The organism is Litorisediminicola beolgyonensis (genome assembly GCF_042679605.1).
In the GTDB taxonomy this organism is placed as follows: Bacteria; Pseudomonadota; Alphaproteobacteria; order Rhodobacterales; family Rhodobacteraceae; genus Litorisediminicola; species Litorisediminicola beolgyonensis.
The window spans coordinates 55,722-113,392 of record NZ_JBHTMU010000009.1 but is presented as its reverse complement, the minus strand read 5'-3'; the positions used below and the strand labels follow the sequence as shown (position 1 = coordinate 113,392).

The 57,671-nt window shown below is 66.5% G+C and carries 43 protein-coding genes (2 of these 43 cut by a window edge); 19 read left to right on the top strand and 24 right to left on the bottom strand.

Going from position 1 to position 57,671, the window contains the following annotated elements:
- The 7 genes from ACFQ4E_RS07405 to ACFQ4E_RS07375 all read right to left on the bottom strand — a co-directional run.
- A protein-coding gene (locus tag ACFQ4E_RS07405; RefSeq protein ID WP_386802304.1) for a Wzz/FepE/Etk N-terminal domain-containing protein crosses the window boundary here: on the bottom strand, positions 1–842 show its 5' portion. The gene continues 478 nt to the left of window position 1, outside the view; the window shows 842 of its 1,320 coding nt (coding positions 1–842); it begins with the start codon at positions 840–842; the stop codon falls past the left edge of the window.
- 223 nt (positions 843–1,065) lie between these two features.
- Positions 1,066–1,719 carry a 4'-phosphopantetheinyl transferase family protein gene (locus ACFQ4E_RS07400; RefSeq protein WP_386802303.1) on the bottom strand — a complete coding sequence of 218 codons (654 nt, stop codon included), beginning with the start codon at positions 1,717–1,719 and terminating at the stop codon, positions 1,066–1,068.
- 1 nt (position 1,720) lies between these two features.
- Positions 1,721–6,274 (bottom strand): MupA/Atu3671 family FMN-dependent luciferase-like monooxygenase, encoded by a 4,554-nt coding sequence (locus tag ACFQ4E_RS07395; RefSeq protein ID WP_386802302.1) that lies wholly within the window; start codon positions 6,272–6,274, stop codon positions 1,721–1,723.
- Positions 6,271–7,269 (bottom strand): glycosyltransferase family 2 protein, encoded by a 999-nt coding sequence (locus ACFQ4E_RS07390; RefSeq protein ID WP_386802301.1) that lies wholly within the window; start codon positions 7,267–7,269, stop codon positions 6,271–6,273. The genes ACFQ4E_RS07395 and ACFQ4E_RS07390 overlap by 4 nt, the downstream gene beginning before the upstream one ends.
- A gap of 3 nt (positions 7,270–7,272) precedes the next feature.
- Complete coding sequence (locus ACFQ4E_RS07385; protein ID WP_386802300.1) at positions 7,273–13,704, bottom strand: type I polyketide synthase; 6,432 nt, start codon at positions 13,702–13,704, stop codon at positions 7,273–7,275.
- Positions 13,705–13,821: 117 nt separating this feature from the next.
- The gene (locus ACFQ4E_RS07380; protein WP_386802299.1) at positions 13,822–15,192 is read right to left on the bottom strand and encodes an oligosaccharide flippase family protein; all 1,371 of its coding nucleotides are present in this window, start codon (positions 15,190–15,192) and stop codon (positions 13,822–13,824) included.
- Complete coding sequence (locus tag ACFQ4E_RS07375; RefSeq protein WP_386802298.1) at positions 15,189–16,034, bottom strand: glycosyltransferase; 846 nt, start codon at positions 16,032–16,034, stop codon at positions 15,189–15,191. Before ACFQ4E_RS07375 ends, ACFQ4E_RS07380 begins: the two co-directional genes overlap by 4 nt.
- A gap of 171 nt (positions 16,035–16,205) precedes the next feature.
- Here ACFQ4E_RS07375 and epsE point away from each other — a divergent pair, with 171 nt between their 5' ends.
- Together epsE and ACFQ4E_RS07365 are read left to right on the top strand one after the other, a co-directional pair.
- A complete protein-coding gene (gene epsE / locus ACFQ4E_RS07370) occupies positions 16,206–17,420 on the top strand; it encodes an exopolysaccharide biosynthesis GT4 family glycosyltransferase EpsE (protein WP_386802310.1) in 1,215 nt (404 codons plus the stop codon).
- 217 nt (positions 17,421–17,637) lie between these two features.
- Positions 17,638–20,904 carry an ATP-binding protein gene (locus ACFQ4E_RS07365; RefSeq protein ID WP_386802297.1) on the top strand — a complete coding sequence of 1,089 codons (3,267 nt, stop codon included), beginning with the start codon at positions 17,638–17,640 and terminating at the stop codon, positions 20,902–20,904.
- Between the two features lie 9 nt (positions 20,905–20,913).
- Here the strand turns inward: ACFQ4E_RS07365 and qhpG are convergent, their stop codons facing one another.
- Genes qhpG through ACFQ4E_RS07340 form a run of 5 tightly spaced genes read right to left on the bottom strand, consistent with a single transcriptional unit; the run spans position 20,914 to position 28,828 of the window.
- A complete protein-coding gene (gene qhpG, locus ACFQ4E_RS07360) occupies positions 20,914–22,230 on the bottom strand; it encodes a flavin-dependent monooxygenase QhpG (RefSeq protein ID WP_386802296.1) in 1,317 nt (438 codons plus the stop codon).
- Complete coding sequence (locus ACFQ4E_RS07355; protein ID WP_386802295.1) at positions 22,217–23,548, bottom strand: radical SAM protein; 1,332 nt, start codon at positions 23,546–23,548, stop codon at positions 22,217–22,219. The genes qhpG and ACFQ4E_RS07355 overlap by 14 nt, the downstream gene beginning before the upstream one ends.
- Positions 23,541–25,475, bottom strand: coding sequence for a ferritin-like domain-containing protein (locus tag ACFQ4E_RS07350; protein WP_386802294.1), 1,935 nt, complete (start codon positions 25,473–25,475; stop codon positions 23,541–23,543). Before ACFQ4E_RS07350 ends, ACFQ4E_RS07355 begins: the two co-directional genes overlap by 8 nt.
- Positions 25,465–27,312, bottom strand: a complete 1,848-nt coding sequence (locus ACFQ4E_RS07345; protein ID WP_386802293.1) for a hypothetical protein — start codon at positions 27,310–27,312, stop codon at positions 25,465–25,467. The genes ACFQ4E_RS07350 and ACFQ4E_RS07345 overlap by 11 nt, the downstream gene beginning before the upstream one ends.
- Before the next feature lies 1 nt (position 27,313).
- Positions 27,314–28,828, bottom strand: a complete 1,515-nt coding sequence (locus ACFQ4E_RS07340; protein WP_386802292.1) for an FAD-dependent oxidoreductase — start codon at positions 28,826–28,828, stop codon at positions 27,314–27,316.
- 214 nt (positions 28,829–29,042) lie between these two features.
- On the opposite strand from ACFQ4E_RS07340, the gene ACFQ4E_RS07335 reads away from it, so the two are divergent.
- Both ACFQ4E_RS07335 and ACFQ4E_RS07330 read left to right on the top strand, forming a co-directional pair.
- Positions 29,043–31,949: a calcium-binding protein gene (locus ACFQ4E_RS07335; protein WP_386802291.1), complete on the top strand. Its 2,907-nt coding sequence runs from the start codon at positions 29,043–29,045 to the stop codon at positions 31,947–31,949.
- The gene (locus tag ACFQ4E_RS07330; protein WP_386802290.1) at positions 31,946–33,184 is read left to right on the top strand and encodes a lytic murein transglycosylase; all 1,239 of its coding nucleotides are present in this window, start codon (positions 31,946–31,948) and stop codon (positions 33,182–33,184) included. Before ACFQ4E_RS07335 ends, ACFQ4E_RS07330 begins: the two co-directional genes overlap by 4 nt.
- Before the next feature lie 61 nt (positions 33,185–33,245).
- Here the strand turns inward: ACFQ4E_RS07330 and ACFQ4E_RS07325 are convergent, their stop codons facing one another.
- Complete coding sequence (locus ACFQ4E_RS07325; RefSeq protein WP_386802289.1) at positions 33,246–34,364, bottom strand: polysaccharide biosynthesis/export family protein; 1,119 nt, start codon at positions 34,362–34,364, stop codon at positions 33,246–33,248.
- Between the two features lie 114 nt (positions 34,365–34,478).
- On the opposite strand from ACFQ4E_RS07325, the gene ACFQ4E_RS07320 reads away from it, so the two are divergent.
- Positions 34,479–35,318 (top strand): NAD-dependent epimerase/dehydratase family protein, encoded by an 840-nt coding sequence (locus tag ACFQ4E_RS07320; RefSeq protein ID WP_386802288.1) that lies wholly within the window; start codon positions 34,479–34,481, stop codon positions 35,316–35,318.
- On the top strand, positions 35,315–35,926 hold the full coding sequence (locus ACFQ4E_RS07315) for a sugar transferase (RefSeq protein WP_386802287.1): 612 nt from the start codon (positions 35,315–35,317) through the stop codon (positions 35,924–35,926). Before ACFQ4E_RS07320 ends, ACFQ4E_RS07315 begins: the two co-directional genes overlap by 4 nt.
- Positions 35,927–35,930: 4 nt before the next feature.
- Here the strand turns inward: ACFQ4E_RS07315 and ACFQ4E_RS07310 are convergent, their stop codons facing one another.
- Both ACFQ4E_RS07310 and ACFQ4E_RS07305 read right to left on the bottom strand, forming a co-directional pair.
- Positions 35,931–36,611, bottom strand: a complete 681-nt coding sequence (locus ACFQ4E_RS07310; RefSeq protein WP_386802286.1) for a YjbF family lipoprotein — start codon at positions 36,609–36,611, stop codon at positions 35,931–35,933.
- A gap of 2 nt (positions 36,612–36,613) precedes the next feature.
- On the bottom strand, positions 36,614–38,812 hold the full coding sequence (locus ACFQ4E_RS07305) for a YjbH domain-containing protein (protein ID WP_386802285.1): 2,199 nt from the start codon (positions 38,810–38,812) through the stop codon (positions 36,614–36,616).
- A 212-nt stretch (positions 38,813–39,024) separates the two neighbouring features.
- Between ACFQ4E_RS07305 and ACFQ4E_RS07300 the strand changes: the two genes are divergently transcribed.
- The 12 genes from ACFQ4E_RS07300 (at position 39,025) to ACFQ4E_RS07245 (ending at position 52,888) form a co-directional block, all read left to right on the top strand.
- Positions 39,025–39,834 carry a flagellar motor protein MotB gene (locus ACFQ4E_RS07300; protein ID WP_386802284.1) on the top strand — a complete coding sequence of 270 codons (810 nt, stop codon included), beginning with the start codon at positions 39,025–39,027 and terminating at the stop codon, positions 39,832–39,834.
- A gap of 84 nt (positions 39,835–39,918) precedes the next feature.
- The gene (locus tag ACFQ4E_RS07295; protein ID WP_386802283.1) at positions 39,919–41,220 is read left to right on the top strand and encodes a flagellar hook protein FlgE; all 1,302 of its coding nucleotides are present in this window, start codon (positions 39,919–39,921) and stop codon (positions 41,218–41,220) included.
- 22 nt (positions 41,221–41,242) lie between these two features.
- Positions 41,243–42,670: a FlgK family flagellar hook-associated protein gene (locus tag ACFQ4E_RS07290; RefSeq protein ID WP_386802282.1), complete on the top strand. Its 1,428-nt coding sequence runs from the start codon at positions 41,243–41,245 to the stop codon at positions 42,668–42,670.
- Positions 42,671–42,679: 9 nt separating this feature from the next.
- Complete coding sequence (locus ACFQ4E_RS07285) at positions 42,680–43,687, top strand: flagellin (protein WP_386802281.1); 1,008 nt, start codon at positions 42,680–42,682, stop codon at positions 43,685–43,687.
- 20 nt (positions 43,688–43,707) lie between these two features.
- Positions 43,708–44,787, top strand: a complete 1,080-nt coding sequence (locus tag ACFQ4E_RS07280) for a flagellar basal body P-ring protein FlgI (protein WP_386802280.1) — start codon at positions 43,708–43,710, stop codon at positions 44,785–44,787.
- Positions 44,788–44,832: 45 nt separating this feature from the next.
- Complete coding sequence (motA, locus tag ACFQ4E_RS07275) at positions 44,833–45,699, top strand: flagellar motor stator protein MotA (RefSeq protein WP_386802279.1); 867 nt, start codon at positions 44,833–44,835, stop codon at positions 45,697–45,699.
- A complete protein-coding gene (locus ACFQ4E_RS07270; protein ID WP_386802278.1) occupies positions 45,696–47,762 on the top strand; it encodes a hypothetical protein in 2,067 nt (688 codons plus the stop codon). The genes motA and ACFQ4E_RS07270 overlap by 4 nt, the downstream gene beginning before the upstream one ends.
- 39 nt (positions 47,763–47,801) lie before the next feature.
- Positions 47,802–48,533 (top strand): lytic transglycosylase domain-containing protein, encoded by a 732-nt coding sequence (locus tag ACFQ4E_RS07265; RefSeq protein ID WP_386802277.1) that lies wholly within the window; start codon positions 47,802–47,804, stop codon positions 48,531–48,533.
- The gene (flhA, locus tag ACFQ4E_RS07260; RefSeq protein WP_386802276.1) at positions 48,530–50,605 is read left to right on the top strand and encodes a flagellar biosynthesis protein FlhA; all 2,076 of its coding nucleotides are present in this window, start codon (positions 48,530–48,532) and stop codon (positions 50,603–50,605) included. Before ACFQ4E_RS07265 ends, flhA begins: the two co-directional genes overlap by 4 nt.
- Positions 50,602–51,375: a flagellar biosynthetic protein FliR gene (locus ACFQ4E_RS07255; protein ID WP_386802275.1), complete on the top strand. Its 774-nt coding sequence runs from the start codon at positions 50,602–50,604 to the stop codon at positions 51,373–51,375. Before flhA ends, ACFQ4E_RS07255 begins: the two co-directional genes overlap by 4 nt.
- Positions 51,375–52,466 (top strand): EscU/YscU/HrcU family type III secretion system export apparatus switch protein, encoded by a 1,092-nt coding sequence (locus ACFQ4E_RS07250; protein ID WP_386802274.1) that lies wholly within the window; start codon positions 51,375–51,377, stop codon positions 52,464–52,466. Before ACFQ4E_RS07255 ends, ACFQ4E_RS07250 begins: the two co-directional genes overlap by 1 nt.
- Positions 52,463–52,888: a hypothetical protein gene (locus ACFQ4E_RS07245; RefSeq protein WP_386802273.1), complete on the top strand. Its 426-nt coding sequence runs from the start codon at positions 52,463–52,465 to the stop codon at positions 52,886–52,888. The genes ACFQ4E_RS07250 and ACFQ4E_RS07245 overlap by 4 nt, the downstream gene beginning before the upstream one ends.
- Here ACFQ4E_RS07245 and ACFQ4E_RS07240 read toward each other — a convergent pair whose 3' ends face one another.
- From ACFQ4E_RS07240 to ACFQ4E_RS07200, 9 genes are read right to left on the bottom strand one after another with little or no spacing between them, the layout of a single operon-like run.
- A complete protein-coding gene (locus ACFQ4E_RS07240) occupies positions 52,889–53,386 on the bottom strand; it encodes a flagellar basal body-associated FliL family protein (RefSeq protein ID WP_386802272.1) in 498 nt (165 codons plus the stop codon).
- A 10-nt stretch (positions 53,387–53,396) separates the two neighbouring features.
- A complete protein-coding gene (flgH, locus tag ACFQ4E_RS07235; RefSeq protein ID WP_386802271.1) occupies positions 53,397–54,110 on the bottom strand; it encodes a flagellar basal body L-ring protein FlgH in 714 nt (237 codons plus the stop codon).
- A gap of 4 nt (positions 54,111–54,114) precedes the next feature.
- Positions 54,115–54,525: a flagellar basal body P-ring formation chaperone FlgA gene (gene flgA, locus ACFQ4E_RS07230; RefSeq protein ID WP_386802270.1), complete on the bottom strand. Its 411-nt coding sequence runs from the start codon at positions 54,523–54,525 to the stop codon at positions 54,115–54,117.
- Positions 54,525–55,310 carry a flagellar basal-body rod protein FlgG gene (gene flgG, locus ACFQ4E_RS07225; RefSeq protein WP_386802269.1) on the bottom strand — a complete coding sequence of 262 codons (786 nt, stop codon included), beginning with the start codon at positions 55,308–55,310 and terminating at the stop codon, positions 54,525–54,527. Before flgG ends, flgA begins: the two co-directional genes overlap by 1 nt.
- Before the next feature lie 18 nt (positions 55,311–55,328).
- Complete coding sequence (locus ACFQ4E_RS07220) at positions 55,329–56,039, bottom strand: flagellar hook-basal body complex protein (RefSeq protein ID WP_386802268.1); 711 nt, start codon at positions 56,037–56,039, stop codon at positions 55,329–55,331.
- A 1-nt stretch (position 56,040) separates the two neighbouring features.
- Positions 56,041–56,310, bottom strand: a complete 270-nt coding sequence (locus tag ACFQ4E_RS07215; protein WP_386802267.1) for a flagellar biosynthetic protein FliQ — start codon at positions 56,308–56,310, stop codon at positions 56,041–56,043.
- A 3-nt stretch (positions 56,311–56,313) separates the two neighbouring features.
- Positions 56,314–56,592 carry a flagellar hook-basal body complex protein FliE gene (fliE, locus tag ACFQ4E_RS07210; protein WP_386802266.1) on the bottom strand — a complete coding sequence of 93 codons (279 nt, stop codon included), beginning with the start codon at positions 56,590–56,592 and terminating at the stop codon, positions 56,314–56,316.
- Between the two features lie 26 nt (positions 56,593–56,618).
- Positions 56,619–57,011, bottom strand: coding sequence for a flagellar basal body rod protein FlgC (gene flgC / locus ACFQ4E_RS07205; protein ID WP_386802265.1), 393 nt, complete (start codon positions 57,009–57,011; stop codon positions 56,619–56,621).
- A 10-nt stretch (positions 57,012–57,021) separates the two neighbouring features.
- Positions 57,022–57,399, bottom strand: a complete 378-nt coding sequence (locus tag ACFQ4E_RS07200) for a FlgB family protein (RefSeq protein WP_386802264.1) — start codon at positions 57,397–57,399, stop codon at positions 57,022–57,024.
- A gap of 82 nt (positions 57,400–57,481) precedes the next feature.
- Between ACFQ4E_RS07200 and ACFQ4E_RS07195 the strand changes: the two genes are divergently transcribed.
- Positions 57,482–57,671, top strand: the beginning of a protein-coding gene (locus ACFQ4E_RS07195) for a FliI/YscN family ATPase (protein ID WP_386802263.1). 1,166 nt of this gene lie beyond the right edge of the window; the window shows 190 of its 1,356 coding nt (coding positions 1–190); the start codon lies at positions 57,482–57,484; the stop codon falls past the right edge of the window.

The following is a 57,671-nucleotide window of genomic DNA, read 5'->3' as shown; positions in this document are numbered from 1 at the left end:
TGGCGCTCGACCTCGGGCGCCGCTTCGAGCGCGCGTTCGGCCTCGGCGATCCGACCTTCGACCAGCGCCTTCTGCTCCTCGAGAAGCTGAACCTGGCGGTTGAGATCGGCTTCGCGCAGGCGGTCGGAGCGGGTCTGCAGCGACACGATCTCTTGCTCGAGCGTCAGCTGGTTCTCGCGAAGGCTCGCGATCCGCTCGCGGAGGTTCGACAGCCCGTCGGGCAGCGAGGCGACATTGGCTTCCTTGAACGCCGCGAGCTCGGCCTCGGCGGCCGCGATCTGGGCTTCGACCCGCGCGGCCTCTTCCTCGAAGAGCGTCAGGGCCTCGCGGGCGCGTGTCAGGCTGCGCTCGCGCGAGACGTCCACCACCGAGGCCATCAGGTCATTGGCGACCGCGGCGGCGATCTCGGGATCGCCCAATTGCACGATGATCCGCACGCCCGAGGGCGCCGCACCGGGCTGAAAGGCCATGACACCGTCCAGGATCGGTTCGATCCGGACAGACTCGCGCAGCTCGAAGACGCGTTCGGGCGCCGAGAGGTTCGGATCGTCGAAGAGGTCATAGGTGTCGATCAGGCCCTGGACGTTGTCCCGCGCCATGATCCTTTGCTCGATCAGCTTGACCCGACGGGCGGTGTCATCGGCGCGCATCGGCGAGCCCGAAAGCTGGTCGGACACCTGCGCGTCCTCGATCTGGACGACGGCAATCGACTCGTAGAGTTCCGGCCGCGAAAACGCGAACACGGCCGCAGCAAGCGATCCGAGAACCGTTACCATAAAAATCGCAAAAAACCGGCGCTTCAGCGCGGCCTTGATCTCTTCAACGCTTTGGAACTGCGTCATAACGCGTCTCCCGCAATGGTGCCCCCAATGCGCGAGCCACGCTGCCCACCGTCTTTGCGCCCTGAAGGAGCCGCGCCGATGCCGGACAGGTGCCATCGTCAGGTCACAATTTAGACAATCTGCCCCAATCTTGCCATGTTTTTCGGAGCGATTCCGGGAAACAGAGCGTCGCCAAATCGGCAATCAGCGCCACAGTTCTGCCATATTTTATGGGGCGTACGCCTCAGCGCAGGACGCAGAGCGACAGGATCATCTCGTCCGCAATCCACTGGCGCACCGAAAGCCGGTCGCCGGCAGCGAATGGCGGGACCGCGTCGCGGAAGGCGAGCGTGCCACGCTCATCGACAAGGATCAGCGCATCGAAGCCCAAGAGCGTCCGGCTGAGGGCGTATTGCGCCTTGTAGGCGGCCTCCTTGAGCGAGAAAATCCGCCGCGCCGCGAGACCGGGCGAGCCGCCGAAGCGACGGATTTCCTCTGCCTGGGCGATCTCGGAGGCGAGATCGGGAGCGAGCGGCGCATCCGTCTCGATATCGACGCCGACGGCGCGAATTTCGTTCCGGCGGGCGGCGACGGCGATGCAGGCCTCGGTCGTATGGCTGAGGCTGCCGGTCACCGAGGCGGGCCAGACCGGGCTGCGATCTTCCGCCATCGGGACCGGGCCCTCGGGAAGACCAAGCTGGGACAGCGCGGCGCGCGCGGCGGCGCGACCGGCTGCGAACTCGGCACGCCGCGTCACGACCGCCCGGGCGACCGCGGCCTCTTCCACCGGGTAGAGCGGATGGTCCGCCGATCGCGGGTCGGCGGTCGCCACCGCGAGGCCTTCCGGCCAGTCGGTCTGCGCTTGCTGCAAAAGCCGCTCGATGGAGGTCAGCGGCATCTCAGGCGGATCGCCGCGCCCGCATCGCGCGACGCCGCGCCATCGCATCGCTGCGCGCCTGGGCCCGCTCGTTGGCGGCCGCCGGAACGGTGTCCTCCGCCGCAGGAGCCTTTGCGGGACTTGGCTGATCCGGTCGTGGCAGGATCTCGGCGATCCGCGCGGAGAGCTGCCCGAGGACCGGGAAGCGGAACACATCTGTAATCGCGAGTTTCTGCGCCCCGAGCTCGTCGCGCAGCGTGCGGTGCGCCTGCACCGCCAGAAGCGAATGCCCGCCCAGTTCGAAGAAATTGTCCTTCGCGCCGATCCCATCCACGCCGAGGATACGCGACCAGATCTCGGCGACGCGCGCCTCCAGCCCCGCATCGCTGTCTCGTTTGGGTGTGGAGGGCATTGCGGCAACCACCGGCTCCGCCACGCGGCGGGCAGTGGGGGCCGGAAGCGCGCCGCGGTCGACCTTCTTGTTCGGCGTTAGCGGGAACGCGTCGAGCCGCAAAAGATGCTGCGGCACCATGATTGCCGGGACGGCCGAGGAGAGCGCGTCCTTCAGATCCCGCTCGGACATCGCCGCGCCGGTATAGTATCCCACAAGCCGAGTGTCTCCGGGCTGGTCCTGGCGCACGAGGGCAACGGCCTGCGACACGCCGTCCAGCGCCTCGAGCGCCGCTTCGACCTCGCCCAGCTCGATCCGGTGGCCGCGGATCTTCACCTGGTGATCGACGCGGCCGACGAAATCGATCCGGCCATCGGCGCGGCGCCGGACGAGATCCCCGGTCCGGTACATCCGCCCTTTGTGGAAGGGATTGTCGACGAACCGCTCGGCTGTCAGCGCCTCGCGCCCCCAATAGCCGCGGGTCACACCGTCCCCGCCGATCCAGAGCTCGCCTTCCTCGCCGATGCCCACCGGCACGAGCCCGGCATCGAGCACATAGAGCATCTGGTTGGCCAAAGGACGTCCGATATTGACCACCGGCTCGGTGGTCTCGACCGGCTCGGAGGACGACCAGATCGTCGTCTCGGTCGGGCCATACATGTTGGTGATCGACCCGCTCGTCAGGCCCCGCAACTCCTCGACCAAGGCGCCCGGCAGAGGCTCGCCGCCGAGGTAGAGATGCGAGACACGGCCCAGCGCCGCGCGCGCCTCGTCGTTCATCGCGATCATCCGCGCCATCGACGGGGTGCATTGCAGATGGGTCACGCCATGGCGCTGGATCTGGGCGGCGATCGAGAAATCGTCCTCGGCCGGGCCTGCGGTGCGATTGGCCGCCTCCACGACCTCGGCCAGCGGGCGCAGTCCATCGAGCACCGTGTCCGCGGCAATGCCGTAGTCGATCAGGCAGGCGATCTCGGTCACGCCGATCGCGCGCACCTCGTCGACGCGGGCAAGCGCATCCTCGACCGTTCCGAAGAGACCGGAATCGTTGAAATAGCGCTCGAAGGCGAAATCGAGGATGCCTTCAAGCTCGTCCGGGCTGAGCGATCCGAGGTCGAGCTCGAACGGGTTCTTGACGCCGTCGGGCTTCTTGAACGCCGGAAACGCCCAGGCATATTGCTTGATCAGACCGGCCGCCGACCGCAGGTAGTCCTTCATCGGCTCGCGCGCGATCTCGCGCGCCGCGTCGCGGGTCTCGGCGATGAAGCTGTGCAGCATGAGCGTGACGGTGAACTGCGCCGGATCGTGGCCGGCCTCGCGCAGCGCCTCGTGGTAGAGCGCGATCTTCTCGCCGACCTCGGCCACGCTCTGCCCCAAGAGATGGGTCAGGACGTTCGCCCCGAGCCGCCCGGCCTCGCGCCAGGTTTCGGGATTGCCGGCGGTCGTCACCCAGACCGGCAATTCGGAGGAAACGGGCCGCGGTTGGGTCACCACCTCGTGGATCGAGCCGTCTGCCCGGGGGAAGCCTACGGCCTCGCCGCGCCAGAGCTTCCGCAAGGTCTCGATGCTCTCGATCATCGCGGGCTTGTTGGCGGGCGGCGTGTTCTCGGGGCGCAGCACGAAATCGTCGGGCTGCCAGCCGCTGGCAATGGCGAGGCCTGCGCGGCCATTTGTGAGGTTGTCGATCACCGCCCATTCCTCGGCGATGCGCGCGGGGTGGTGAAGCGGCGCGACGCAGCTTCCGGCACGCACCCCGATCCGCTTGGTCACGCCAGCGACCGCGGCGCCTGTCACGGAGGGGTTGGGATAGGGGCCGCCGAAGGCATGGAAATGCCGCTCGGGCGTCCAGACCGCGCAGAACCCGTGATCGTCGGCGAATTTCGCGCCTTCGATCAGGGTCTTGTATTTCTCCGGGCCGACACCGTCGTCGTTGCCCCAGTAGTAGAGCGAGAATTCCATGCCCCCGCCGCCCGTGGCGGTGTCGCCCGAGATCAGGGCGCGGCTCTCGTCGCCGCTCATCACGACCTTGAAGCCCCGCGCAAGCGTGTAGAAGATCTCGAGAACCGAGATGTCGAAGCTCAGCGAGGTGACGGAGAGCCAGGTGCCGCCCTGGTCGCGGACGACCTCGTCCATCCCGGCAAAGAAATTCACCACGTTCCGGTGCTCGACCATGACGCCCTTGGGGGTGCCGGTCGACCCGGAGGTGTAGATCAAGTAGGCGAGATCGCCGGGGCCGCTGGTCTCTTGGGGCGCGGTCGCGGCCGCCTGAGACAGCCGCGGATCGCTGTCGAGGCAGAGCGTCTGCGCGCCCGTCTCGGGCAGGCTCTGCGCCAGCGACGATTGCGTGACGATCACCGGCGCCGCGCTGTCGCTGGCGTAGTGGCGCAGCCGGTCGGCGGGATAGGCCGGATCGAGCGGCAGATACGCGCCGCCCGCCTTGAGGATCGCAAGCGCGCCGATCAGGAGGTCCGGGGAGCGCGCGCAGCAGAGACCGACCACGATATCCGGACCGACGCCCATACCCTGCAAGACATGCGCGGCGCGGTTGGCGCGGGCGTCAAGCTCGGCATAGCTGAGGCTCTCGCCGTCGCACACAAGCGCCGTCGCGTCGGGAGTCCGGGCCACTTGAGCCGCGAAGAGGGCATGGATCGTCGTCGGCTCGACCTCGCGCGCAGTGTCGTTCCAAGTCTCGGTCACAAGCGTCCGCTCGGCGGCGCTCGGGCCGTGGCGGGACCGGAGCGGCGCATCGGGATCGCTGGCGGACACGTCTTCGAGCGCGGCGATTAGGATCGACGCATAGGGCTCCGGCAGACGTCCGGTGTCGATATGCACCCGGGTGCCGCGGTCGATCCGTTCGAGCGTCAGGGCCGCACCGGGCACGGGACCGGCGGCGTCCGAGAGCGCGAACGCAGGCACCTGCCGCTTCGCACCGGGCAGGCGCGCCCAGATGTCTATTGCCATCGGCGCTGAGCGACGCGCGGTCGCGATTTCGGTGTTGAGGGCTTCGGACAGAGCGCACAGGGTATCGACAGCATCGACGCGCACCGGAACCCACGGCTCGGACAAATGCGAGCGGTCGGCCTCGGCGATCTTGGGGCTGCGATAGGCAAGCGCGACGGGGCCGCCCTCGGTCCGCGCTGCGTGGACGGCCAGCGCCTCGGGCGACAGCGTCACGTCGCGCGTCGCGATAGAGCCATCGGCCGCGCCAGCGCCTTTGAGGCGCGCCATGGGCACATCTGCCATGATGCGCCGCCAGCGGTGATCCGAGGCCCCGAGCGGGATCGCCTGTTCCGGGCCGGGCCGCTCGAGCCTTGTGCCGACGGGCGGCAGGACCAGCGCGTTGCCGTCGAGCGATCTGAGGCCGGAGAGGCGCATGGCGCCCTCTTTGCAGGCGATCACCAGCGCGGCGTCTTCGCGCGACAGTATCTCGCCCGGTGCCCCCGATCTCTCGACACGCGCGGCGGAGGAGACGGCGGCGACACATTCGGGCAGCAAGAGTTTCGGAACGCAGAGCGGGTTGGCGTAGTCTCCGTGATCGAGCGCGCGGACAAGCCGCTCCAAGACCGCGGCGGGTTCGCTGGAATCGAGACAGCCATTGACGCCGGGCCGGTCGGCACGAGCGTGGTAGGTCCGGAGGCTCAGATCCTGCGGCACGCGGCGCGGTGCGTCCGAGGACAGCTCAGAGAGCACGGCATCGAAGCTTTCAAGTCCCGCCGCGAAGCATTTCAGATTGAGCGACAGCGCCGTCTCATCGGCGGAAATCGCGACCTCGCGGGTGGCGAGTAGATCGCCCTCGTCCACGCCGCCCTCGATCATGTGCCAGGAAATGCCGTGGCGGGTCTCGCCCTCGGCAATCGCCCAGACCGGTGCGTTCAGACCGGCATGGCGCGGCAGCGGGCCGTCGTGGAAATTGACCGCGCCCCGGGTCGCCTGCGCGATCAGCGCCTCGGGCAGAAGGTCGAGATTGGCGACGCTCAGAAGCCAGTCGAAGGACAGAGTGCCGCAGCGGTCCGCAAGACCCGCGCCCGGCGCGATCACCGACAGCCCGGCGCCGTGCGCCCAGTCGGACACGGCAGGCTCGCGGGTGACGACTGCCGCGATCCGGTGACCCGCGACCAGCGCGCGCGCGCCGCATTCGCGGGTCAGGCTGTCGTGGCCGATCAGAAGAAGCGAAAGGGGCGTCATGTCTGGACCTCCCGAACTGGCACAAGGTCGATGGTTTGGTCGCGGGGCCGCGCCGCACGTGCGGCGGCGAGATCGTGCGACAGGAGCCTTCGCAGGAAGCCGGGCGGATCGACCCGAGGCTTGCCCGTGAGCAGAACGCGCAACCGCCAGATCGCTCCGCCCAGCACATGCCCGAGCGTGGCCGCCACCGCATAGCCGCGGCCATGCGCCTTGGCGAAATAGCGCCAGCGGCTGTCGAACCAGTAGGTCGGCACATCGCTCCAGCCCTTCATCCCGGTCGAGACCGAACCGATATGGGCCACGTGGCTGTCGCGGATATAGTCGACGGTATATCCGGCCCGCGCCGCGCGCAGGCAGAGATCCGTTTCCTCGAAATAGAGAAAGAACCCCTCGTCGAAGAGGCCGATCTGTTCCAGCACATCCATCCGCATCATCATCGACGCGCCCGCAAGCCAGTCGACGCGGCGGGTGGCGTCGGGCAGCCCGAGCGGCACGCGATGACGCGCGAGAAGCCGGGTGACCGGACCGGTGCGGGCCGCGCCCTCGATCTCGGAGAGGATCGAGGGGAAGCGAAAGGCCGTCTCATGCGGCGTGCCGTCCTCGCCGTGGATGAAGCTGCCCGCGAAGCCGACCTCGGGATGGGCCTCGAGGTGATCGTGCAGTCGGCGCAGCGCATCCGGCGCCGGAAACGCGTCCGAGTTCAGGATCTGGACGTAGTCAGGCCGCACGCCATCGGCGCGACCGGCGCGGATGCCGACATTGTTGCCCGCCCCGAAGCCGCCGTTGCGCCCCGATTGCACCACCCGCGCGGGGATCGGCAGGTCGGTCCCCTCGATATGGGCGCGCAGCGCCTCTTCCGATCCGTCGCCGCTGTCATTGTCGACGACGACCAGTTCGGCATCGAGCCCCGAGAGCGCCGCCGCCGCCGCGTCGATGGCGCGGCAGGTCATCTCGGGCGTGCGCCAATTGAGGAGAACGGTCAGGAGACGCGCCATGATCTACTCCGCCGCCGTGACGAAATCGACGACAGTGCCGTCGGGATAGCGGCGCGTCGCGTCCGAGATGGCGCGGCGCAGCGCCGCCGCGAGAACCCGCACATTGGGTTCGAGCACCATGCTGTCATGGTCGCCGGGCACCTCGTGGACCTCGACGCCGGGCACGAACTGGCCCCAGTCATTGTCGTGGAAGAGATAGGCGCGCTGCCAGTCCACCCCGCGCCCACCGGACACGGTCCAGTGCGCCTGTTGCGGTGGGCGGAAGAGGACGAGCTTGCCATCCCAGGGTCGCACCTCGTAGCGGGCGACGGCATCGAGGAAGGCGGCCTCGATCTCAGCATTGTGGAAGCTGGTTTCGGTCGCCGTGACCGACGTGCCGCGGCGCTTCTCAAGCTCCCAGGCCAGGCGGTTGCGCGCCCAGACCAGCGGGTATCCGAGGCCCTTGCGCCGCAGCTCCTGCATCTGGATCAGCGCGCGATCCTTGCCGCTCAGTGACCTGCGCTGCGGCAGCGGCGTGTCGAGAAGCGCGACCATGCCGACCTCGTCGCCCAGCTTCTCGAGCTGGCGTGCGATCTCGTAGGCGGTGATGCCGCCGCCCGAGAAGCCGCCGAGCAGATACGGTCCTTCGGGCTGCACCTGCTTGATCTCGGCGATGTAGTCGCGCGCGGCGGCCTCGATGCTGCGATGCGGCTCCTCGTCGCCGTAAAGACCCTTGGCCTGAAGCCCGTAGAACCGCCGGTCGGCCCCGAGCAGATGCGCGAGATGGCGGAGGTTCAGGACATTCCCGAACATGCCCGCGACCAGGAAGAACGGCGTTTTCGGACCGACCTCGCCGTCATGCATGGCGACGAGATGCCGGAAGCGGCGCTCCGGCGCCTTCGGTGCGCCCGGGGTCGCGGCGGAAATCGATGCGCTCACACCGACCCGCTCTTCGATGAGCGCGGCGCATCGGCGGATCGTCGGCGCCTCGAAGAGGATCGAGATCGGGAACTCGACCCGCCAGGTCTTCTTGACCATCGAGAACAGCCGCACGGCGATCAGAGAGTGGCCGCCCAGGTCGAAGAAGCTGTCCTCGACCCCGACATTGCGCACGCCCAAAAGCTCTTCCCAGAACCCCGCTAGCGTGCGCTCGATATCCGTCTCGGGCGCGACGAAATCGCCCTCGAGCTCGGGACGGTCGAAGCTTTGTCCCGACGCCGTGGTCTCGCTGCGCCCGGCCTGTTCGGTCAGCGCGTCGAGGGGGAGCGACGAGACGACGAGACGCGACCGGCCGAGCGCCAGCGCGCGACCGAAGGCGTCCGCGCCGTCCTCGGGACGGATGCCCTGTTCGAGATTGTGCTGCAGCCGCTCCTCGGCAGGCGAGAGCGGTGCGGGGCTGTCGGGTGTATCCGTTTCGATCTCGGAGGCCAGCGGTTTCGGCCCCTGCCCCAGGCGCTGCGGGTCCGAGAGGCGGCGGATCGAGAACTCCGCAATCTCCACGATCACGGTGCCATCGGGCGCGGCCAGGGTGACGTCGAAGCTGGCGCTCTCGCCCTCGGCGCGGTTGTCGCCGACGGTCCGGACCCAGCTGACGATGCGCTCGGGCAGCGGTCCGTGCACCTTGACCGAGCCGTAGGAGACCGGCACCCACAGGTGATCGGGCGCGTAGCCCTCGATCAGCTCCATCGCCCAGCCCGTCGCGATGTCGAGAAGCGCGGGGTGCAGGCCCCAGCCGGTATCCTCGCGCGCGGCGAGCGGCAGGGACAGGTCGGCCAAGCCCTCGGACGCGCCTGTCGCACGGGTGTCGAGCACGCGCCAGCGCGGCCCGAACCTCAGGTGCTTTTCCTGCGCGACGGAAAGCTTGCGCCCGTCCGCCGCCGCTTGCGGCGGGCCGAGCCGAGCGCGGATCGCGCCCAAATCGAGACGCGGCGCGGGCGGGATCGGTCGGAGCGCGATCTGCCCCTGTGCCGAAAGGAGATGCCCACGTGCCTGGCCCGAGCTCGCGTCGCCCAGAATGTCGAACCGGTACCCCGCATCGGATCGTGTCAGACGCACTCGCATGTCGCGTGCACCATCCGCCGGGACGATCATCGGCCTGAGGAAGGTTAGATCGCGCAACTCGAAACTCTGCCCCTCGCCTTGCGCAGCAAGAGCCTGTGCCGCCAGCGACAGGTAGCCCGTCCCTGGCAGGAGCGCGGTACCGTCGGCGGTACGGTGCTCGTCGATCACCCAGGCGTCCTGCGTCAGCCGCGTCGAGAAGACCCGGCGCCCGTCGCGGTCGAACCAGCCTTCGTCCAGAAGCGGCGGCGCGACAGGCTCGGGCGAGGCTTGAGGCACCTCCCCGGTGCGGCGCGCGACAGCTTCGGCGGCCATGCCGACCTCGGACCAGATGCCCCAGTTGATCGCCGTCACGCGGGTTGTGCCGCCCGCCCGTGCCTCGGCGAAGGCGTTCAGATACTCGTTGGCGGCGACGTAATCGACCTGGCCCGCGGGCGCGGTGACGGTCGAGGACGAAGAAAACAGCACCATCCAGTCCACCGATCCGTCGGGGAAGACCTGCCCCAGGACCTCGGTGCCGTGAATCTTGGGGGTGAACACGTCCTCCACGCTCGACGGCGTCTTGGCGAGAAGCGGCGCGTCGGCGATGACGCCCGCGCCGTGGATGACGCCGTCTATCCGTCCGAACCGCTCGGTGGCGGCGTCGGCCACGCGCTGCATGTCGGTGAGATTGCAGACATCGGCATCGGCGACCATGACGGTCGCACCCAAGGATTCCAGCTCTTCGACCGCGCGAATGCGGCGGCTGATCGGGTCCTGGCTGGCGTGGCGCCGCAGGTAATCGGACCAGAGCGCGCGGTCGGGAAGCGCGGAGCGCCCGACCAGAACAAGGTTGGCGCCGGTCGCGGCGAAGCGCTTGGCCAGCGTCAGGCCGATCCCGCCGAAGCCGCCGGTGAGCAGGACCGTCTTCGCGTCCGGGAAATCCGCGCCCGGGAGACGCAGCTTGGACATCCGCGCCTCGTAGCGCCGCGAGCCGCGCAGCGCGGCGGAGCGGTTGCCCGGTTCGGACAAGAGCTCTTCGACTACCTGCTCGGTGAGACGGGCCAGTGCCTCCTCGAGCGTGGCTTGCGCCGTTCCGCGCGCCCAGAACGGCACATCCGGCAAGGCGGGCAGCGCCAGATCGAGCGTCGAGACGCTGACGCCCGGCAGCTCGCGCGGGATCATCCGCGCGGGCCCGGAGGCGGTCGCCTTGGCTGGATAGGGAAGGGCTTCGTCCTTCACCTTCTCCGCGCCGTTCGTCACGACGGTCAGGTGAATGGGGCCGGGGAGCGTCTCTTCGGCCATGGACTGGGCGAGGAAGAGAAGCGAATAGAAGCCGTGCTCCTGCAACCGGTGGAAGAAGGACGAGCCCGGGCGATGGCTCTCATCTGCCGTCACCAGCCAGAAATGCGCGATCCGCGTGGGCACGGTGCCGCGGGCGAGCAGGTCCTGCAGCAGGAGGTCGTAACCCTCGCGACCGCGTTCGGGCGCGAGCACGTACGCATCGGTGTCGCGCCGCGCGAAAAGATCGCCGGTGCGCACTTCGACGACCCGATGTCCGGCGCTCCGCAACCGATCCGACGCACGATCCGCGACGCCCGCATCGTCCATGAACATCAGCCATGTCTGCGGCTCGGCCTCGTCAAGTTCGGCCTCCAGATCGGCGGGGCGCGCGCGCCATTGCCGCGTCCAGCCCCAGTCCGCCACATCCTCGATCCGCTCGAGAAAATCGGACGGGGCCTCCGTCTGCCCTGCCCCGGGTTCGATGAAATAGGGCGCGCGCTGGAAAGCATAAGTCGGAAGGACCACGCGGTTGCGCCGCGCGCCGCCCCAGATCTGATCCCAGTCGATCTCGGCTCCGAGCGCCCAGAGGCGGCCCAGACCCTCGAGGAAATAGCGGTCGTCGGCGATCTCTTCGTCGGGATGGCGCAGCGACGACAGGACCGTCTGGCCGTCGACCCGGGGATGTTGGCGGGTAAAGGCGGACAGGGCCTTGCCGGGGCCGACCTCGAGGAAGATGCGGTTCTCACTATCGGCCAGCGTCTCGACGCAGTCCGCATAGCGGACCGTGTTGCGCAGATGCCCGACCCAGTAGTCCGGGCTCGTGGCCTCGTCGTCCGTCATCCATTTGCCGCTGCGGTTGGACACCAGCGGGATCTGCGGCGCCTTCAGGTCGAGACCCGCGAGGTAGTCGCGGAACCGGGTCAGGATCGGCTCGAGCATGCGGCTATGCGCGGCGATGTCGATGCCGACGCGTCGGCACTCGATCCCCTCGGCCACAAGCCGTGCCTCGAGCCTGTCGAGCGCGGCGTTCGGACCGGAGGCAACGGACAGGTCGGGGGCGTTTTCGCTGGCCAGATCCAGATCGTCGCCCAGATAGGGCGCAAGCGCCGTGGCCGAGAGCCCCACCGACAGCATCCCGCCCGCGGGCACGGTGTCGAAGAGCTGGCCGCGCAGATGCACGAGGCCGATGCAGTCCTCGAAGCTCATCACGCCCGCGATGCAGGCCGCGGCATTCTCGCCCATCGAATGACCCGCAAGCGCGGCGGGCGTGACGCCCCAGCTTTCCCAGAGCTTCGCCAGCGCGATCTCGGTGATCAGGATCAGCGGCAGCTGCAGCGACGGCTTCAGGAGCTGGCGATCCGCCTCCGCCCGGTTGGCCGCGTCGGGGAACCACAAGGTCCGCGGATCGGTGCCGGTCAGCTCTTCGAGCCGCGCGAGACCGCGATCGGCCCAATCGGCGAAGACCGGCTCGGTCTCGTAGAGATCGCGCGCCATGCCGGCATATTGCGCGCCGCCGCCGGGAAAGAGGAAGGCGACGTCCGGAGCGTCGAGCGCGGTATGGCTGTGGACGCGGCGCGCATCGCCGGTCTCTAGAAGACGCGCGGCGTCTTCATGGCTCTCGGCGACGACGATCCGCCGCTTTGCAAAGGCGCGGCGGCCTTGCTTCAGGGTGAAGGCGATGTCCGCAAGCGGCTGTTCGGGATGCGCCCGCAGATGCGCCGCGAGGCGCTTGGCATTGTCGTCGAGCGCCGCTTTAGAGCGGCCCGAGACGGAGAGGATCTGGAACGGGAACGCCGCCTCTTCCGAGGCCGCGCGCTCGGGCGCTTCCTCGAGAACGACATGCGCGTTGGTGCCACCGACACCCAGAGAATTCACCCCGGCCCGGCGCGGCGCGCCAGTGCGCAGCCAGTCAGACAGCCGGTCGTTCACAAGGAACGGCGAGCCCTCGAAGGCGATAGCCGGGTTCGGCGCCTCGAAACCCAGAGAGGGCGGGATCTGCCCGTTGTGCAGGGCGAGCGCCGTCTTGATCAGCGACGCGGCCCCCGCGGCGGTGTCGAGATGGCCGATATTCGTCTTGACCGAGCCGATCCGGCAAAACCCCTCGTTCTCGGTGGTCTCGCGGAACGCCTGCGAGAGGGCGGCGACCTCGATCGGATCGCCGAGATAGGTCCCGGTTCCGTGGCATTCGACATAGCCGATGCTGTCGGCCGAGACGCCCGCGACCGCCTGCGCCTCGGCGATCGCGGCCGCCTGACCGTCGACCGAGGGCGCGAGATACCCGGCCTTGGCGGCGCCGTCGTTGTTGACTGCGGTGCCCTTGATGACCGCCCAGACATGGTCGCCATCGGCCTGCGCGTCCGCGAGACGCCTGAGCACCACGACGCCGGCGCCCGAGCCGAAGACCGTCCCCGCGGCGCGGTGATCGAAGGCATGGCAGGCCCCGTCGGGCGAGAGGATCTCGTTTTCCTTGTAGAGATAGCCGCGCATCTGCGGCAGCTCGATGGTCACGCCGCCCGCGATGGCCATGTCGCATTCGCCGTTCAGCAGCGCCTGCACCGCGTAATGCGTGGCCACGAGCGAGGTGGAGCAGGCGGTCTGCAGGTTGATCGACGGCCCCTTGAGGTCGAGCACATGGCTGAGCCGCGTGGTCAGGAAGTCCTTGTCGTTGCCGGTATGGCGCAAGAGGAACATGCCCGTGTTCTCGATGAGATCGGGGTTCGAGCAGATGTTGAAGTAGAAATAGCTGCCCATGCCGCAGCCCGCGAAGACGCCGATGGTGCCGTCGAAGCCTTCGGGCACATGGCCCGCATTCTCGAGCGCCTCCCAGGCGGTTTCGAGAAAGCGGCGGTGCTGGGGGTCGAGGATCGCGGCTTCCTTGGGCGAGAAGCCGAAGAACTCGGCATCGAACATCTCGAACCCGTCGAGGGGCGCTGCGAAGGGCACGTAATTGCGGTGGCGCATGAGGCCCGGGCTTTCGCCCGAGGCGCGCAGTTCGTCGTCGGACAGGCGCCGGATCGAGCTGACACCATCGCGCAGATTGCGCCAATAGGCGGCGATATCGGCGGCACCCGGCAGATGCGCGGCCATGCCGGTGATTGCGATATCGGTGTCGCTGAACGCGTCGGAGTTTGTCATCCGGAGTTGCCTGTGTGGTCCGTCAAAGGATCTTTTTCCGCCTCCCTAATCCGCGAATACGGCGATTTTGAGTTGGCTTCCGGGTCGTTCCCGGATCGCGGCGGCTCCGTGTCGCGCTCAGCCCGTGACCGGTGCCGCCAACTCAAGAATATAAGCACCGTCGCGCCAAATAGTGAGAGCTGCGATCACGATTGCGCAGAGACCGAACACCAGGTCGTGCAGCGGGTCCCAGGCCTTCTGGTGCCGAGCAAGCCAGACCACCACCGGATAGGCGAGAAGAAGCGCCGCACCCTGCCCGAGGATCGCGCCCAGAAGGCCCGCCATCTGCACGCCGATCAGGAGCCCGCCGATCATCAGCGCGGCGCGGGCCGATTGCAGCACGAAGAACCGACGCGAATCTCCGGCCGCCAGCGCCGCCTGGTCGTAGGTCAGCACGATCACGAACGGCGTCTGCATCAGCGCGAGGAGTGCGACGACCGGTCCGGCCAGATGGTAGCGCGGGTCGTAGAGCAGCCCCACCAGCCAGACACCCAGAAGCGCGACGGCGGCCAGAAGCGCCATGAGCGTCGCGGTCACGATGAAGCGCATCCGCCGGAGCTTGAGGAAATTCTCGCGGCTCTCGGCGGGCGGCGTCTCGCGGTAGACCGGGATCAGCACCCGCCGCACGACGAGGCCGCCGAGGAGCATCGGAAACGAGGCGAGGAAGTAGCCGATATTGTAGATGCCGAACGTATCGAGCGGCAACGCCTTGCCGAGCACGAGCTTGTCGCCCTGGTGGAAAGCAAACCCGACCACCGTGGAGAGGAAGATCCACTTCCCGAAATGGATCAGTTCGTGCGCCGCCGACCGCTCCCATGCCAGCCGGTTGCGATGCCCCGGCAGGAGCCAGGTGTAGAATGCCAGAACCAGCGCCGCGCTGACCACGCCCGAGATCACCAGCGACCAGACCGACCCCGTGAGCCGGGCCAGCGCGATCGCCACCCCGAGGCTCAGGATCTGCGCCGCGATGTCGATCGCGGTCACACGACCGAGCGCCAGATGGCGGTTGGCGGTATCGAGCCGGGTCGGATTGAACCCCGCGAGCAGAAGCGCGAGGGCCGACACCGGCATCATCGCCATGAACATCGGCTGGTTGTAGAACCACGCCATAGGCACGCCCGCGGCGCACCCGATCAGGAACAGCGTGATCCCGCGCGCGACCTGGATGCTCCAGGCGGTGTCGAGAAAAGCCGGATCGTCGCCGCGCTTTGATTGCATGATCGCCGGGGTCACGCCGACATCCGAGAACATCATCAGCCCCGACGAGACCATCGCGACGATGGCCATCATGCCGAAGGCTTCGGGGAACAGAAGCCGGGTCAGAACCAGGTTCGACAGGAGCCTCAGGGCCTGGCTTGTCGCGAAGCCGCCCATGGTCAGCGCCGAGGAGCGCATCGCGCGCTGCCAGAGACCGCTGCCGGTCAGGGCGCTGGCAAAGGCCGTTCTCATCGCCCGCGGCTCCAGCCACCGTCGTCGCGGCCCATGCGGGCGGCCAGTGCGACGCCCGAATATACCGCGAAGCCGACAGGATCCCTGAGCGCCATCGCCAGCTTTCGCCCGAGCGGCAAATGCGGCTTGCCCTCGTTCGCGACCAGCTCGGGATAGCGCTCGGCGATCTCGGCCACGCCCCGGTCCTGACGGCGTCGCACCCGCACAAGGGCGGAGAGCCCCTCCACCACCGGCCAGAGATAGGCGGGGGAGACGGCGATCCTCTCTTCGGGCGCGAAGAGCAGGCGGACATAGGTGTCGTCCGAGGCCACATCCGGGAAGGCCCCCCAGCGCATCCGGCCCGCGGCATTCACCGCGAAGAGCCCGCAGCCCGGCACCCCCTCGGCCATGAAGGGAACGCGGCGCCACATCCTTGCATAGGCGCGGCTGGCGAGGTTCGAAGGCGCGGTGATGTCGATCCGCCCGCTGGCATAGCGCGCCTGCGGCACCGCGAGCGCGTCTGCCAGCGCGTCGAGGAGATCGGCTGCGAGCACCACATCGGCATCGAGATAGACCCGCATGCCGCCCCGTGCGACCGCGTCCCCGGCATTGAGCGCGCCGATCTTGCCGCCCTGCCCGCGCTCGACGACATGCAAGTGCCAGCCGCGATCCGAGAAGGCCTGGGTGAACGCCCTCGCGCGCTTGGCGGTGTCGTCCGAGCACCCGTTGGCCACCACCACCACCTCGACCGGGGCGGTCCGGGTCCAGTGCTGGTCGACCAGCGACCTGAGGCACGCCCTGATCAGTGCGGCCTCGTTGCTGGCCGGTATGATGATCGACAGCCCCAGGTTAGGCTCGGTCATTGACGCAAGGGAAGACACGCGACTGCATACTCGTCTGAGGAAAATCGGTCACACCATGCGGCGCGGTGTCCACCAAAACTGTGGCCGAAGGATGAAAACGATTAGAACGAACCGACACGCCGGATCAACACGGTGCGACAAAGACACAGGGCGGTGACTGTGACCCATCCCTTGCGGGTAGGCTATCTTGTGCCCCAATTCCCGGGGCAAACGCACATCTTCTTCTGGCGCGAGATCCGCGCGCTGGAGCAGATGGGCCATGAGGTCATGCTGTTTTCGACCCGACCACCCCCTCCCGGCCTGATCTCGCATGGCTGGTCGCGGGAGGCGATGGACCGCACCATCTATCTCGGCCAGTCCGAACCGCTGCGCGCCCTGGCGGCGATGACGCGGCTCGTCCCACGCGGCCTGCCGATCTGGACGCTCCGCGAGGGGCCGGTCTTCGCCCGCGACGTGAGCCTCGTTCTGGCCGCCGCGGAGATGCTCTTCAGCGAGACGAAGCGCCTCGGGATCGGTCATGTGCATGTCCACTCCTGCGGTCGGGCGGCGTTGATCGCCGCGCTCTGCCGCAGGATGGGCGGGCCCAGCTACTCGCTCACGCTGCACGGTCCCTTGCGCGATTACGGCCCCGGCCAGCGCTTCAAATGGCGCGGCGCGGCCTTCGGCACGGTGATCACCCAGACGCTCGAAGCCGAACTGACCGAGGCGCTTGGACGCGACCGCCCCGAGCGCCTGCTGGTGCAGCCGATGGGCGTCGATATCGAGCGTTTCGCCCGCCCCGCGCCGTACGCTCCCGTAAGCCACGGCCAACCAATGCGGCTCTTTTCCTGCGGTCGGCTGAACATGGTCAAAGGCCATCAGGACGTGATGTCGGCCATCCGCCAGCTTCTCGACCTGGGCGTCGACGTGCGGCTGGAGATCGCCGGAGAGGATGACGAGGGCGGCACCGGCTACCGCGCCACGCTCGAGGCGCATCTGAAGCAGCTGCATCTGCGCGACCACGTGCGCCTACTCGGCGCGGTCGATGCCGACGTTGTGCGCCAGAAGCTCTTCGAGGCGCATGCCTTTGTCCTGGCAAGCTGGAGCGAACCTCTTGGCGTCGCCTATATGGAGGCGATGGCGGCGTCCGTTCCGACGATCGGCACGGATGCGGGCGGCGTCCGCGAGCTGATCCAGGACGGGCGGACCGGGATTCTCGTGCCGCCGCGCAATCCCGGGGCGCTCGCCCGGGTGATCCGCGACCTCTCGGGCAATGCCGAGCAGGCGCTGCGCCTGTCCGCCGCCGGGCACGAACATGTCGCGCGTCATCATCGCTCGGAGCTGGGCGCAGACCTCCTCGCACGCGAAATCGAGACGACGCTCGATTCGGAGCGCGGTCGCGGCTGACACCCGTGCGGCGCAATCGTTTCCGCATTCGCAACCGTACCGCGAAACACGCCGGGTCACGGCCGTGCAAGACCGCCATCTTGCCGAGTTTCCGGTGCTTGGAGTTGCGTTTAGACGCATCTCGACCGCAGAATACGCCACAGAACAGCCCGACCCCCATTTGTCTTCCCGGGCGCGCTCCCCTCGGGTCGGCCGAGAAATAGAAAGTTCGTAGTCCATGTCGCCGGAGATCCGAGAGTTCCTGGCCGCGCTCGGTCTTGTCGATGTCGTCGGCAAGCTCGAAGCGGAGGATATCGACGAGGAACTCTTCTGGCATCTCGAAGAGCGCGATCTGAAAGAGATCGGCCTCACGCTCGGGCAGCGCAAGAAGCTGATCCGCGCCCTGTCGGACCGCGCCAAAGAGGCCGGGGACGTGCGCGCCGAGCCGACACCGGCGCCTGCGACCGGCGGCGGGCTGAGCCTGCGCCGCCTGACCGTTCTCTTCAGCGATCTCGTCGGATCGACCGAACTTGGCAGCCATCTGAGCGCCGAGGACATGCATGACCTGCTGCAGCTCTACTACCAGGCCGCGCGGCGCGTCGCGCGGCGCTTCGGCGGATATATCACGTCGCTCCAGGGCGACGGCGTCGTCGTGCTCTTCGGCTATCCGAAGACGCTGACCGCCAATGCCGAACGCGCCATCGCCGCGGGCTTGGCGCTACAGGCCGAGCTTCAGCGGCTGGCGGCGACCTCGGGACCCGTTCCGAAGCTTCAGGCGCGGATCGGCGTCGCCTCCGGCACCGCGGTCGTCGGGCTCGAGGAGACCGCGCTCGGCGGCGACCGGGTTCAGCTCGTGGGCTCCGTTGTCAACCGTGCGGCGCGCCTGCAGACCGTGGCGGAGCCCGGCGCGGTGGTTGCCGATGACCAGACCCGCGTGCAATCGGACCGCCGGTTTCGCTTCGCGCGCTTGCCCGATGCGAGCCTCAAGGGCTTCGAGCGCCCGGTTCCGGTCTCGCGCGCGATGGGCGAGCGGCGCAGCGGCAACGAGATCGACCGCGAGGCCGAGCTGCGCCCCTTGGGGCGCGACGCGATCCAGGCGCGCTTGTCCGCAGCCCTGAGCGATGCCGCGTCCGGCAAGGGATCGCTGGTTTTCGTCCATGGCGAGGCCGGGATCGGCAAGACGACGGCGCTGACCGCGCTGGCGCGAACCGCCTCCGAACAGGAGATCGACGCGATCCATCTCGCCTGCGCGTCGATGGCGTCGAACACCGCGCTGCGGCCGGTTCTGGACCGGCTCTCCGAAGCGCTCGGCTCCAGCGGGCCCGAAGGGTTGGACGCGCTCTTGCCAGAGGTCGAGCCCGCCGCGCGGGACAGCGTCGCGCGTGCGCTCGGCTACGAGATCGAAGGCCCCGCACCGGCGGCAGCGCGCGAACGCGCGCAGCTTCTCGAGGCCCTGACGCACTGGCTGCTCGGGTCCGGGTGCAAAACCCGTCTCCTGATGGTCGAGGACCTGCACTGGGCCGACCCCACGACCATCGAGCTTCTCGCGCAGCTCGCGAAGCGGCTGGAGAACAGAAGCTGCGCCTGCGTCGTGACCTCACGGATGGAGCCTCCGGACAGCCTGACCGAGGCCGGCGCGCTGAGGGTCGAGCCCCTCGCGCCCCTCGCGGCCGACGGCGCTGAAGCGCTTCTTGCCCGACGCCTCGGGGCCACGGCCCTTCCGGAAAGCCTGCGCGATCGCATCCTTGAGAAGAGCGGCGGCAATCCCCTGATGATCGACACCCTCGCTCGCGCGGCGCGGAGCTGGTCGGACGCGGACCTGACCCGCGGCGTGGCGGTCCCGGATTCCATTTATGAAAGCCTCGCCGCGCAGGTCGACACGCTCGACGCCGGGCGCGCGGTGGCGGCGATGTTGTCGGTGATCGATGGCGGTGCCGAGATCGGCTTTCTGGCCGAGCTTCTGGATATCCCGCTGGTCGACCTCGCGGACGCGCTCGAAGAGCTGCGCGCCCTGGGCGTCGTGCCGCTGACCCATGGCGAGAGCCATGCCAATGTGCGCTTCCGCCACAGCCTCTATCGCGACGTGATCTACGAGCGGCTCCTATCGCCCGAGCGCCGCGCGCTGCATGCCGCGGTCTTCGACGGCCTGCGCCGCCGCGACCCCGAGGTCGAGACGCAACGGCCCGACCTTCTGGCCCAGCACGCGATGGGGGCCGAGCTCTGGGCCGAGGCCGCGCCGCTCAGCATCGCCGCCGCCGAGCGCGGGCTCGCCGGGTCGGCGCTCATCGAAGCCGGGGCCTATCTCGACCAGGCCGAGGCCGCTCTCGGGAAGCTGGAAAAGACCCGCGAGACCGACCGGCTCCGGCTGCGTGCCCTTGGCGCGATGGCGTCGCTCAAGCGCGCGCGCGAGGGGATCGCGTCGGATGCCGCCGGTCGTCTTGCCCGGGAGATCCTTGCCCTGGCGCGCGAGCTCGGCGAGACCAAGACCGAGCTCGCCGCCTATTTCGGCATCTACAGCCATGCGCTGGTGAAGGCCGATTACCGGGCCGCCGACGACTGGAGCGGCAAGCTCATGCAGGCGGCCCGGGAGCGCGGCGATCCGATCTTCATGATGGTCGGCACCCGGGCTGTCGGCTCCGTGGCGCTCCATACCGGCAGACCCGAGCGCGCCCGCGACCTGCTCCAGCAGGCGCTGGCGGAATACGACATCGACAAGCACGCCTATCTCGCCCATCAGCACGGCTACGATCACGCCGAGATCGCATCGGTCTTTCTGGCCAAGGCCCAATGGCTCTGCGGCGATCTGGAGGCCGCGCAGGACGTGTCGAAATTCGCCGTCGCGCATAGCCGCAGGATCGGCCACGCGCATTCCCTGGCGCAGGCTCTGGCGTTCCGGGCGATGCTCGGCGGGTTGTCCCGAGACGGCGGTCCAATGGCCGAGGCCGGGGACGAGGCCTACGAGATCGGCAAGCGCTACGAGCTTCCGGTGATGCGCGACGCGGGTCTCTACTTCGCCGCCGCCGCGCGGCTCCTGTCCCGCGACGCGCCCGTCACGGTCGAGGATGTCGATCACCTGCAAGAGCTGAGCCGCGGCTTCCGCGCGGTGAACCCCTATAATTACGGTCCGCTGTCCTCGAGCTTCCTCGCCTCCGCCATGCTGCGCGCCGGTCTGGTCGAGGACGCGCACGACGAGCTCGATCACGGCGAACGCGTTCAGGAGCGGACAGGGGAGGCGTGGACCTCGTCCGAGCTTCTGCGCCTGCGCGCCCGCGCCTTCGACGCCGAGGGGGCCGCGGCGAAAGCCCGAGAGGCCCGCACCCTCGCCTACAAGCATGCCAGCGATCAGGGCGCGGTCACGCTTGCCCTGCGCGTCGCCTGCGACATGGCCGAGCGCGACGGCGATCTGAGCCGGGTGGCGCAGGATATGGCCAAGCTGGCGAGCCAGGACGAGTCGTGGGATCTGCGGCGCGCCCGAGCGGTTCTCGATGCGGCCGTGACGGACTAGGCCCACGCCTCAGACCGGAGAGAGCGCACCCCCGTCGAGCAATTCGCGGACGATGGTTCTGGCGACGGTCGGCGGCACTTGCGTCTCGAGCCGCTCCAGCAGGGCGCCAAGCGGCGCGGGCGGGCCGATCAGCCGGGTCAGGGTCTCGGCCCGGAGCGCGCCGACATGCGTGGCGCGGCGCGCGCTCGCCGGGAACTCGATGACCGGAGACCAGCGGATCCGGCCCTCGATCAAGGCCGCGCCGCGCGAGAGTGGCGCCGCGAGCGCGTAGCGGCGCGTGACGTCGATGTCCTGCGGTGGTGATGCGGTCTCAGGACGCGGGTCGCGGGCGATATCCGACCAAAATCCTGTGCCGATCCGGGCCTGCGACGCGTAGGCGGCTTCGGTGACCGCTTTCGCCGCCAAGACGTCCGCGCGATGGCGGCTCTCCACGAACTCGCGCACGGCGTCCGCATTGCCGCCCTCGAGAAGCGTCAGGGCCGCGGCAGAGCCTTGGGCCGCGCTTCGGAGCGCGTGGACAAGCCCGTGCGCGGCGATGGGATCCCGCGCGAGCGCGCGGTCGCCGATGCGGATCACGCGCGCCTCGGGCATCGCGGTCTCCGCCCAGTCGAGGGAGGCAGCACTGGGCGTTCCGGACGCGGCCCCCAGCAAACCGACGCTGCGCAGCGCCTCGGTCACCAGCGCGGCCCGCTCCGTCGCATCGAGGCCCGCGACCCTCTCGGCCCGGCAAAAGAGCGCGCCTTCAGCCCGATCCTGCGGCCCCGCGGCGCACCAGAGCCAGCCGTCCGGCACCGCGGCGATGCGCATCACGCCACTCGGGTCCGAGGCGCGGAACGGCAACGCAACCATCTGCGGCAAGCCCGGCGCGCGCGCCCGCAATCCCCGGCGACCGCGGGCGTCGAGAATGGCGACGGGGTGCCAGCGGCGTCCATCCTCCAGCACGATCTCGGGGCCATCGCGCCGGGCGCGGGAGGTCTCAAGTCTCGCCCCGGCGCGGATCGCTTCGGCGAGACAGGCGCGGTCGAAGCGGGCGCGGTCGATCAGGAACGGCGCGTCGCGCGTCACCTCGAGGGTCTCGGGCCGCTCGCGCCAGAGCAGCTCCCGGCGCGCGACCACGGCAACCGCGGACGTGTCGAGCGCGCGCCGCAGCCCCGGCAGATCACAGAGCGCCTGTCCTCCGACCGGCAGCGATTCCAGACGCGTGGCCGGAACGCGCGGCGGCGAGACGATCGTGACCCGTGCCCCGTCCACGGCCAGCCGCAGCGCCGCGCTGGACCCGGCAGGTCCCCCGCCCAGGACCACGATCTCCGGGTCAGGCAGCGGCATCGAACCAATCGGGGCGAGCGTCGATCAGGCGGCCATAGGCGCCCAAAGCGTAGCTCAGCCAGCCGCGGACGAAATCGCAGGCGGGCCGCCCCGCATGCAGGACCTCCTGGTGGCAGCCGCCCCCGCAAAGACGCCGCGCCCAGCAGGACCGGCACCCGTCCTGCGCCTCGACGCGCCGCTCGCCCAGGAAGCGCACGCGCGCCGCGTCGTCGATCCCGTCCTGAAGCGAGCCCATCGCGCCCAGCGGATCGCGCACGAAGCGGTGACAGGCCGAGAGATCGCCCTCGGCATCGACGGCGAGGTAATCGCGCGCGGCCCCGCAGCCGAAGGATTTCGTCGCGCCGCGATGGATCTCCCCCAAGGCGGTGGCGAGATTGGCGAAGGGGTGCGGTTGGCCCGCGAGCGTGGCCTGCAGCCAGTCCTCGCCCATCGAGACCATCTCGGACAGGAGCACCGGGAACTCGTCCGCGCCCAGCGCACCGCGTCCGGTCGGCGATGAGAGCATCGGCGACATGCCGACCGAGTGGAACCCGAGCGCGCCGAGATCGGCCACGGCCGCCCCGATGCCGAGGTTCTCGGGCGTCACGGTCATCCGCGCCGAGAGCGACACGCTGTCCTGACGCGCCAGAAGCGGCGCAAGCGCGCGCGCGATGCGGTCGAAGCTGCCATCACCGCCGCGCATCGGGCGCAGCCGGTCCTGCACCGCGCGCCCACCGTCGAGGCTGACCGTCACGGCGAAGCGATTTGCGGCCAGAAACTCCGCATCGGCCTCGGTCAGGAGCGTGCCGTTCGTGGTGATCGAGAACCCGACCGAGATCGCGCGCGCGGCGGCCCGCCTGCGGGCGTGGCTCACGGCGTCGTGGATCACCTTGCGCGCGACGAAGGGCTCGCCGCCCATGAAGGCGATCTTGACCGCGCCTCCGGGTGGGGTGGCCGCGAGGAGCCGGTCGATTGCGGCGCGCGCGACGGTCTCGGTCATCCGCCCCTCGGGACCGCCGAAGCTGCCGCCCGCCGCGTAGCAATAGCCGCAGGCCATGTTGCAGCTCTGCGAAACCGTCAGCGCCAGCGCGCGCACGGGACCGGCACCCTCCGCCGTCTCGGTGACTGCAGGCGCGTCGAGACCGAACCGCGCGAGAGCCTCGGTCGCGGTGCCGGAGGCCAGCGCGTCGGAAAGCAGGGCGGCCTGGTCGGGGCGCAACCCGTAGACCGCCGCGCGTTCCGACAGGAGCAGCATGTCGCCCGCGAGATGCAGATCGGGATGGCGCGGACGACCGGCCTCGATCAGCGCCTCGGCGGGTGGGCGGGCGCCGTCAGGCATGGTCCGCCTCGATGCCGAAGACTTTGAAGATCGGGATGCCCTTGCCGGCGCGGGCGAGCTTTTCCGCCTGGTCGCGGAAGATGTGCATGTGCTCGCGCGCGGCGAGGATGTCCCGCTCGGCGGTCTTCATGTCGTCGGCGGCCTCGGCGGCATAGCCCTGTTTCAGCGTCTTGACGATGTCGCGCAGCGCCTGAATCGCGGTGAAGAGATCGGGGTCCTCGACCTCGGCCACCGACATCTCGCGCAGATAGAGCGACGGGTCGGCGCGATAGGGCTCGAGAATGGCCTTCACGTCGCGGAACTTCTGGTAGTGCTGCACCCCGTCGCTGTCGATCCGCACGGCAAGCTCGTAAAGCCCCGGCGGCAGCTCGTGTACACGGGCGCGGAGGAACGAGACGATCCCCGCATATTCGGAATCGAGATCGCCGCCGGGACGTTCGACATCGACATAGGTGTCGATGGCTTCCGGCGTGGCGCGCTGGAGCATCGGCTTGCGGGTGTGCTCGAACTCGTCGGGCGATCCGTCGCTGGCCCCGGAGGAGCGCTCATCGGGAAGTTTGAACGTCGCCTCCGAGCTGTCCTTGGCGTCCAGCTTCCCGAGAGCCAAGGCCGGGACCGGCACCCGGTCCGACGGCTCGACCACGGGCGCGTAGCTCTTGCCCGGCGGGTAATGGCCCGACCGCTCGAGCATCCAGAGAAGCTGGTTGTCCCAGCGCATATGGGTCATCTCGCTGAGCGCCACAGACAGGATGAATTGCCGGGCGGCGCGCACGTCATCAGCCAGATCGGGCCAGATCGCGGAGGTCTCGGGCGTGATCTCCTCGGGCTGTTTCAGGCTGAAATAGGAGTAGAGATACTCCATCGACAGCGTGAACTCCAAAGGCGCCAGCTCCTTGGTCAGCTCCTCGATGACCTGGTCCACGCTCTCGAAGGGCGTCTCGAAATTGCGCAGGACGGGTCCGGGCGTCTCGGTGCGCTCCTCGCCGCCGATGACGAAATCGAGCTCCTCCCAACGCAGGTTGATCTCGTAGGGGTCGTAGCGGCCCGGGCGGGCACCGGAGATCGTGGTCGCGGCGCTCAGATCGCGCGAGGGATCGTGACGCCGCCGCATCCAGTCGACGAAATTCAGCGACTGGCGCGGATCGTCCATGGCGGTGCCGTCCTCGAGGCTCGGACCGTCGACCGGACCGAGCGCGACATCGGGGTGGTTCGACGCCCAGTACTGGCAGGCGCAGTCGCGGAAATCGTGGGTCCAGGGCGAACACATCGACGAGGTCAGCTCGCCCGCGTGATAGACCAAGGGGATCACCCCTTCGCCGTCGAGAAAGGCCCGCCGCTTGCCGGTCAGAACCACGGGCTGTCCCGAAGGCGCGCCGATCGCATCCCGCTGGGTCAGGGCGATGGTCAGGTCGGCGGTCTCGGGATCGGGATCGAGGGTGATCGAGCGGATCAGCCACCAGACGGTTTCGCCCTCGTAGGGGATCGGCGTGAGCGCGTTCTGGTAGAGCGTGAAATCGTACATCTCGATCCGCCGACCGTCCTGCTCGAGCCAGTGCAGATACCAGGTCCCATCGCCCAGCGCGCCGCCCTTGACCCCGTCGAGCTCACGCTTGAGGGCCTGCACCCAGTCGAGATCCAGATCGAAGAGCGCGTCGCCGCCGGTATCGGCATAGATCAGCTTGGCCCCCTGGGTGCCGTCGGGGCCCGCGGGTGTCACGCCCGGGAACTCGAAGACAAGCCCCGGGAAGAAGCGCACGTCGAGCTGTCGGAGATCGAACTCGAGGCCGGGGAAGCAGTTGCCGACACCCGACTCCATGAGCGTCGAGACCGGATTGCCGAGCACCGGTTCGGGATACTTGGGAAAGAGCGCCTGCGCGGGGTCTTCCTGCGCCGAGCGGTTCTTCGGGGTCGGGGCGTCACTCGTCATGGGGGGCCTCCTCGTCGCGCAGAACGCGCGGCGCTTCGCGCCAGGCGGGATCGGTTTCGAGCTTGTCGAGATAGGCCATCAGGAGATCGTATTGCCGCCGCGTGATCGAGAGCGGCACCCCCATCGAATGGCGCATATAGGGCGGCATCCGCATGTCGTAGACCTGATCCATGACATTGCGCGGGTCGCGGTAGCGCGGTCGCCCGGTGCTCGAGCGGTCGGTGCCGGGCGGATCGGCTTCGGTCGTGTCGTGCTCGTGCGCGTATTTCCCGACCGGCACTTCGGCGGGCGGCGTCACACCGACGCGGCGCGGCAGGTCCGAGAGCTTCGCGAAGGGCGGGCGCACGAGCTGGCGCACCCGGTCGGGACGCCGCGCGAGGAACTCGCGCAGGACCGGGCTGTCGGCCATCCGCGCATGAACCTGCTGGACAACCTGCGTGTAGGGCAACCGGTCCGACGCACCCGAGACCGGGGCGCGGGTATTGCCCTGCCCCGGCGTGTAATCCGGCACGATCTCGGCATAGGGCGTGTCGCTCTCGCGCATCGAGCGCGGCCCGAGCCGGGGTGCGATGCCCTCGTCCCAATCGGGATCGTCGGCATTCTCGACCCCCATCAGCTGCGGATTGCCCGAGAGCGCCCAATGGCGTCGCTGGTCGAGGTTCATCAGGCTGGAGGTCTCGAAGATACGCCGGAAGAGGTCGAGGATCTCGGCAGGCGTGTCCTCGAGCGTCGGCTCGGTGGGGCCTTCCTCGCGGTCGCGGAGCTCGTCGGCGATGGAATACATCGGGCGCCGGTCGGGCGCGAAATCGGGCGGCCCGGCAAAGGCGCGGGCATGCGCCCGGAGCTGCCGCCCGCCGACAGTCAGCGACGCCTCGAGCACCAGATCGCAGGTGTCGTCGATCAGGCCCCAGCCATTGCCCGACCCGACGCGGCTGCCATCGTAGCTGTCCATCGGCGTCGGCCATTTCGGCGTGTTGCCGGTGCGGAAGTTGAACCCGAGGAACCCCGCCTCGCCATCAAGGATGCGGTTCTCCGGGCGGGTCATCCGGTGGATATTGCCGTATTCGGTCACCGCCGGTTCGAACTCGCCCGGCGCGCGCGGCGACGAGGGCGCCTCGGTCGCCTCGGGGGGGCCGAAGCTCTCGCCCTTGCCGGGCGTGAAGCGCAGGCGGATCTGGTCGAGCCTTGTGGCGCAGCTCGGGTCGTCCTCGTTGGCGATGAAGGTCTGGACCTGACCGAGCGGCAGCGGCGCATCCGCCGTCACCATCGGCACCTGCCCTTCGGTATGCGGGCTGACGGCGTCGAGCTTCTGGGGCTTGTAGTCATCCGCGTGAAACACCCGCCGCGCCACTGCAGCGCAGGAGGCAAGCTTGGTCCGGCTCTCGGCCTTGCGGTTGCCCGCCTCGGCGGTGAAAAGCAGCTCCCTCAGCGACGCTCGATGCGCTTCGAGAAGCGCGCGGGTCAGAGGCCGCTCCCAGAACGATCCGTCCGGGTCCTGCATCTTCGCCCAGAGCTCGAAGAAGGGCGCGACCGGACGGACATGCTTGTGGCGGTCCTTGAAGGTCACGGTGTCGGGCGTCGCCACGCGCAGCATATGCGGCCAGCTGCCATTGCCATGCGCGCTTTCAAGATAGAGCGTCGGCGCGGGCACGATCCGCGTCAGCATGCCGCGATGCGGGTTCTCGTCGACCTCCCAGCGATAGGCTGCGACCGGCTCCTTCGCGCGCCCGACCCGGGCAATCGCCATCGGCGGATCGAAGCGGATGCCGACGAGCCGTCCGTCGGTCAGCGCGCGTCCGCACCAGGGCGCATGAGTGCCGTCTTTCGTGCAGGTCATGTCACCGGCCCTCCTGTCCCAGAAGCCCCTGTTCATACGCGAAGAGATTGTCGGGGTCGTAATCGCGCTTCACCTGCATCAATCGGTCGAGATTGCCGGCGAAATACTGCTCCCGGAAATCCGGATTCCCGCGACGCGGATAGTTCTGGTAGCGCAGCCCGTTGCCGAGCCTGTCGCCGAACGCCATGAGCGTATCGAGCCACTGGGTCACCGGCCCTTCATGGCTGTCGAAGGTCCAGAACGCCCAGGAGAAGAAATCGAGGCTCGCGTCACGATGCACATAGGCGGTGGCATCGGCGGCGACCTCGTTGATCGCGCCGCCGTAGAACTCCATCGCGATGAAGCAGGTTCGATCCGGCGCGGTCAGGAAATGCTCGATCACCGGCAGCCACTCCTCGGCGGAGTGAAGCTCCGAGATCATCCGGCTGTCGACCAGCGGCTTGGTGTTCATCGACACGGTCGGCATGTCGAGGCCGGGCGGATCGACGGTCTGAAGGAGCGCCTCGTTCATCCGCAGATAGGAGCCGCGGCGCATGATCTCGATCTGGCTTTCCTCGTCCTCGATGAAATCGAGAAGCGGGCCCAGCGCGGCTTTGGTCTCGGCGATCGACCCGGCGCCGAGACCCCGGATCAGGAAGCACGGGTGCTGGCCGGTCGGGTCCTTGGCGGTCGGCAGATACATCATCAGGCCCTGCAGCCCGACGGTGCCGGTGTCGCTCTCGGGGCCGTTGGAATATTTCTTCTGAAGGCACGCGATCACGCGCGAGACGACCGCGTTGTCCTCGGGCCGCCCGAGCGGGAAGCGCAGGCCGAAGCCGGTGACCTCGTGCAACTCGACGAGCCTGTATTCGATCTCGAGAAGGACGCCGAACTGGTTTCCGGTGCCGCCGCGGATCGCCCAGAGCAGATCCTCGTGATGGCCCTTGCGGGCATGCACGATGGTGCCGTCCGGCTTCGCCAGCCGCACGCCGATCACATGATCCGAGTTCATTCCGAAAAGCCGCGACGAGAAGCCGTAGCCGCCGCCCATCATGTAGCCTGCGACGCAGACCGTCTCGCAGCCGCCGCCCGGGACATGCAGCCGCGCCGCGTCGAGCATCAGGTTGAACTTGCGGAAATTGACCCCCGGCCCGACCCGCGCCGTCCGTCGCTCGCGGTCGATCAGCACGTGGTCCATGCGGCTGGTGTCGATCACGAGCTGGTCGTTGACCGAATACCCGGCGGTCGAGTGCCCGCCGGAGCGGCAGGTCACGGCGAGCCCGCGCGCCCGCGCGAAATCGAGCGCAGCCACCACATCGGTGTCGCAGGTCGCGTGCACGATCAGCTGCGGGTAGTGCTGCTCGGTATGCATGAAGACCATGCGGTCGTCATTGTAGCCCGGATAGCCGGGCTGCTGCAGAGATCCGGCAAGCCGCGATTCGAGCCGCGCGAGCTGTTCGTCGCTGTAGGAGAGAAGTCCGGTTTCGGTATGTTTCAGGGCCCGCCATGGAAAGCGATAGCTGCGCTGCGAATGCATGAGGGGACTTTCCAAAAAATGGGTGATGCGAAAATGCGCGGTGCTGCCATGACCTTACCAAGGGTCAGCTATCTGACAATCATCCATTTACCGTTTGTTAGGATTTCTGTGCGCGCTCCTACACGATGCGGTGCATGGGTCGCTTTGGCATTGAAGCGCCGGGGCGGGGGTTTCTATGCTCGGCCCGGAAGACCTGACTGAGGGAGAGACAGGAATGAGACGGGCATGGGCAGCAGCGCTCGCGACCGCGCTTCTGGGAACGCCGGTCCTGGCGCAGGACAGCGCCGATCCGCTCGACCTCTACGTGTTCGGCAACTCGCTTCTCGTGCATCCGCCCGGCGAAGGCGTGACCAATGTCCCGATCTGGCTCGACCGGTTCGCCGAGGCGCAGGGCACGGAGCTGCGCGTCCAGGGCGAGTTCGGGTTCCTGCGAGACTTCGCCGAGCTTCCGCCCGATTTCAGTTGGGGGTTTCCCGGGGTGACGCAGGTGCCCGGGAAGGACCCGGCGGGGCTCGATGCGGTCATCCTGACCCCCACCAATTTCATCCAGTGGCAAGAGGCGGACCGCCGCTATGGCTGGGGGTTCGCATCGCCGCTGTCGGTCAGTGTCGACGTGATCGAATGGATCGAAGAGCGCGCGCCGGGTCGCCGCTGGCTGGTCTACGAGGGTTGGTCGGACATGGAGGGGACGATCGAGAGCTTCCCTCCGACCGACAGCGAATACGACGCGTGGCTCGCGGCGCAATCGGGCGAGTACGATGCGTGGTACGGTCGGTATGTGGGCATGATCCGAGACGATCTGCCCGACCTCGACATCGCGGTGATCCCGGTCGCTCCGGTCCTGGCCGAGATGCTGTCCCTGCCCGCCCTCCGCGCCTTGGGGCCGGAAGCGTTCTTTTCGGACGATGCGCCGCACGGCACGGAGGCCACCTATTTCCTCGCCGCGCTCATCACCCATGCCGCGCTCTGGCAGACGCTGCCCTCCGAGGCGCTGGACCTGCCCGACAGCCTGCCGGGAGAGGTCATCGCCGCCTATCCCGAGCTTCTGGCGCTGATCGCACAGGCGATGCCGAACCTTGGCGACGCGCCCCGCGCCGCGCTTGCAACCGGGACCGTCCAGATCGCCGCGCTCGAGACCCAGACCGACGCCTCCTCTGACGCCCCTCTGCCGCCGAGCGGCGCGCGGCCCGACGGCGCGCCCGCCCTTGCCATGGGGCTGAACGGCATCTCCGACTGGTCCACGCAGCATCCCTTCCTCGACATGATGAAAAGCGCCCGACCCTGGATCGGGCATCTGCCGGGGCAATGGGGCGGCATCTCGGTCGAGGAAATGCAGGCCCAAGGCATCCTCGACGAGAACGGCTGGCCCCTGCGCCTGCCCGACGGCGCGGAACGGATCGAGGCGCTGATCCTGACCGACCAGCCGCGCGAGGCACAGCACCTGCGCGGCTTCTACGAGGTCCGCTGGGAAGGCAAGGCCAAGGTCGCCCTCACCGGTCTTGCCCGCCGGGCATCGGCCTCGGACGGCTCGGGGCGGTTCTTCTACGAGCCGGGCGAAGGCTCGGTCGGGATCTCCATCTCCGAGATCGACCCGGACGATCCGATCCGCGCGATCTCGGTGGTCCGCGAGGATTACGTGCCGCTCTGGGAGGCCGGGGCGCTCTTCAACCCCGACTGGCTGGCCCGGATCGAGGATGTCCGCACGGTGCGGTTCATGGACTGGATGTCCACCAATGGCTCTCCGCAGGAGGTGTGGGACGACCGCCCGCGGGTCACAGACTACAGCTGGATGTCCTGGGGCGTGCCGCTCGAGGTGATGCTGGCGCTCGCCAATCGGATCGGCGCGGACCCGTGGTTCACCCTGCCCCACCGCGCCGACGATGCCTATGTCCGCGCCTTTGCGAGGCAGGTGCGCGAGGGGCTCGATCCCGGGCTCAAGGCTTATGTCGAGTATTCCAACGAGGTCTGGAATTTCCTCTTTCCGCAGGCGCAATGGGCGCAGGCTCAGGCCGAAGCGCTCTGGGGCGATGCCGAGGGCGGCTGGATGCAGTTCTATGGCCTGCGCGCCGCGCAGGTCATGGAGATCTTCGGCGAGGTCTTCGGTGACGAGACCTCGGATCGGCTGGTCCGGGTGCTCTCGACCCACACCGCTTGGCCCGGGCTCGAGGACTATGCGCTCATGGCGCCCTTGGGCTATCTCACGCTCGGCCATCCGCCGCAGGAGAGCTTCGACGCCTATGCCGTCACCGGCTATTTCGGCCACGAACCCGGCAGCGACGAGATGGCGTCGGAGATGGAGCGCTGGCTCGGCGCCTCCGAAGACGCGGCCCGCCGGGACGGTGAGGCCCAGGGGCTGCAACGCGTGGCGCTCCGGGAATACGTGACCGAACATCGGTTCGACGCGGCGGTGCCCAAGGTCGCCGAGGCGCTGGCCGCCGGATCGCTGAAGACCCTGATCGAGGAGCTCTTTCCCCATCACGCCGCGCGCGCCGAGGAAGCAGGACTGGCGCTGATCATGTACGAGGGCGGCACCCATGTGACCGCTGCCGTCGAGCGTGTCGACGACGAGCGCCTGACCGCGTTTTTTCAGAGGCTCAACTATGCGCCCGAGATGGCCCGGCTCTACCAGACGCTTCTCGACGGCTGGATCGCGGCCGGAGGACGGATGTTCAACGCGTTCGTCGATGTCGCTCCGCCCAGCAAATGGGGAAGCTGGGGGGCGCTTCGGCATCTTGACGACAGCAACCCGCGATGGGACGTCCTGATGGCGCATAACGCCAGCGGTCCGGTGGATTGGCAGCCGCGCGATCCCGTGGTTTTCGCCAATGGCCGGACCGTGCTCGGGGGCGAGGCCAGCGAGCGGATCGAGGGTACAGCCCGGCCCGACGCGCTGTCGGGTGGCGCGGGCGATGATCTTCTGGTCAGCGGCGGCGGCTCGGATGCGCTCCATGGCGGACCGGGGCGCGACCGGGCGCTCCTGCCCGGCGCGCGCAGCGATTACGAGATCACCGCGGTCGGCGACAGGCGCATCGCGACCCGGGGCCGTGACCGCGTGGTGCTTGTCGCGATCGAGGAGCTGAGCTTCGAGGCGGAGCCGGAAACCGCCATGGCGCTCGAATGATCCGCGCGCTGGTTTTCGCCCTGCTGATGTCGTCGGTGATCGGGTTTCCGGTCACGGCGCAGGATCGCGCCGCCACGGAACGCCAGTTCCGGACATGGCTCGAAGACACGATCTGGCCCGCCGCAAGGAGCCGCGGCGTGTCGCGCCAGACCTTCGAGGCCGGGTTCACCGGCGTCACGCTCGATTGGGACCTGCCCGATCTGGTCCCCCCCGGCACCAAACCGGGCCCGCGTCGCCAGGCCCAGGCCGAGTTCGGAGCGCCGTCTCGGTATTTCGCCCCCGGCAATGTCGGTGGCGCGACCCGAACCGGCCGCGAGATGGCGCAAAGGCATGCAACCGCGCTCTCCCGAGCCGAGGCGCGCTACGGCGTTCCGGGTCACATCATTCTCGCGATCTGGGGCCGCGAAAGCGCCTATGGCCGCGCCGCGATCCCGCATGACGCGTTCCGCGTGCTTGGCACGAAGGGCTTCATGTCCACCCGCGCGGCCTATTTCACGCAGGAACTGGTGGCGCTCCTGGAAATCGCCGAGGCCGGACACGCGCCGACGCGCGCCATGCGGTCGAGCTGGGCCGGCGCTTTGGGGCAGCCGCAATTCATGCCCTCGAACGTGTTGCGGTATGCCGCGGACGGAGATGGCGACGGGCGCGCGGATATCTGGCGCTCGGAGGTCGACACGATCGCGTCGATCGCGCGCTACCTGGCCGAGCATGGCTGGGTGAGCGGGCGCGATTGGGGGTTTGAGGTCACGGTGCCCGCGAGCGTCTCCTGCGCGCTGGAAGGCCCGGATCAGGGCAAACGCATCTCGGAATGGGAGGCGCTCGGGATCACCCGCGTGTCCGGTCGCCCCTTCCCGGATCACGAGCGCCGCGCCGAGGCGTTCCTGATGATGCCCGCGGGCCGCCTCGGCCCGGCCTTCCTGGTGACGCCGAATTTTTACGTTCTGAAGGACTACAACACGAGCGACCTCTACGCGCTTTTCGTCAGCCATGTCGGCGACCGCATCGCCTATGGTGTCGGCGATTTCAGAGCGCCGTGGGGCAAGGTCGACACGCTTCTGCGCTCGGAGATCGCGGCGATGCAGAGAGGTCTGGAAGCGCTCGGGCACGATGTCGGCGGCGCGGACGGCCTGCCGGGCTTCAAGACGCGCCGCTCCATCGGCAGGTGGCAAGAGGCGAACGGCCGGAGGCCGACCTGCTTTCCCGACCGCGGCCTGATCTCGGACCTGTCCCGCTAGGCGCGAACCCGAAATCCGAACCGGATTTCGCGCGTTTTCCGGTTCGGAAAACGCCGCCCGGTCAGTTCGTGGCGATCTGAACCTGCCGCCCGAGACCGAGGACGGTGCCGAAGAGACCGAAGACCGTCTGCGCCTTGGTCACCGGGCTTTCGGTTGCAAGCACCGTATCACCCGGGTGGACCCGGAAGTTCCGCGCCGCGAAGAGACCATCCGCGCTGGTGAGATCGAAGGTGAAGATCACCTGCGGATGGGTCGGTCCACGGCCGTCCGCCGAAAGCGCCGATCTTGGATATTCCCGCAGGATCAGCACACCTTCGGGATCGGCGCGCTGATCGGTCAGACCGCCCATCAGCGACACGGCCTCGAGCGCGGTGACCTGTGGCTTCGGGAAATAGATCAGATCCTCCGTCCCCGAGGCGCCAAGCGCGGTGAAGCTGCGATCGTCGGCCTCGACGATCACCGTGTCTCCCGGCCGCAGAACCGTATTGGCCTTGCCCGTCGCAAAGAGATCTTCGGCAAAAATCTCGTAGGTCGCGCCACCGCGCAGAAGGCGGACCACCGGGTTGCGCAGGCTCGGCTGGATGCCGCCCGATTGCGAGATCAGGCCCAGAATCTTGAAGTTGCGCGATTTCATCGGATAGCTGCCGGGCGACGACACGCCACCGGCGATGTCGACCGAGTTCCGGATGCCTTCCTGCATCGTGAGGATCACCTGCACCGTCGGCGCGATGTTCTCGAGCATGCGCTGGATCCGCGTCCGCGCCCCCGACGGCGTCAGGCCCGCAACCTGCACCCGATCCACATACGGCATGAAGATCGCGCCGTTCTCGTCGACCTGGATGCCGTTGATCGTCGTCGACCGCTCTCCGAGCCCGGTCAGGAGCGAGTTGTCCTGGCTGTCGAAGATCACGAGGTTGATCATGTCGCCCGGCGCGATCTGGGCCGCGTCGGTTCCACCGCCCGTGCCGATCCATTCGAAGCTGCGATAGCCGGTGCCCGGCCAGCTTGCGATCATGGGTACATAGGCGCGCGTGACGGGAACGACCTGGAAATCCGGCATCTCCGCTTCTTGCTGCGCAAGCACTTCGGAGCGCAGTGCGGCTCCTTGCGGAAGGTTGCCGCAGGACGCGACGGAAAGGAGGACGCAGAAGGCGGCGGTCAGGCGGGCGATGTGGCGCACGGGTCGTCTGTCCCTGATGGTGGCAGCGGCAGGGGGTTCGCGATCTTTCTAGCGGCGTTTCACGGTGATAGACAGCCTGCAGATGAAAAAACGAGCGTCTCTCCGCCGGTCCCGATGAGCCGACACGACGAGCCCATTCTTCTTCTGGGGGCCTCGGGCCGTCTGGGCCGCATTCTGCGCTCGGCCTGGCCCGCCTCTGCGCCGCCGCTCCACGCCCTGAGCCGCGCCGGAGGCCCCGGCCTGCAGGCCTGGTCGCCGGGCGACAGCATCGACGCGCTGCCCAGGGTCGGTTCGGTCGTCGCGCTCTGGGGCGTGGTGCCGGGCGCGACGCGGTCGCTGTCCGAAAACGCCGCTCTGGCATCGGCCGCGATGGATTTGGGCGCCCAGCTTGGGGCCAACCGGGTGCTGCATGCCTCCTCAGCCGCGGTCTACCGACCGGGCGCGCATGCGCTGTCCGAGCTTGAGCCCGCCGATCCCGTCTCGGCCTATGGCAGCGCCAAGCGGGATATGGAGCGCGCCGCCCGAACCTGGCGCGGCGGCGCAGGGCCGCAGGCGGTGTGTCTCAGGATCGGCAATGTCGCGGGGGCGGAGAGCCTCTTCGGAGCGATGGCAGGTCAGGACCACGTCACGCTCGACCGATTTCCCGACGGGCAGGGCCCGCGCCGCAGCTATCTCGCGACCACCGATCTCGCGCGCGCCATCGCCGCGCTCGCAACCGCCCCGCAGGAGGATCTTCCCGACCTCGTCAATCTCGCCGCGCCGAGACCGACCGCGATGGCCGACATCGCCCGGGCCGCAGGGCGCGAGGTTCGCTGGCGCGAGGCGCCTCCGAGCGCGGTGCCGCTGGTCGCGCTCGACACCGCCCGGCTCGAGACGGTGATCGCGCTTGGCGACGCGGCGGCAGAGCCCGTTCATCTGGTCGAAGACGCACGACGTCACGCGGGGTTTCAATGACCCCCGGCAAGCGCCTCTTCGACATCGCCGCAGCGCTCTTTCTCGGACTGATCCTCGCGCCGGTGATCGTGGCTGTCGCCGTGACGATCCGGCTCCGCGACGGCGCGCCGGTTCTCTATCTCTCGGAACGGATGCGCGACACCGAGACGCCGTTCCAACTCTGGAAGTTCCGCACCATGCGCGTGGTGGCCGAGGATTCCGGCGTTTCGGGCGGCGACAAGACCGCGCGGATCACCTCGACCGGGCGCTGGCTCAGGCGGCATCGGCTGGACGAGCTGCCACAGCTCTGGAACATCCTCCGCGGAGATATCAGCTTCGTCGGCCCGCGGCCGCCGCTGCGCCGGTATACCGAGATGTTCCCGGAGCTCTACGGCGAGGTTCTGAAAGCCCGGCCCGGCGTCACCGGCCTTGCCACACTCGCCTTCCATCGGCGCGAAGAGTCGCTCCTGGCGGACTGCGAGACACCGGAAGAGACCGAGGCCGTCTATATCCGCCGCTGTGTGCCGCAGAAGGCCCGGCTGGATCTGATCTACCGCGACCGGCGCAGCCTCTGCTACGATCTGAGGCTCATGGTCGCGACCGTCTTCCGCCGGGTGGGGCTGCACTGACGGCTCACCGCCGGAGCTTGCTGACCTTCAGATGCCCGGTCAGATCGCCGACCCATTGGCTGGCGCGCAGGATCTCGCCTTGGCCATCGACCAGGAAGATATGCTCGACCACGCCTTCGGGCGCCGTGCAGGTGACATCCAGCCAGACGACCAGCGTCGGCGGGATCACACCGTTCTGGTAGTTCAGAATCCGGCGCGGCGAGGACGTGCAGGTAAAGCGCACCTCGCGGGTCTGATCGGCGCCATCGAGGAAGCGCATCGTGTAGCGCGCCTGCCCGGTGCTGCGACGGGCGATCAGGGCCAGAAGCGCGTCTTCTTCCGACGACATCAGGTCCCCGCCCAAGCCGCGCGTCGCCACGACGAGACCGCGCCTGAGGGTGACGGTCTGCAATTCCGGCGTGGCGAAGGTCGCGTAAGATCCGTTGCGCTCGATCTGGATCATCAGCGCCTGCGCATCGCGCGTTTCCGGCTCGATCAAGATCAAGGGCCCCTGCGTGCCCCGCACCGCATCTCCAAGCTGTTTGGGCGTGAAGGGCGTGAACTCGGGCTCGATGCCGAAAACACCCCGGATGGTCTGGTCGATGATCTTGACGGGACCGATCTCGTCCTCGCGGGCCGGGCCGCAGGCGGCAAGGAGACAGGTCAGCGCCAGTGCGGCACTCCGGCGAAAGAAACGGCTGTTCATCATCATCTCCAGAACCGGCCCCAGCTTTCGGCGGCCTCCGGCTGGTGCGCGTCGCGCACGCTTTCGTAAAGCCGATCCTGCACCCTGAGGCGCGCCCCGCCATCGCGGGTGACCGGACGCACCGTGAAGCTCGAGCTCGAGCGCGTGGGCTCGCCCAGCACCCAGTTGAGCGGGATTTCCAGCGTGACGCCCTTGTCGAAGCTGCCCTCGCCGAACTGCTCCGAGCTGACATCGGTCTTGGTCGCGAAGGCGCCGATCTTCCAGCCATTGGCGAACTCGCGCTTCAACGACAGAGTCGCGCCGTAATCGCCGGCCAGGTAGCGGCCCGCATCGACCTGGGCGTGGAACCCGCTGCCAAGCTTGTAATAGGCCGAGAGATGACCGTTCAGGTTCGGAATCTCGCGCTCGATCGCGTCGATATCGTTGGTGGTGATGTTGTCGGTCAGGCCCAGACCGCCATCGTAGTCGCGCTTGCGCACGTAATTGACCTCGGCCCCGAGCGCGAGGCGGCTGGTCACAGGCTTCCACAGAAGCTCAGCCGATGCACCCGCATACATTCGCTCAAGATAGCCCACAGTCACCCGCGAGTAGATGTCCTTCACCGGATGGGCGACATGCTGGAGCGTCAGCCGGTCGAGGACCGGCCCCCTGTTTTCGGCGTAATTCTTGAAATCGGTCCGAACGGCTGGGAGCTGCGTGTTGTTGCGGCGGTTGGACTCGCCGATATTGCCTGCGAGCCGGGTCGAGACGGCGCCCGAGAGCGACAGTCCGGGCGTGATCCGGTAGTCGCCAGACAGCCTCAGTCCGAAATCGACGCGGAACGGATCGTCCGGATCGAACGCCGAATAAGACGCAAAGGGCGATAGCCCCCAATCGAAGCTCGGATAGGCATCGTCGAACGGCGCCGGAGCCAGTCCGGCGGCGTCCGAGAACCGAGTCTTCGGGAACATCAGCGCGGCGGCGTCGAACTCATGCGCTTCGAGGTCGCGACGGCTGAGGCTGATCGCGGAGGCCGGGATGCCGTTTTCGACTGGAACCACCACCAGCGTTTCCACCGATCCCGGAAGGACGCGCGTCATCGTGCGCGTGGTGCGGCCGACAGCCTCGGACACCGCGTGGTAGCGACGGTTGACGATGCGCGCGACAGCACGGCGTGGCCCAACCTCGAGCCCCTCGAGGGTGATGCCCTGCTCGTCCAGCGCATCGGCCAGAGCCTTGCGTCGGGTCGCCGTCCCGCTCGGGTCGGTGGTCCAGCCGAGATCGGCGATATCGCTTTGGCTGCGCGGCCGAACCGGAAGCGGCCCGGCGCCCGAGCCGCCGGGAACCGGGGCGATCTTCGGGTTGAGCGGCAAGGACAGTTTCACGCCCGTCTCGGTGCCGTTGATCTGGAAGAGCGACAGCTGCGTGCCGTTGCGGAACCGGTAGTCGATCCCGTAATTCCAGGGAGAGCTCCGCTCTTCCCCGGCGCGCCGCGTCTCAAGGAGATAGGCGTCCGAGGAGTATTCGACCGCCAGCCGGAGCCTCTCGTTCACGTCATAGCTGACACCGCCGAACCCGGCGACATCGCCGCGGAAATACCGGTCGGTGTTCAGCTGTCCGCCGGTGTCGATCAGCTGGTTCGGCCGCTCGCCCGTGCTCGTAAAGGGATCCTCAGTGCCGAGCCGACCCCAGCCGAGGCCGCCCGTGACCCGCAGACCCGGCAGGACCTCCTTGGTCGCCACGACATATTCGGCGCCCGAGAGCCCAGTGCCCGCGATATCCTGAAGACCCAGCGTCAGGTCCGGCAGCCAGCGGCTTTCCTTGAGAAGCAGGAACCGCACGTCGAAGCTGCGGTCATAATAGGTGTCGTCGCTGTTAACGCCCTGCAGATCGGCGTCGCTCAGACGCGAGTACCGGAAGCTGCCGGAGATCCGCGGCGTGATCTGGAAGGTGAGCGTCGAGCGGGTCACGCCGCCGAACGTGGCGACCGTGGTGCTGAGCGTGGCGTCCGGAGACTGCGTCGCAACCGGCATGTCGATGAGACCCGGCACACCGTAGGTATTGTGGATCGGCACCGTCGGGATCGGCTGGGAGATCTCGGTCGGCGGCTCGCTCTCCTGTGCCAGGACGCGCTCCGCCGCGACGAGGCCCGCGGCAAGCGCCAGTCCGGCGACGCCCGCCAGCAATCCTGCGCTCGCGGCCCTGAGTGTGCTGTCTGCCATCCGCCCTTCGTCCTCGTATCCGGTCTTGCGCTGTGCCGCCATTTAGACCGGCCCGCGCGCAGCTGTCCATGCGCCCCGCGCAGCCCGGCCGCATCCCGCGCAAGGTGCGGCATCGGAAAGACACTGCAAAATTAAAGGAAATCCGAAGTTTAAGCGGCCAGTAACGCGGGTGGGTTAAACCGGCTCCGGGGTGAGTGGAAGGAGTGGGTGCGATGGCGTCCAAGAACAATGCTGCGCCCGTGATCATCAAGCGCAAGAAGGTGATCGCGGCGAGCGGCCATCACGGCGGTGCGTGGAAGGTCGCGTATGCAGATTTCGTCACCGCGATGATGGCCTTCTTCCTCTTGATGTGGCTTCTGAACGCCACAACCGAGAAGCAACGGAAGGGTCTCGCCGATTATTTCAGCCCAACGGTGTCGGTCAGCCGCATGTCGAGCGGCGGGCAGGACATGTTGCAGGGCGACTCGGTCATGGCCTCGGACACGCTGTCGAGCAACGGGATCGGCGCGACCTCCGCGACGCCCGAACGCGCCTCTCCCGGCACCGACGAGGATCCCGACGGCGCGCTCGCCGCCATGCGCGAGATGGAAACGGTGCTCTTGGACCACGTCGTCGAAGCCGCCGAAGGGAACGCCTTTCTGCGCCATGTCGAGACCCGGATCAGCGACGAGGGGCTCGTCATCACGCTCTCGGACCTGCCCGGAGCGCCGCTGTTCGAAAAGGATGCCGACCCGACCGCGCTTCTCGACGAGCTCGCCGAGTTCATGGTCGAGATGTCCGGCCTCGTGACCAACGATATCGCGATCTCGGGGCATGTCGCGACCAGCCCCATCGTCCTGAAAACCGACCCGTCCTGGCCGCGCTCCAATGCCCGCGCGCAGGCCATGCACCGGCTTTTTCTCGAACACGGGCTTGATCCGGAACGCATCGAACGGATCACCGCACATGGCGACAGAGTCTCCATCCGGGCCACTCCGATGGCCATTCCGAACAACCGGATCGAGATTGTCTACCTGCTTTGAGTGCAGAAAATTCGACGCGTTAGGAGAGCCTTAAGGGTCCGTGCGCTACGCCAGGGATGTCCGATAGTCCAGAAAGGCGCGTCCATGACGATCTCCTCCTCCCTCAATGCCGGGGTCTCCGGGCTCGCCGCCAATGCCACGCGCCTGGCCTCGATCTCCGACAATATCGCGAACTCCGCGACCTATGGCTACAAGCGCGTCGAGACGGATTTCCATTCGATGGTCATCTCCAGCTCCACCGCGACCTATGCCGCGGGCGGCGTTCGGACCACGAACCAGCGGCTGATCGATCAATCGGGCTCTCTGGTCTCGACCTCGAACGCGACGGATCTCGCGGTTCGCGGACGCGGCTTCCTGCCGGTTGCACGCGAGACCGAGATCGCCAGCGACAACGGGTCTCCGCAGATGCTTCTAACCACGACCGGCAGCTTCCGGACCGACGCGCAGGGCTATCTCAAGACGCAAACCGGCATGGTGCTGATGGGGTTTCCCGCGGGACCGGACGGCACGATCCCGGTATTCGCGCGCGACACCTCGGACGGGCTGCAGCCGGTCCGGATCAACGTGAACCAGTTCTCGGGCGAGCCGACCACGTCGGTAACGCTCGGGGTCAATCTCCCCGCCACAGACACTTACGCGACGGCGCCGGGCGACCCGCTTACTCTGTCGGTGGAGTATTTCGATAATCTCGGCGTCTCCGAGAACCTCGAGATCACCTACACACCGGTGATCCCCGCCACGGGCGCCTCGAACGCCTGGACCATGGAGATCCGCGACACGGCCACCCCGGGCGTCGTGATCGGCCAATACGACCTGACCTTCGACGATTCCCGCGCGAGCGGCGGAACGCTCAACAGCGTCACCACCACAACCGGCGGCGCATATGACCCGGCTTCGGGCACGCTGATCGTCAATGTCGCCGGCGGCCCGATCGAGATCACCATCGGACGATACGGCGAACCCAACGGGCTGACCCAGCTGTCCGACAGCTTCGCACCGCTCAACATCTCCAAGGACGGCTCGCCGGTCGGCAACATGACCGCCGTGGAGGTCGACGAGAAAGGCCTCGTGCACGCCTATTTCGATACAGGGATCACGCGTACGATCTTCCAGGTTCCTCTGGTCGATCTGCCGAACCCCAACGGCATGCTGGCGCTCGACAACCAGCTGTACCTCCCGAGCCCCTCCAGCGGCAGTTTCTTTCTTTGGGACGCGGCGGACGGCCCGACCGGCGACATCATCGCCTACGCCCGCGAGGAGTCGACCACCGACGTCGCCAGCGAACTCACCGACATGATCCAGACCCAGCGAGCCTATTCGTCGAATGCCAAGGTCATCCAGACCGTCGACGAGATGCTGCAGGAAACCACCAACATCAAGCGCTGAGCCGCGCTGAAAGGAGGCCGCCATGTCGATTTCAAGCGCCATCTCCAGCGCGCTTCTCGGTCTCGGGTTCAACGCGCTCGGGGCGCAGATCGCCTCGGGCAATATCGCGAACGCCCAGACCGACGGCTACGGCCGCCGCGAATTGGTTCCGATGTCGCAGGCAACGCGCCACGGCGGCATTCTTCGCGACGTCGATCCGGTGATTCTGGCCGATCGCCGCGCCGTCGATGCCGAAATCGGCTACAGCGAAAGTCTCGATGCGGCGATCACGCGACTCGCGACACTCAGGTCCGAGGGTCAGGAAGATCGCCTCATCACCGCCCTCGGCGCGTTCCAGAATGCACTCACGATTGCGGCAGCGAACCCGTCAGCGGACTCGCGGCTCGTCGCGATCGGGTCGGCAGCAGAGAGCCTCGTTGGCGAAATCAACGCCCAGGCCAGCGCTCTGGCCGACCTCCGGCAAGAGGCGGAAAGCCGCATTGCCCGTGACGTCCACACCCTGAACAGCGCGCTGGCAAAGATCGCTGATCTCAACACCCGCGTCTCGCGCGCACAGCCCGGCAGCGAACACTTGGCCACGCTCCTGGACCTGCGCCAGAAAGAGGTGGACGCGATTTCTGCCCTCGTCCCGGTGAAGCTGGCTGAACGCGATCGCGGCGTGATCGCGCTCTATACCAGCGCAAGAGCGGTCTTGCTCGACGGGCGCCCTGCCGAGATCGGCTTCACCGAAACACCGACCATCGCGCCGCACATGTCGCTTGCCGGTGGACTCTTGTCAGGCTTGACTCTGAACGGTCGCAACATCTCCACCGGCCCCGGTGGCCCGTTGTCGGGGGGCGCTCTCGCCGCAAGCTTTGCGCTTCGAGACACGCATCTTCCGGCTCACCAAGCGCGCCTCGACGCGCTCGCCTCCGAACTCGCCAGCCGCTTCGGCCCGGGCGGACCAGACGCAACCTTCGCCCCCGGCGACCCCGGCCTTTTTACCGATTTGGGCGGCCCTGCCTCGCCGGCACCGCAGGTAGGCCTGTCGGGCCGTCTCCGCCTGAACCCGCTGGTTTCAGCGACCAGCACCGAGCCATGGCGCTGGCGCGCCGGTCTCATGGCGACCGGCCCGGGTGAGGTTGGCGATGCCAGTCTCATCAACGCGCTCGCCGCGCGCCTCGACGCAAGGTCTGTTCCCGCAGACCCTGCACTCGGCGCTGTCAGCAAAGATATCGCGTCCTTGGGTCTTCAACTGTCCTCCGCAATCGATGGAGAGCGCGTCGGTCTGTCGGACAAGCTTGCGTCGGTTCGCGGGCGTCATGCCGTGTTGCGTGAAATGGAACTGCGCCGCGGCGTCGACAGCGATCAACAGCTGCAAACACTTCTAACGATCGAGAAAAGCTACGCCGCCAACGCGAAGGTTCTCCAGACGGTTGACGACATGCTGCTGCGAATTCTGGCGATCTGAGGAGCACTCATGATGATTTCGATCGGCGATATGGCGCAAAGTTTCCTGGCGAGAGCCCATCAAGGTCGGCTCAAGATGCAAGTCTCTGAACTCGGCTTGGCGCTCACAACGGGGCGCGTCACAGATCGCGCCGCTCATCTGCGCGGTGACTCCGCAAGCGCGCATAGTCTGTCACTCCAACTGTCACGTCTGGATGGGTTCCGTGTAACCGGATCTGAGGCAAAACTTCTGGCGACAGGTATGCAAACAGCGCTGGGTCGCGTCCAAGAACTGCAGCAGGATCTCGCACCGCTCCTGCTGCAAGCAAATCTTCTGGTCACACCCGAACTTCGCCAAACATTGGCCGACCAGTCTGCGAACGCCCTGTCCGATATGATCGGTGCGCTCAATACGACGGCAGGTGGGCAATACCTCTTCGGCGGCGCAGCCACCGAAAGGGCGCCGCTTCAGAACGCGACCAGCCTGATCGATGATCTTGTTGCAGCAATCGGACCAAGTCCCGAGTTAACTTCGGTTCAGGACGCGCTTGATCAATGGTTCGATCTTCCTGCCGGCGGGTTTGAAACTCAGACCTATCTCGGCGCCGCTGACGGTCGTTCCGACTTTTCCATTGCATCCGGCAAAGTCGCTTCGCTTTCAATCAGGGCTGACGATCCAGCCATACGTGATGGACTGAAGGGCCTGGCAAAAGCGGTTTTGGCATCAGACACAAGGATCGGTCTGTCGGCTCGCGATCAAACTGATCTGCTAAAGGATGCCGGAACCACTTTGACGGCAACTCAATCTCAACTGAGCGTTCTCCGCGCAAGCGTGGGCGTCCAAGAGAACAGGATCGAAGCTGCAGCTACCTTGGTCGCAAGCGAGAGCAGGGCTTTAAACATTGCTCTATCGCGCCTCGTCGGAGCCGATCCATACGAGACTGCAAGCGAACTCGAAGCGAGCCAGGTGCAACTGGAAACGCTCTACACCGTCACGCTTCGAGCTTCTCAACTCTCGCTCGTGAATTTCTTGAAATGAGAATTTTGACAATCGTCTTGATGGTCCTGAACCTCGCGACTTCAACTGCGGTCGCGCAGCAGGTTCGCCTCAAAGATCTCGTCGAATTTGAAGGCGTCCGGGGCAATGATCTTGTCGGATACGGCCTGGTCGTAGGTCTCGACGGTACGGGAGACGGGCTCAGAAACGCGCCTTTTACCGAAGAAATCATGGCGAATATTCTGGAACGCCTCGGTGTGAACGTGACGGGGGAGCAGTTTCGCCCGAAGAACGTCGCTGCGGTGTTCGTGACGGCCGACCTTCCGCCCTTTGCGCGAACTGGAAGCCAGATCGACGTCACCGTTTCGGCGATCGGGGATGCCAAAAGTCTTCTTGGCGGAACCCTAGTGATGACGCCGCTCAATGCAGCCGATGGTCAAATCTATGCAGTCGCTCAGGGGCCTGTCATCTCTGGTGGCATTGCCGCCGAAGGCGATGCAGCACGTATCGTTCAAGGTGTCCCGACATCCGGCACAATTCCTTCAGGAGCGCGCGTCGAGAGAGAAGTAGGCTTTGACCTTTCAACGGTAACCCGATTGCGTCTTGCATTGCGTCAACCGGATTTCACGACAGCTCTCCGTATTGAGCAGGCAGTGAACCGCGGTTTCGGAAACAGGGTGGCCCGCATGCTCGATGCTGGCACTGTGGAGCTTGATGTCGCAAGCACCGGCGCAACCTCGCCCGCTCATGCGCTGAGCAGGATCGAAAGCGTCCTGGTCGAACCTGAACGCCGCGCGCGCGTCGTCGTCGATCAGCGGTCCGGGACAATCGTAATGGGCGAAGATGTTCGGATATCACGCGTGGCAGTATCTCAAGGAAATCTGACGCTGCGGATTCAAGAGGAGCCCCAAGCCGTCCAGCCCAATCCTTTTTCTCCCGGCGACACGGTCGTCGTGCCGAGAACAGAGGCTGAGATTACAGAAGGTCTTGGGCGAGGCCTAGCCGAGGTCCGCGGAGGCACGACCCTGTCGCAAGTGATCTCAGGACTGAACGCACTGGGCGTCGCGCCAAGAGATATGATCGACATTCTCAAAAGTATTAAAGCCGCGGGGGCGCTGCATGCAGAACTTCTTGTCATGTAATCCGACGGTTCTCGTGTCCAGCCAACGGCTCACTAAGGTTGCGCAATGCACGGTTTGATTGGAATCGTCCTCACATTTGCAATGGTCTTCGGCGGCTATCTGCTCGCTGGTGGAAAGATGGCAATTATCCTGAAATCACTTCCCTTTGAATTGATGATTATAGGAGGCGCGGCAACCGGATCATTCCTGATCGGAAACGACATGCCCCTTGTAAGGCAAACTTTGAAAGACATAAGAAAAGTCTTCAAGGGACCGAAGTGGCACTCAACTGATTATCGCGATCTTTTGTGTCTGATGTTCGAAGTTATGCGTGTGGCGCGACACAGCCCGGTCGCACTTGAGCTGCACATAGAAGAACCTGAAAACTCAGAAATTTTTAAAAAATACCCCAAGATACTTAACGATCACGAAGCTGTGGAGTTAATCTGCGATACACTGCGCTCCGCATCAATGAATTACGATGACCCAAACCAAGTCGAAGAAATTCTGGACAACCGGATCGATGCTCATATTCATCATGCTCTGATGCCAAGCCATGCACTTCAAACAATGGCGGACGGATTACCCGCGCTCGGTATCGTTGCCGCCGTCTTGGGCGTAATCAAAACAATGGGCTCTATTGATCAACCACCAGAAGTTCTTGGGAAACTCATCGGTGGCGCACTCGTCGGCACATTTCTAGGAGTATTTCTTGCGTATGGCCTGGTGGCACCCTTTGCGACAAAACTGAAGGCAATTGCCGAAGAGGATTCCAACTTCTACCAACTAATCAGGGAAGTACTAATCGCCAATCTATATGAACATCCGACCAATATCTGCATTGAGGTTGGTCGCCAGCACACACCTATTCACTGCCGGCCGAGCTTCTCGGAGCTTGAAAGCGCACTTCGTAACTTAAAGTCGGCAGCATGAAGTATCTGGCTCCTTTTATTTTTCTCGGTATCAATTTGGCCGATCCAAGCTCTTCTGCGCAAGTCATGACGGGTGAGCACGGAACCTTCACTCGGATCGTAGTTCCGCATGACCAAGGCGTCTCGTGGACGCTTGTGCCTGGGCTGCGAGAAAATGAGTTCCTCATGCAATTTCAATCGGAAATCGAAAGGCCAGAACTTGCCAATGCTTTTGCAAAAATAAATAGAAACCGACTCTCAGGGCTCGAATGGACGAATCGCGGACTTGAAATAAAAATCTCCTGTGACTGCCACCTAGAAAGCTTCTCCGTAGAAGAAAAATATGCAGCGATCGACGTTATTCCAAACTTTACGCTGGCAAAAGAAGTCAACATCCCAAAAATGGTTGATCCACGCGTTATCATTCCGATGAATTCAAGCCACACTACAGCATCCCTTATTGAATCCCTTGAAGATACAAAAGAGAATAGCATTAAGACGAACGAGCAGCTTCAGCCACCACTATACCGCCAGAAAATTAAAAGAAAAATCCTTAAAGGTGTATTATCAGGTTATCTTCAGCCGGACGCAACTTCAAAAATCAAACCAATTTCGAAATTTGAGGAAACAGCAGAGATTAGCACAAAGAAAGAAAGCTGCGCTCAGTTTAATATTTCACGAAACCAAATCGCATCAGATCTAAGGTCTGAAATCGCTACCTCTCGCGCTCAATTAGTAGATGGAACCGGACTCCCCGCGAAAGCGGACGAACTTGCAAGATTGTTCTTGGCCGCTGGCCTAGTTGCCGAAGCGCGGGGAACTACGGAGTTTCTTACCAAAGATGCGGCGAGCCCCTTGCTCGTGATCGCGGATATTATTGAAACCGGCTTTATTGAAACCGAACTCGCCCAATCTCTTTTGGCCTGTGATCCGGAAGCAGCGCTTTGGAGTGCGTTTTCGGACAAGTTACCCCAGGGCAGCCTGAATGGGACCGAAGTATTGAGCGCGTTTGACAGCTGGCCGGAGCCGCTCAGGCGAATTCTCGGACCCGAGCTCTCCTCACGACTGGAGGGGCACGGGCTACCGGACGCAAGTGCAGCAATTCTTTCACGCCTGGAACGTAGCCCAAGACTCGACAGCCCTGCGGCTCGTGTCGAAACGGCAGATGACCCGACTTCACTCGCCAAGCTCACAGCGTCTGCGGACGAGTTGGTCGCCGCGCGTGCTCTGGGTGCTCTTGCGGAACAGGTTCAGGATCAGAATGCGAATAGTGCCGCAATCCTGGCGCAAACTCTGCAAAGAGAGCACAGCGACACGGAGGCCGAGGCGCTCGAAATCGCCTCGATTGTTGCGACCATCGCTTCGGGAAACTATGCGCTTGGTTTCGACCGAGCGCTGTCGGGCGAGATATCGATAACGGAAAATGCGCGGCGACGTCTCTCCCGTGACGCGATGCTGTCGGCCGCGAAGGACCCGGACAATGCGCGTATGCTGGACTTCATCCTGGAGAGACTGGACATTCTCGCGACGCACCAGGAACTCCCGGAAGGGCCGCGCCTTTCTCTCGTTGCGCGCCTGATCGACACTGGGCTGGGTCGCGAAGCGGAGACGCTGCTGGCCGCCCTGTCGAATCCGGCAACATCTCGAGAACGCCAGTTACTTTACGCGCGTGCTGCCCTTGCTGCTGGAAATGCCGAAGAGGCTGAAATTCGGATCGCGGGACTGCAAGGGCCTGAAGCCGACGCGCTTCGCCTCGCAGCGCGCATCGCAATGGGCGATCAGGATTACGTGATCGATCGCCTGACGGCAAATGAGGCGATTGCGTCTCCAACTGATGCATCACTCCGCGCAGGTCGGTGGGAGCGCCTTGAGGACGCCGCGCCAGCGAGCATCTCGAACGCGGCTCGATTGGCCGGGTCGCATCCACGCCTGAACCCACAGGACGACACGCCGCTCAGCGTTATCGATAGCCTTTTGAGCGAGAGTGAAGGAGCGAGAGATATTCTGAAAGGCCTCCTGGCCGAAACAGACCCCGTCAAGCCGAGCGATGGCACAGTTGGAAAGCCGGTCTCGCCGGAACCCTGACTCTTCCAAACGCTATCGCTCAAATACCGGAGTAGCAGAATGCTCTCACCAAAAGCCGTTCTGAGAATCTTCTTCCAGATATCAGGATTGCTCCTTGTCGCGGCAGTTGCATCGACAGTCCAAGCGACGACCGTGACGGTCCCGGAGCGAGATCAATGTGACACCGCGGCCGACCTGGCCGCCGAAGAGTATGGGCTGCCCAAGAACCTTTTGAGGGCGCTTACTCGGACAGAGACGGGGCGCCCTATGGACGGCGCGTTGGTTCCATGGCCGTGGACCCTGAATGTTGCGGGTGACGGCCAATGGTTTCGCTCACGCACCGATGCGCTTGACGCTCTTCGGATGGCCCGCGCAAGCGGCACCACAAGCATTGATGTCGGTTGTTTTCAGATCAATCTGAAGTGGCATGGCCGACATTTCTCCACCGACCACGAGATGCTGGAACCGCTCGCCAACGCACGCTATGCGGCGCGTTTTCTGCGCAGCCTGCATGCCGAACTCTCCGATTGGGACTTGGCGGTTGGCGCTTTTCACAGCCGAACCGAACGTCACGCCGCGCCCTATCTCGCTCGGCTCAAGAAAATACGTCGCAATTTGAAAAAAACGCCCGAACCACTCCACGCCTTAGCCGAAAGATCAACCAACACCCGGGCTTCCGCATTCCCGCTTCTGAGACCTCCTGCGGAAAACAGCGTGACCGCCTCGGCCTCGCTCGTATCGCTGGGCACATCCGCGCGCCCGTTCTGGTCTCTGTCGGGAGATCAACGATGAAGACAGCCGCGCTCTTCCAGCCAACGGTCCTTCTCGCGCTCGCGCTGATGGCCGTCATCGCGATGATGATTCTGCCGATGCCTGCTGCGGTCCTCGACATCGGGCTCGCGGCCTCGTTCGCGCTGGCGATCCTGATCTTTACCGTGACGCTCTTCATCGAACGGCCCCTGGATTTCTCGGCCTTTCCGACGGTGCTCCTCGCGTCGCTCATGCTGAGGCTCGCGCTGAACGTCAGTTCGACGAAGCTCATCATCGGCCAGGGACATCAGGGTCCTGATGCCGCCGGAGACGTGATCGCCGGGTTCGCGAGTTTCGTCATGGGCGGCAGCGTGTTCCTGGGTCTCGTCGTCTTCGGTGTCCTGCTGATCGTGAACTTCACCGTGATCACGAAGGGCGCGGCGCGCATGGCAGAAGTCGGTGCGCGCTTCGCGCTCGACGGGATGCCGGGGCGGCAGCTGGCGATCGACAGCGACATGTCCGCGGGCGCGATCAACCACGCCGAGGCGAAGGCCCGGCGGGAGACCGAACTGCAGGAGACGACCTTTTTCGGATCGCTCGACGGCGCGTCGAAATTCGTGAAGGGCGACGCGGTGGCAGGTCTCCTGATCACCCTCCTGAACCTGATCATGGGAACCGCAATGGGTGTTTTCGCCCATGGAATGGCGGTCGGCGACGCGGTCGAAACCTACGCCATCCTGACCGTCGGCGATGGGCTGGTGACCCAGATACCGGCGGTGATCATCTCGATCGCGTCTGCGCTTCTTCTGGCGCGCGGAGGGGCGACCGGCGCGACCGACCTTGCGCTGGTGGGTCAGCTCGGCAAACATCCGGCCGCCCTCGCCACAGTCGGCGTGCTCATGGCGCTCTTCGCGCTGGTGCCCGGTCTGCCCTTCCTGCCCTTCATAATCGGAGCTGCGGTTTTGGGCGCGGCGGCGTGGATGACGAAAACCCGGCGGCAGAAGGCGGAACAAGCGCTTCCTGACCTGCAGGACGCGCCCGACACCCGCAAGGAGGGGTTGGGCGACATGCTCGATCTCGACGACATCCATGTCGAGTTCGCCGCCGATCTCGTGGAGATGGTGCTCGATCCGGCGACCGGGCTCGACATCCGCATCGCGAACATGCGCACCCATGTGGCCAGCCATTTCGGCCTCATCATGCCCGAAATCCGGCTGACCGATCAGGCGCTGCTCGACCGTGGCGAATACCTCATCCGCATCCAGGGGGTCGAGGTCGCGCGCGGTGCCCTGCATCCAGACCTCCTGCTTGCGCTCGCCCCGGATGACGACACGAAAATGCCCGAAGGCCGTGATGTGACCGAGCCGGTCTATGGCGCGCCCGCGCGCTGGATCAAACCCGCCTCCCGCGAGGCCGCGGCGCTTGACGGTCTGACAGTCGTCACTCCGGCGGAAGTTCTGTCGACCCATCTCCTCGAGATCACCAAGCGCAACTTCCCGCGGCTTCTGACCCTGCGCAGCCTTCGGCGTCTCCTGGACGAGATGGTGTCCCTGTCCGATCCCGCGCGCGCAGAGGCGAACCGCCGCCTTCTCGACGAGCTCATCCCCGAGAAGGTGCAGGTCGATACGTTGCTGTCGGTGCTGCGGCTCCTCCTCGAGGAACAGGTGTCGATCCGGAACCTGCCGCTGATCCTCGAGGCCATCGCCGAGCTGCGCTCGCCGAAATTGCCGCCCGAGGCGATCTGCGAACACGTGCGCCAACGGCTCGGGTTCCAGATCATTTCCGGGCTCCGCCGTCCGGACGGATCGGTTCCCCTGATTCAACTCGCGCCGGAATGGGAAGAGACCTTCCGAACCCACGAGATCGACGCCGACGGCCCGGGCCTCGACATCGCCCTGCCGCCGGACACGTTCGAGACCCTGACCGGTCGGGTCGCCGATACCGTGGCCGAGGCGGGGACCCGGGGTGTCCATCCCGCGCTTGTCACCTCGGCCCGCCGCCGCCGTTTCCTGAGGACGCTTCTGGCGGCCAAAGGCATCGGCAACCCGGTCCTCTCCTTCGAAGAAATCGGGATCGACGCGCGACCGTCCCTGGTGGGAACCGTCGCGGCATGACCGCCCTCGAAAGCCTGGTGCCGATGGTCCAGGAGGCAGGCTGGGCCTATGCGCTGGTCTTCTTCCGCATTGGCGCAATGATGGCCGTGTTGCCCGGGTTCGGCGAACGAAGCGTGCCCCAGCGCATCCGCCTCGGCATTGCGCTGGCGTTCACCGCCATCGTCGCCCCGGCGCTCTGGCCGTTGGACGAACTTCCCGAACCCGCACTCGCTATCCTGTTCTGGTATCTCCTCACCGAAACCTGCGCCGGACTGATCCTGGGGCTCGCGCTGCGACTTGCCGTCATGGCGCTCCAGATCGCGGGCTCGATCGCCGCGCAGGCAACGTCGCTGTCGCAACTCTTCGGAGGGGCCGCGGGCGAGCCGCTGCCGACGCTCAGCCACATCTTCACCGTCTCGGCCCTGGCGCTGATGATGATCACGGGCCTGCATGTGAAGGTCGCCGAGCTCCTGATCTTCTCCTACGGCCCCCTGCCCCTCGGAGCGCTTCCGGGACCCTCGGTTCTCGGCCAATGGGGGACGGCGCAGGTGGCCGAGGCCTTCGCTCTGGCCTTCAGCCTCGCCGCGCCCTTCGTGGTGCTGTCCGCGCTCTACAACCTGACCCTCGGCGTCATCAACAAGGCCATGCCGCAGCTCATGGTGACCTTCGTCGGCGCGCCTGTGATCACATTCGGAGCGGTCGCGATGATGGCGCTGGCCACGCCGATGCTGTTGTCGATCTGGCTCGCCCGGCTCGATCTCCTACTCGTCAATCCGTTCGGCCCGCGCTGATGTCCTCCGAAGACGACGCGGCGGACAAATCGCATGAAGCCTCCGCCCAGAAGCTCGAGAAAGCCCGCCGAAAGGGCGAGATCGCGCGCGCGCCGGACCTATTGACCGCCTGCGCCTATGCAGGGTTTCTCGCAACAGCCGCCCTGTTCGGCGAGACGCTCCTGACCGGATTGGCCGACGCGCTCTTGCCGTTCCTCGATCACCCCGACCGCCTGGCCCGGGCGCTGTTCTCAGACGGATCGAGCGGTCCGGTCGGCGGGCTCATGCTGCGCGGCACAGCGCCGGTCCTGCCTTGGATCCTTCTGCCGGCGGCGCTCGTGCTGACTACGCTGGTGGCCCAGCGTGGCCTGATGTTCACGCCCTCGAAGCTCGAGCTGAAGCTGTCGCGCCTGTCTCCAATCGCCAACGCCAAGAACAAATACGGACGACGCGGGCTGTTCGAGTTCGCCAAGAGTTTCGCGAAGCTGCTGCCCTACGCGCTTTGCCTCGCGCTCTTTCTGCGCGGCGCGCTGGACCGGCTTGTCTCAAGCATGACGCTCGCCCCCGCGGGCGTCGTGGCCGAGCTCGCCGATGTGCTGCTGAGGTTCATGACGCTTGTCCTGATGATCGCGATCGTGCTCGGAGCCATCGACGCGCTCTGGCAGCACAAAGACCATCTGCGTCGCAATCGCATGTCGCGGAAGGAACTTCAGGACGAGCACAAGGAGGCCGAAGGCGATCCGTATCTGAAGCAGCAGCGCCGCGCCCGGGCCGCGGCCGTCGCGCAGGGCAATCTGCAACGGGATGTCTCGGGCGCGGACGTCGTTCTCGTCAATCCGACCCATTACGCCGTGGCGTTGAAATGGAGCCGCAAGCCGGGCGCCGCTCCGGAATGCGTGGCCAAGGGCACCGATGCGCGGGCCCAAAAAATCCGGGAGATCGCGGCAGCCGCGGGCGTTCCAATCCGCTCGGACCCGCCGACGGCGCGCGCCCTCTACGCCACGGTCTCGCGCGGCCAGGAAGTTCCGGTCGACCTCTACCGCGCGGTCGCCGCGGCGATCCGCTACGCGGAGGCGATGCGCCTCAAGGCCCGGGAACGGAGGTCGCGATGAGCGATCATGAAACGCTTCTGAAGCTCGCGGCGTTGCAGCGCGACGCGGTCTTTGCGGATCTGGCCATCGAGCGCAGGAAGATCGCGGCGCTCGAGACGGAGATTGCCGAGATTGCCCGGTTGCAGCGAAAGGCTCTGGCGCGCGAGGGACAGGATGCGGCCCGCAGAACGGCCGGGGTCGATACGGCCTGGCAGACCTGGCTTGGAACGCGCCGGGCGGGACTGCTCCAGAAGCTCGCCCTGGCGCGCGCCAACGAAGACGGGCTGGCGACACGCGCGGCGCGGGCGCAGGGCCGCAGCGAGGCGGCGCGCTTTCTGGCCGAGACCGAGGCGCGCGATCTCCGCAAACGTCGCCTGGCCGCGGAGGAGCGTGACCGGCTTTCGGTGGGACTTCAGCTCTGGCAGCGCAACCGCGCGACCTGATCAGGTCTCCTGACGCGCGATCTCGGTGATCAGGACGTCGTTGACGCCATCCCCGCCAATCCGGTGCGCGACGACCAGAAGCTCGCGGCGCAGGATCTGCAGCGACCGGGTCTGAGTGAAACCGGTTCCGAAATGGCCGGCGTTGCCGTGATCGATCAGAACCTGCAGGAACAGATCGCGGAGCTTCGGTTCGCGGATCAGGAGCATGTCCTCCAGCTCCGGGTCGATCTCGAGGCTGAGCGACAGGATCACCATCGCGGTCACGCCGCCATCCTCGACGACGGGCACGATGAACTGCTTGTCGAGATCGAGATAGGTGAAATTTCCAGTGTCGCGCGGCTTGCCAACCGCAGACGGCAGCGCGGGATCGGGCGTCGCGGAGTGCGGATCGCACCCGGCGGTTTCGGGCGGCGTATGGTCCGGCATCAGCAAGGCAGCGGCGACCCCACCTCCGGTCCCGAGGAGTGCCAGAAGCAGCGGCAAGAGGAGTTTATTCATCGCGGAGACCTCAGAACGGAAGGATGACGTCCAGCACCTGTTGGCCGTAGCGCGGTTGCTGCACATCGGTGATCTGCCCGCGTCCGCCATAGGAGATCCGGGCCGAGGCGATCTTGTCGTAGGTGATCTCGTTCAGGCGCGAGATGTCCTCGGGCCGGACATATCCGCTGACCAGAAGCTCGCGCATCTCGAAATTCACCCGCACTTCCTGTCGGCCCGAGATCGCGAGCACCCCGTTTGGCAGCACTTCGACCACGGTTGCGGCGACCCTCAGCGTCAGCTTTTCCTTGCGCCGCACCTGGCCGTCGCCGCTGGAACGGCTCTTGCCGCTCAGATCGACCGCATCTGCGAGCGATGCGCCCTCGGGCAGGTACTCGTCCAGTCGCTGTGGCAAACCGAGCAGTTGCGGGACCGCAAGGTCCTCGGAGGCGGAGCGCTGGCGCGAGGTGGAATTGGTGATCTCGGCCTTCTCGTCGATCTCGATTACCACCGTAAGAATGTCGCCGCGGGCCAGCGCGCGCCGGTCGCCCAGCAGCGATCGCGGTCCCGCGGTCCAGAGGGACGCGCGGTCGACCGCCACTTTCGACGGCAGGTCGGCATAGATCATCGAGTCGCGTTCGACCGATGTCTCGACCGGCGTGAACTCCGGCGCCTTGCCGACCTGCTCCAGCCGGTTGCAGGCGGACGAGAGCACGAAGAGCGCGAGGATCATCACAAGGCGCATGCGGTCACTCCGAAACAGACACGCTGCCATCGGGCAGGACCGTGCCGAAAAGATTGCTGCGCGAGGCCAGGTTCATCACCCGGATCCGGTCGCCGGCCGCCCCGCGGCCAAGGGCGCGCCCTTCCGCCGAGATCCGCAGGCCACCCCGGTCGAAAACGATGGAAATCAGAGCGTTGCGCTCGACCAGGGCCGGTTGCAGCAGGTCGCGGTACAGGATCGGCCGCCCCGGATAGAGCGTGATCCGCGCTTCGAGACCCACGATGTCCTCGATGCGCTCGGCCGCGCCGGGCGTCTCGCCCTCGGCCAGTCCCAGCGCCTCGGCGCTGAGCAACTCAGCCGCCCGGATCGGTCGTGTCGGGACCACCGTGTCGGCGGCGGCCGGACCGGCGAGGAGACAGAGCAAGAGCCAGCGCATCATCGCACCTGCGTCGTCGCTGCGAGCATCTGATCCGCCGCGGACAGGACCTTGGCATTCAGCTCGTAGCCCCGTTGCGCCTCGATCAGGTCGGTGATCTCGCGCACCGGATCGACGGTGCTGTCCTCGAGATAGCCCTGCCTGAGCGTGCCCAGCCCCTCGGTCCCCGGCTGGGACACGAGCGGCGGGCCGGAGGCGCCGGTTTCGAGAAAGAGGTTCGATCCCATCGCCTCGAGTCCCTTCGCGTTGGTGAAGTTGGTCAGCGTGAATTGCCCCAGGAGTTGCGGCTCGGTCGCGTCCAGGAAATGGGCGTAGACCTCTCCCGAGGCGTTGACGCTGAGCGACCTGGCATCTTCGGGGATGACGATTTCCGGCACGACCGGGTAACCGTCCGAGGTGACGATGAGCCCTTCGCCGGTGCGCTTCAGCGCGCCGTCGCGAGTGTAGGCGGAGGCGCCGGAGGGCAGCGTGACCTCGAGGTATCCGCGGCCTTCGATGGCGAAATCGAGATCGCCTCCTGTGGCCGAAAGTGAACCCTGCCGAAGCTCCATGCTGACCGCCGCGGGTCTCACGCCGAGGCCCATCTGCACGCCCGTGGGAAGAACGGTTCCGGTCTCGGCGGTGACCGTGCCCGCGCGGGCGACCTGTTCATAGGCGAGATCGGCGAACTCGGCGCGGCGCGCGTTGTAGCCGGTGGTCGACATGTTCGAGAGGTTCTGCGAGATCACCTCGACCCGCATCTGCTGCGCGGTCATGCCGGTGGCGGCGATTTTCAGGGCGCGCATGGCGGACCTCCTTTTCGGTTAACGGGACAGCGTCTCGACGGCGGATTTGACCCTGTCATTCTCGGCATCGAGAAAGCTCTGGCCCAGCTCGTAGGCCCGCTGCACCTCGACCATGCGCGAGATTTGCGCGACCGGATCCACGTTGGATTGCTCGAGAAACCCCTGCCGCACCCGCGGCTCAAGCACCGGCTCGTATCCGCCCGGGGCCTCGAAGAGCAGCGCGCCTTCGCGTTTCAGAAAGAGCGGATCGGGCGGAGCGACCACAGCAAGCCGTCCCAGGGGCTCGCCGCCCGAACTGAGCGTTCCGTCCTGCGCGATTGCAACATCGCCAAGACCGGGCGGCAGAACCACCGGAGCTTCGCCGATGTCGAGCACCGGCAAGCCGTCCATGGTCTGCAACGTGCCATCCGCCCCGGTGGTGAACGCGCCCGCGCGAGTGAGCCTCGGACCGGTCGCGGTCTCGACCAGAAAGAAACCGTCGCCCTCGATCGCGAGGTCGAACACGCCGCCGGTGCCGCTGAGCTCTCCTTGCACGTGGCGCGTCTGCGGCACGCGGGCCGCCGCCATGGACAGGCTTTCACCGTCGAGATCGCGCACGTATTCCGAGAAGATCAGACCTTCGGCCCGAAATCCGGTCGTGCCTGCATTGGCGACGTTGTTCGCGATCACCTGCATCTCGCGGGCGAGCCCCGACATGCGGGTCAGCGTCGTGTAGCCGGGCGTCTGCATCTCAGCCTCCGATCACCATGGGAATGATCCGGTCGCGGAAGAACGCGATCAGGGTTTCGGTCATGAAGCTCATCGACATCCAGAACACGACGAGGATCGCGGCAAGCTTCGGCACGAAGGTCAGCGTCATTTCCTGGATCGAGGTGAGCGCCTGGAAGAGCCCGACCCCGACGCCCGCCACCAGAGCCGCCGAGAGGATCGGCAGCGACGTCAGCGCGGCGACCCACAAGCCCTGCCGGAGCGTATCGAAGAAGATGACTTCGTTGAGCATGGCTCAGACCGGCATCCGCAGGATTTCCTGGTAGGCCTCGACCACCTTGTCGCGCAAGGTGACCGCGGTCTCGACGGCAAGCTCGGACTGCGACAGCGCCGCGACCAGCGCATGCGGATCGGCGCCCCCCGTCATGGCCGCCTGTGCCGTATCCTCTGCGGTGCGCAGGGTTTCGGCAAAGTCGCGAACGGCCTGACCGGCCGCCGCGCTGGCGCTCTGGTCCGCCGTCGCGGGTCGCGCAGCGGCATATTGCTGGGCGGCGAAAAGGCTGCGGATGTCCATTCTGGTCTCCTTGCAGGTTGGGATTGTCAGCGTCGCAAGAGATCGAGCAGACCCCGCGACATGGTCTTGGCCTGTTCGAACATCTTGAGATTGGCCTCGTAGGAGCGCTGCGCCTCGCGCGCGTCGGCAATCTCGATAAGAAGATCGACGTTCGAGCCGGTCACATGGCCGCTGTCATCGGCCAGAGGGTGGCCCGGCTCGAAGAGGCGCGCGAGCGGCTTGCGGTCCAGGCGGACGCGGCCCGTTGTCACCGTCTCGACGCCCGCGTCCCGATCGCGGACCGCTTCGAAAGACGCCGTCTTGCGCCGGTAGCCCGGGGTATCCGCGTTGGCGATATTCTCGGACAGAAGCCGCAACCGCATGGCCTGCGCGCGAAGACCGCTTGCGGTGACGGCCAGGGATTTTGCGAAATCGCTCATGACAGCCCCCTCACCCGCGACCGAGACTTGAGCGCAGAACCGAGAGCGCATTCCGGTAAATCGCCAGCGCCCGGTCGTGATCGGAGCGCGCATTGGCCGCGGCGATCATCTCGGCCTCGAGCGCGACCGTGTTGCCGTTCGGATCCTCGGCGTCCCTGATGCGCTCCGGTCTTGCGACGCCATTGTTGGTCTCAAGAGGCATGTGCCCGGGGCGGGTGGCACGCATTCCCTTGCCGCTGTCCGCGACCGCCGCGAAGTCCGGCATGCGCAGGGCGCGATAGCCGGGTGTGTCGGCATTGGCCATGTTCTGCGCGCTTACGGCCTGCGCGCCCCCTGCATGACGGGCAAGCGCCATTGCGGTCCGAAAAACGTTCACATTCTGGAACATCGGGATTCTCCCTCGTCCGATCTCAACCAAGGCTTAACCCCGATTCCTTTAGAAAAAGTTTGCAACAGAGCGGGGGAGCCGAATGCAGGGGCAGGAAATCGCGGGACTGCGCAGCGGGCTTTCCGAGCTAAGTCGCGCGCAGGCGATGGGTCGCGTGCGCGGTGCGGACGGCGCGGTCATCTGGGTCGACGGACTGTCGGATATCGCCGCGCTTGGCGACCGCGTCCGGATCGAACGGGAGGGTTCGCCGCTCTTCGCGGAGATCGTACGAC

Coding starts and splice junctions, on each gene's coding strand:
- flhA (WP_386802276.1), top strand. CDS start 48,530: ATGAAGACAGCCGCGCTCTTCCAGCCAACGGTCCTTCTCGCGCTCGCG.
- ACFQ4E_RS07295 (WP_386802283.1), top strand. CDS start 39,919: ATGACGATCTCCTCCTCCCTCAATGCCGGGGTCTCCGGGCTCGCCGCC.
- ACFQ4E_RS07220 (WP_386802268.1), bottom strand. CDS start 56,039: ATGCAGACGCCCGGCTACACGACGCTGACCCGCATGTCGGGGCTCGCC.
- flgG (WP_386802269.1), bottom strand. CDS start 55,310: ATGCGCGCCCTGAAAATCGCCGCCACCGGCATGACCGCGCAGCAGATG.
- ACFQ4E_RS07200 (WP_386802264.1), bottom strand. CDS start 57,399: ATGTTCCAGAATGTGAACGTTTTTCGGACCGCAATGGCGCTTGCCCGT.
- ACFQ4E_RS07215 (WP_386802267.1), bottom strand. CDS start 56,310: ATGCTCAACGAAGTCATCTTCTTCGATACGCTCCGGCAGGGCTTGTGG.
- ACFQ4E_RS07300 (WP_386802284.1), top strand. CDS start 39,025: ATGGCGTCCAAGAACAATGCTGCGCCCGTGATCATCAAGCGCAAGAAG.
- ACFQ4E_RS07345 (WP_386802293.1), bottom strand. CDS start 27,312: ATGACCTGCACGAAAGACGGCACTCATGCGCCCTGGTGCGGACGCGCG.
- ACFQ4E_RS07250 (WP_386802274.1), top strand. CDS start 51,375: ATGTCCTCCGAAGACGACGCGGCGGACAAATCGCATGAAGCCTCCGCC.
- ACFQ4E_RS07395 (WP_386802302.1), bottom strand. CDS start 6,274: ATGACGCCCCTTTCGCTTCTTCTGATCGGCCACGACAGCCTGACCCGC.
- ACFQ4E_RS07400 (WP_386802303.1), bottom strand. CDS start 1,719: ATGCCGCTGACCTCCATCGAGCGGCTTTTGCAGCAAGCGCAGACCGAC.
- ACFQ4E_RS07240 (WP_386802272.1), bottom strand. CDS start 53,386: ATGAATAAACTCCTCTTGCCGCTGCTTCTGGCACTCCTCGGGACCGGA.
- motA (WP_386802279.1), top strand. CDS start 44,833: ATGCACGGTTTGATTGGAATCGTCCTCACATTTGCAATGGTCTTCGGC.
- flgA (WP_386802270.1), bottom strand. CDS start 54,525: ATGCGCTGGCTCTTGCTCTGTCTCCTCGCCGGTCCGGCCGCCGCCGAC.
- ACFQ4E_RS07330 (WP_386802290.1), top strand. CDS start 31,946: ATGATCCGCGCGCTGGTTTTCGCCCTGCTGATGTCGTCGGTGATCGGG.
- ACFQ4E_RS07265 (WP_386802277.1), top strand. CDS start 47,802: ATGCTCTCACCAAAAGCCGTTCTGAGAATCTTCTTCCAGATATCAGGA.
- ACFQ4E_RS07270 (WP_386802278.1), top strand. CDS start 45,696: ATGAAGTATCTGGCTCCTTTTATTTTTCTCGGTATCAATTTGGCCGAT.
- ACFQ4E_RS07340 (WP_386802292.1), bottom strand. CDS start 28,828: ATGCATTCGCAGCGCAGCTATCGCTTTCCATGGCGGGCCCTGAAACAT.
- ACFQ4E_RS07385 (WP_386802300.1), bottom strand. CDS start 13,704: ATGACAAACTCCGACGCGTTCAGCGACACCGATATCGCAATCACCGGC.
- fliE (WP_386802266.1), bottom strand. CDS start 56,592: ATGGACATCCGCAGCCTTTTCGCCGCCCAGCAATATGCCGCTGCGCGA.
- ACFQ4E_RS07285 (WP_386802281.1), top strand. CDS start 42,680: ATGATGATTTCGATCGGCGATATGGCGCAAAGTTTCCTGGCGAGAGCC.
- ACFQ4E_RS07350 (WP_386802294.1), bottom strand. CDS start 25,475: ATGACGAGTGACGCCCCGACCCCGAAGAACCGCTCGGCGCAGGAAGAC.
- ACFQ4E_RS07335 (WP_386802291.1), top strand. CDS start 29,043: ATGAGACGGGCATGGGCAGCAGCGCTCGCGACCGCGCTTCTGGGAACG.
- ACFQ4E_RS07290 (WP_386802282.1), top strand. CDS start 41,243: ATGTCGATTTCAAGCGCCATCTCCAGCGCGCTTCTCGGTCTCGGGTTC.
- ACFQ4E_RS07310 (WP_386802286.1), bottom strand. CDS start 36,611: ATGAACAGCCGTTTCTTTCGCCGGAGTGCCGCACTGGCGCTGACCTGT.
- ACFQ4E_RS07375 (WP_386802298.1), bottom strand. CDS start 16,034: ATGACCGAGCCTAACCTGGGGCTGTCGATCATCATACCGGCCAGCAAC.
- ACFQ4E_RS07280 (WP_386802280.1), top strand. CDS start 43,708: ATGGTCCTGAACCTCGCGACTTCAACTGCGGTCGCGCAGCAGGTTCGC.
- ACFQ4E_RS07255 (WP_386802275.1), top strand. CDS start 50,602: ATGACCGCCCTCGAAAGCCTGGTGCCGATGGTCCAGGAGGCAGGCTGG.
- ACFQ4E_RS07245 (WP_386802273.1), top strand. CDS start 52,463: ATGAGCGATCATGAAACGCTTCTGAAGCTCGCGGCGTTGCAGCGCGAC.
- ACFQ4E_RS07320 (WP_386802288.1), top strand. CDS start 34,479: ATGAGCCGACACGACGAGCCCATTCTTCTTCTGGGGGCCTCGGGCCGT.
- qhpG (WP_386802296.1), bottom strand. CDS start 22,230: ATGCCGCTGCCTGACCCGGAGATCGTGGTCCTGGGCGGGGGACCTGCC.
- ACFQ4E_RS07355 (WP_386802295.1), bottom strand. CDS start 23,548: ATGCCTGACGGCGCCCGCCCACCCGCCGAGGCGCTGATCGAGGCCGGT.
- ACFQ4E_RS07315 (WP_386802287.1), top strand. CDS start 35,315: ATGACCCCCGGCAAGCGCCTCTTCGACATCGCCGCAGCGCTCTTTCTC.
- ACFQ4E_RS07365 (WP_386802297.1), top strand. CDS start 17,638: ATGTCGCCGGAGATCCGAGAGTTCCTGGCCGCGCTCGGTCTTGTCGAT.
- ACFQ4E_RS07305 (WP_386802285.1), bottom strand. CDS start 38,812: ATGGCAGACAGCACACTCAGGGCCGCGAGCGCAGGATTGCTGGCGGGC.
- ACFQ4E_RS07380 (WP_386802299.1), bottom strand. CDS start 15,192: ATGAGAACGGCCTTTGCCAGCGCCCTGACCGGCAGCGGTCTCTGGCAG.
- ACFQ4E_RS07390 (WP_386802301.1), bottom strand. CDS start 7,269: ATGGCGCGTCTCCTGACCGTTCTCCTCAATTGGCGCACGCCCGAGATG.
- flgH (WP_386802271.1), bottom strand. CDS start 54,110: ATGCGCCTTGTGATGATCCTCGCGCTCTTCGTGCTCTCGTCCGCCTGC.
- flgC (WP_386802265.1), bottom strand. CDS start 57,011: ATGAGCGATTTCGCAAAATCCCTGGCCGTCACCGCAAGCGGTCTTCGC.